The sequence below is a fragment of the Serratia sp. SA088 genome (genome assembly GCF_049065515.1).
GTDB lineage: Bacteria > Pseudomonadota > Gammaproteobacteria > Enterobacterales > Enterobacteriaceae > Serratia > Serratia nematodiphila.
Genome location: NZ_JBAKGW010000003.1, coordinates 57,672 through 113,355, shown reverse-complemented (window position 1 = coordinate 113,355; position 55,684 = coordinate 57,672). Strand labels below are relative to the sequence as shown.

General features: G+C 60.4%; 55 protein-coding genes and 3 tRNA genes (2 of these 58 only partly in view). 19 read left to right on the top strand and 39 right to left on the bottom strand.

The window, feature by feature from the left end:
• Positions 1-873, top strand: partial view of a class 1 fructose-bisphosphatase gene (fbp, locus tag ACOWVD_RS09275; protein WP_004933587.1) — the 3' portion only. It extends 132 nt beyond the left edge of the window; only the last 873 of its 1,005 coding nucleotides appear in the window; its start codon lies beyond the left edge, outside the window; its stop codon occupies positions 871-873.
• 45 nt (positions 874-918) lie between these two features.
• Here fbp and ACOWVD_RS09270 read toward each other — a convergent pair whose 3' ends face one another.
• A complete protein-coding gene (locus tag ACOWVD_RS09270; protein WP_171453218.1) occupies positions 919-2,472 on the bottom strand; it encodes a methyl-accepting chemotaxis protein in 1,554 nt (517 codons plus the stop codon).
• Positions 2,473-2,732: 260 nt separating this feature from the next.
• On the opposite strand from ACOWVD_RS09270, the gene ppa reads away from it, so the two are divergent.
• Entirely contained in the window at positions 2,733-3,263 is a 531-nt protein-coding gene (ppa, locus tag ACOWVD_RS09265) for an inorganic diphosphatase (RefSeq protein WP_004933594.1), read from the top strand.
• A 52-nt stretch (positions 3,264-3,315) separates the two neighbouring features.
• On the opposite strand, the gene ACOWVD_RS09260 is transcribed toward ppa, so the two are convergent.
• From ACOWVD_RS09260 to tamA, 3 genes are read right to left on the bottom strand one after another with little or no spacing between them, the layout of a single operon-like run.
• A complete protein-coding gene (locus ACOWVD_RS09260) occupies positions 3,316-3,663 on the bottom strand; it encodes a gamma-glutamylcyclotransferase family protein (protein WP_004933596.1) in 348 nt (115 codons plus the stop codon).
• A 2-nt stretch (positions 3,664-3,665) separates the two neighbouring features.
• Positions 3,666-7,484 (bottom strand): autotransporter assembly complex protein TamB, encoded by a 3,819-nt coding sequence (gene tamB / locus ACOWVD_RS09255; RefSeq protein ID WP_421105592.1) that lies wholly within the window; start codon positions 7,482-7,484, stop codon positions 3,666-3,668.
• On the bottom strand, positions 7,481-9,199 hold the full coding sequence (gene tamA, locus ACOWVD_RS09250) for an autotransporter assembly complex protein TamA (RefSeq protein WP_170310347.1): 1,719 nt from the start codon (positions 9,197-9,199) through the stop codon (positions 7,481-7,483). The genes tamB and tamA overlap by 4 nt, the downstream gene beginning before the upstream one ends.
• A gap of 304 nt (positions 9,200-9,503) precedes the next feature.
• Between tamA and msrA the strand changes: the two genes are divergently transcribed.
• Both msrA and ACOWVD_RS09240 read left to right on the top strand, forming a co-directional pair.
• Complete coding sequence (gene msrA / locus ACOWVD_RS09245) at positions 9,504-10,145, top strand: peptide-methionine (S)-S-oxide reductase MsrA (protein ID WP_421105591.1); 642 nt, start codon at positions 9,504-9,506, stop codon at positions 10,143-10,145.
• Between the two features lie 180 nt (positions 10,146-10,325).
• Complete coding sequence (locus ACOWVD_RS09240; protein WP_004933603.1) at positions 10,326-11,657, top strand: hemolysin family protein; 1,332 nt, start codon at positions 10,326-10,328, stop codon at positions 11,655-11,657.
• 69 nt (positions 11,658-11,726) lie between these two features.
• Here ACOWVD_RS09240 and ACOWVD_RS09235 read toward each other — a convergent pair whose 3' ends face one another.
• Entirely contained in the window at positions 11,727-11,933 is a 207-nt protein-coding gene (locus ACOWVD_RS09235) for a DUF1107 domain-containing protein (RefSeq protein WP_004933604.1), read from the bottom strand.
• Between the two features lie 330 nt (positions 11,934-12,263).
• On the opposite strand from ACOWVD_RS09235, the gene ACOWVD_RS09230 reads away from it, so the two are divergent.
• A complete protein-coding gene (locus ACOWVD_RS09230; protein WP_025159587.1) occupies positions 12,264-12,821 on the top strand; it encodes a YtfJ family protein in 558 nt (185 codons plus the stop codon).
• A gap of 1 nt (position 12,822) precedes the next feature.
• Here ACOWVD_RS09230 and cysQ read toward each other — a convergent pair whose 3' ends face one another.
• A complete protein-coding gene (gene cysQ / locus ACOWVD_RS09225) occupies positions 12,823-13,563 on the bottom strand; it encodes a 3'(2'),5'-bisphosphate nucleotidase CysQ (protein WP_031300142.1) in 741 nt (246 codons plus the stop codon).
• Positions 13,564-13,818: 255 nt separating this feature from the next.
• Between cysQ and ACOWVD_RS09220 the strand changes: the two genes are divergently transcribed.
• Positions 13,819-15,771 carry a bifunctional 2',3'-cyclic-nucleotide 2'-phosphodiesterase/3'-nucleotidase gene (locus tag ACOWVD_RS09220; protein ID WP_421105590.1) on the top strand — a complete coding sequence of 651 codons (1,953 nt, stop codon included), beginning with the start codon at positions 13,819-13,821 and terminating at the stop codon, positions 15,769-15,771.
• A gap of 98 nt (positions 15,772-15,869) precedes the next feature.
• Here ACOWVD_RS09220 and fklB read toward each other — a convergent pair whose 3' ends face one another.
• On the bottom strand, positions 15,870-16,490 hold the full coding sequence (gene fklB / locus ACOWVD_RS09215; protein ID WP_004933618.1) for an FKBP-type peptidyl-prolyl cis-trans isomerase: 621 nt from the start codon (positions 16,488-16,490) through the stop codon (positions 15,870-15,872).
• 267 nt (positions 16,491-16,757) lie between these two features.
• On the opposite strand from fklB, the gene ACOWVD_RS09210 reads away from it, so the two are divergent.
• Entirely contained in the window at positions 16,758-17,432 is a 675-nt protein-coding gene (locus tag ACOWVD_RS09210) for an OapA family protein (RefSeq protein WP_015376399.1), read from the top strand.
• A gap of 3 nt (positions 17,433-17,435) precedes the next feature.
• On the opposite strand, the gene ACOWVD_RS09205 is transcribed toward ACOWVD_RS09210, so the two are convergent.
• From ACOWVD_RS09205 to rpsF, 5 genes are all read right to left on the bottom strand, one after another.
• Positions 17,436-17,789, bottom strand: a complete 354-nt coding sequence (locus ACOWVD_RS09205; protein WP_049243011.1) for a DUF488 domain-containing protein — start codon at positions 17,787-17,789, stop codon at positions 17,436-17,438.
• Between the two features lie 110 nt (positions 17,790-17,899).
• Positions 17,900-18,352, bottom strand: a complete 453-nt coding sequence (gene rplI / locus ACOWVD_RS09200) for a 50S ribosomal protein L9 (RefSeq protein WP_004933629.1) — start codon at positions 18,350-18,352, stop codon at positions 17,900-17,902.
• A 39-nt stretch (positions 18,353-18,391) separates the two neighbouring features.
• Positions 18,392-18,619, bottom strand: a complete 228-nt coding sequence (rpsR, locus tag ACOWVD_RS09195; protein WP_000135199.1) for a 30S ribosomal protein S18 — start codon at positions 18,617-18,619, stop codon at positions 18,392-18,394.
• Between the two features lie 4 nt (positions 18,620-18,623).
• On the bottom strand, positions 18,624-18,941 hold the full coding sequence (priB, locus tag ACOWVD_RS09190; protein ID WP_004933632.1) for a primosomal replication protein N: 318 nt from the start codon (positions 18,939-18,941) through the stop codon (positions 18,624-18,626).
• 8 nt (positions 18,942-18,949) lie between these two features.
• Positions 18,950-19,348 carry a 30S ribosomal protein S6 gene (rpsF, locus tag ACOWVD_RS09185; protein WP_004933634.1) on the bottom strand — a complete coding sequence of 133 codons (399 nt, stop codon included), beginning with the start codon at positions 19,346-19,348 and terminating at the stop codon, positions 18,950-18,952.
• Between the two features lie 453 nt (positions 19,349-19,801).
• On the opposite strand from rpsF, the gene ACOWVD_RS09180 reads away from it, so the two are divergent.
• Positions 19,802-20,068 carry a DUF1471 domain-containing protein gene (locus ACOWVD_RS09180; protein WP_004933636.1) on the top strand — a complete coding sequence of 89 codons (267 nt, stop codon included), beginning with the start codon at positions 19,802-19,804 and terminating at the stop codon, positions 20,066-20,068.
• 99 nt (positions 20,069-20,167) lie between these two features.
• On the opposite strand, the gene ACOWVD_RS09175 is transcribed toward ACOWVD_RS09180, so the two are convergent.
• The gene (locus tag ACOWVD_RS09175) at positions 20,168-20,515 is read right to left on the bottom strand and encodes a hypothetical protein (RefSeq protein ID WP_015376397.1); all 348 of its coding nucleotides are present in this window, start codon (positions 20,513-20,515) and stop codon (positions 20,168-20,170) included.
• A gap of 123 nt (positions 20,516-20,638) precedes the next feature.
• Entirely contained in the window at positions 20,639-21,391 is a 753-nt protein-coding gene (gene yjfP / locus ACOWVD_RS09170) for an esterase (RefSeq protein ID WP_049243008.1), read from the bottom strand.
• A gap of 127 nt (positions 21,392-21,518) precedes the next feature.
• Here yjfP and bsmA point away from each other — a divergent pair, with 127 nt between their 5' ends.
• A complete protein-coding gene (gene bsmA, locus ACOWVD_RS09165) occupies positions 21,519-21,827 on the top strand; it encodes a biofilm peroxide resistance protein BsmA (protein WP_004933642.1) in 309 nt (102 codons plus the stop codon).
• A gap of 122 nt (positions 21,828-21,949) precedes the next feature.
• Positions 21,950-22,225, top strand: coding sequence for a DUF1471 domain-containing protein (locus ACOWVD_RS09160; protein WP_033633541.1), 276 nt, complete (start codon positions 21,950-21,952; stop codon positions 22,223-22,225).
• On the opposite strand, the gene ACOWVD_RS09155 is transcribed toward ACOWVD_RS09160, so the two are convergent.
• The 16 genes from ACOWVD_RS09155 to nnr form a co-directional block, all read right to left on the bottom strand.
• On the bottom strand, positions 22,222-22,620 hold the full coding sequence (locus ACOWVD_RS09155) for a DUF350 domain-containing protein (protein ID WP_016929354.1): 399 nt from the start codon (positions 22,618-22,620) through the stop codon (positions 22,222-22,224). The two genes, ACOWVD_RS09160 and ACOWVD_RS09155, sit on opposite strands and share 4 nt — an antisense overlap.
• 66 nt (positions 22,621-22,686) lie before the next feature.
• Positions 22,687-24,315, bottom strand: a complete 1,629-nt coding sequence (locus ACOWVD_RS09150; protein WP_049243007.1) for an isovaleryl-CoA dehydrogenase — start codon at positions 24,313-24,315, stop codon at positions 22,687-22,689.
• 116 nt (positions 24,316-24,431) lie between these two features.
• Complete coding sequence (rlmB, locus tag ACOWVD_RS09145) at positions 24,432-25,163, bottom strand: 23S rRNA (guanosine(2251)-2'-O)-methyltransferase RlmB (RefSeq protein WP_004933653.1); 732 nt, start codon at positions 25,161-25,163, stop codon at positions 24,432-24,434.
• Between the two features lie 61 nt (positions 25,164-25,224).
• The gene (gene rnr / locus ACOWVD_RS09140) at positions 25,225-27,699 is read right to left on the bottom strand and encodes a ribonuclease R (protein WP_015376392.1); all 2,475 of its coding nucleotides are present in this window, start codon (positions 27,697-27,699) and stop codon (positions 25,225-25,227) included.
• A gap of 59 nt (positions 27,700-27,758) precedes the next feature.
• Complete coding sequence (nsrR, locus tag ACOWVD_RS09135) at positions 27,759-28,184, bottom strand: nitric oxide-sensing transcriptional repressor NsrR (RefSeq protein WP_015376391.1); 426 nt, start codon at positions 28,182-28,184, stop codon at positions 27,759-27,761.
• A 233-nt stretch (positions 28,185-28,417) separates the two neighbouring features.
• Positions 28,418-29,716, bottom strand: a complete 1,299-nt coding sequence (locus tag ACOWVD_RS09130) for an adenylosuccinate synthase (RefSeq protein ID WP_004933663.1) — start codon at positions 29,714-29,716, stop codon at positions 28,418-28,420.
• Positions 29,717-29,814: 98 nt separating this feature from the next.
• On the bottom strand, positions 29,815-30,015 hold the full coding sequence (locus ACOWVD_RS09125) for a DUF2065 domain-containing protein (protein ID WP_004933666.1): 201 nt from the start codon (positions 30,013-30,015) through the stop codon (positions 29,815-29,817).
• Between the two features lie 63 nt (positions 30,016-30,078).
• Positions 30,079-31,083: a protease modulator HflC gene (gene hflC / locus ACOWVD_RS09120; protein WP_004933669.1), complete on the bottom strand. Its 1,005-nt coding sequence runs from the start codon at positions 31,081-31,083 to the stop codon at positions 30,079-30,081.
• 3 nt (positions 31,084-31,086) lie between these two features.
• Positions 31,087-32,337: an FtsH protease activity modulator HflK gene (gene hflK, locus ACOWVD_RS09115; protein WP_049243003.1), complete on the bottom strand. Its 1,251-nt coding sequence runs from the start codon at positions 32,335-32,337 to the stop codon at positions 31,087-31,089.
• A 68-nt stretch (positions 32,338-32,405) separates the two neighbouring features.
• Complete coding sequence (gene hflX, locus ACOWVD_RS09110; protein ID WP_004933675.1) at positions 32,406-33,686, bottom strand: ribosome rescue GTPase HflX; 1,281 nt, start codon at positions 33,684-33,686, stop codon at positions 32,406-32,408.
• A 98-nt stretch (positions 33,687-33,784) separates the two neighbouring features.
• Entirely contained in the window at positions 33,785-34,093 is a 309-nt protein-coding gene (gene hfq / locus ACOWVD_RS09105) for an RNA chaperone Hfq (RefSeq protein WP_004933678.1), read from the bottom strand.
• Positions 34,094-34,207: 114 nt separating this feature from the next.
• Positions 34,208-35,149 (bottom strand): tRNA (adenosine(37)-N6)-dimethylallyltransferase MiaA, encoded by a 942-nt coding sequence (gene miaA / locus ACOWVD_RS09100; RefSeq protein ID WP_049243000.1) that lies wholly within the window; start codon positions 35,147-35,149, stop codon positions 34,208-34,210.
• Positions 35,142-37,025 (bottom strand): DNA mismatch repair endonuclease MutL, encoded by a 1,884-nt coding sequence (gene mutL, locus ACOWVD_RS09095; protein WP_049242998.1) that lies wholly within the window; start codon positions 37,023-37,025, stop codon positions 35,142-35,144. Before mutL ends, miaA begins: the two co-directional genes overlap by 8 nt.
• Positions 37,026-37,047: 22 nt before the next feature.
• Positions 37,048-38,844 carry an N-acetylmuramoyl-L-alanine amidase AmiB gene (gene amiB, locus ACOWVD_RS09090; protein ID WP_004929933.1) on the bottom strand — a complete coding sequence of 599 codons (1,797 nt, stop codon included), beginning with the start codon at positions 38,842-38,844 and terminating at the stop codon, positions 37,048-37,050.
• Between the two features lie 7 nt (positions 38,845-38,851).
• Entirely contained in the window at positions 38,852-39,322 is a 471-nt protein-coding gene (gene tsaE / locus ACOWVD_RS09085; RefSeq protein ID WP_015376387.1) for a tRNA (adenosine(37)-N6)-threonylcarbamoyltransferase complex ATPase subunit type 1 TsaE, read from the bottom strand.
• Between the two features lie 10 nt (positions 39,323-39,332).
• Positions 39,333-40,847 carry a bifunctional ADP-dependent NAD(P)H-hydrate dehydratase/NAD(P)H-hydrate epimerase gene (nnr, locus tag ACOWVD_RS09080; RefSeq protein WP_049242995.1) on the bottom strand — a complete coding sequence of 505 codons (1,515 nt, stop codon included), beginning with the start codon at positions 40,845-40,847 and terminating at the stop codon, positions 39,333-39,335.
• Here nnr and queG point away from each other — a divergent pair.
• A complete protein-coding gene (gene queG, locus ACOWVD_RS09075; RefSeq protein ID WP_164095751.1) occupies positions 40,846-41,985 on the top strand; it encodes a tRNA epoxyqueuosine(34) reductase QueG in 1,140 nt (379 codons plus the stop codon). The genes nnr and queG overlap by 2 nt on opposite strands.
• A 311-nt stretch (positions 41,986-42,296) precedes the next feature.
• On the opposite strand, the gene ACOWVD_RS09070 is transcribed toward queG, so the two are convergent.
• The 4 genes from ACOWVD_RS09070 to orn form a co-directional block, all read right to left on the bottom strand.
• Positions 42,297-42,372 (bottom strand) — tRNA-Gly (locus tag ACOWVD_RS09070).
• Between the two features lie 54 nt (positions 42,373-42,426).
• Positions 42,427-42,502 (bottom strand) — tRNA-Gly (locus ACOWVD_RS09065).
• A gap of 66 nt (positions 42,503-42,568) precedes the next feature.
• Positions 42,569-42,644 (bottom strand) — tRNA-Gly (locus ACOWVD_RS09060).
• Between the two features lie 192 nt (positions 42,645-42,836).
• Positions 42,837-43,382, bottom strand: coding sequence for an oligoribonuclease (orn, locus tag ACOWVD_RS09055; RefSeq protein WP_004929689.1), 546 nt, complete (start codon positions 43,380-43,382; stop codon positions 42,837-42,839).
• 244 nt (positions 43,383-43,626) lie between these two features.
• Between orn and rsgA the strand changes: the two genes are divergently transcribed.
• The 3 genes from rsgA to mscM all read left to right on the top strand — a co-directional run bounded on the left by rsgA (position 43,627) and on the right by mscM (position 49,007).
• Positions 43,627-44,676 carry a small ribosomal subunit biogenesis GTPase RsgA gene (gene rsgA / locus ACOWVD_RS09050; RefSeq protein WP_049242696.1) on the top strand — a complete coding sequence of 350 codons (1,050 nt, stop codon included), beginning with the start codon at positions 43,627-43,629 and terminating at the stop codon, positions 44,674-44,676.
• Between the two features lie 76 nt (positions 44,677-44,752).
• On the top strand, positions 44,753-45,646 hold the full coding sequence (asd, locus tag ACOWVD_RS09045) for an archaetidylserine decarboxylase (protein ID WP_049188083.1): 894 nt from the start codon (positions 44,753-44,755) through the stop codon (positions 45,644-45,646).
• Between the two features lie 13 nt (positions 45,647-45,659).
• A complete protein-coding gene (mscM, locus tag ACOWVD_RS09040; protein ID WP_312425704.1) occupies positions 45,660-49,007 on the top strand; it encodes a miniconductance mechanosensitive channel MscM in 3,348 nt (1,115 codons plus the stop codon).
• A gap of 68 nt (positions 49,008-49,075) precedes the next feature.
• On the opposite strand, the gene epmA is transcribed toward mscM, so the two are convergent.
• Positions 49,076-50,053, bottom strand: coding sequence for an elongation factor P--(R)-beta-lysine ligase (gene epmA, locus ACOWVD_RS09035; RefSeq protein WP_004929681.1), 978 nt, complete (start codon positions 50,051-50,053; stop codon positions 49,076-49,078).
• Positions 50,054-50,438: 385 nt separating this feature from the next.
• Between epmA and frdA the strand changes: the two genes are divergently transcribed.
• From frdA to blc, 5 genes are all read left to right on the top strand, one after another.
• The gene (gene frdA, locus ACOWVD_RS09030; RefSeq protein ID WP_004929679.1) at positions 50,439-52,235 is read left to right on the top strand and encodes a fumarate reductase (quinol) flavoprotein subunit; all 1,797 of its coding nucleotides are present in this window, start codon (positions 50,439-50,441) and stop codon (positions 52,233-52,235) included.
• Positions 52,228-52,962, top strand: a complete 735-nt coding sequence (locus tag ACOWVD_RS09025; RefSeq protein WP_004929676.1) for a succinate dehydrogenase/fumarate reductase iron-sulfur subunit — start codon at positions 52,228-52,230, stop codon at positions 52,960-52,962. Before frdA ends, ACOWVD_RS09025 begins: the two co-directional genes overlap by 8 nt.
• A 15-nt stretch (positions 52,963-52,977) precedes the next feature.
• Entirely contained in the window at positions 52,978-53,370 is a 393-nt protein-coding gene (gene frdC / locus ACOWVD_RS09020) for a fumarate reductase subunit FrdC (protein WP_049242689.1), read from the top strand.
• A 12-nt stretch (positions 53,371-53,382) separates the two neighbouring features.
• The gene (frdD, locus tag ACOWVD_RS09015) at positions 53,383-53,742 is read left to right on the top strand and encodes a fumarate reductase subunit FrdD (protein WP_004929672.1); all 360 of its coding nucleotides are present in this window, start codon (positions 53,383-53,385) and stop codon (positions 53,740-53,742) included.
• Positions 53,743-53,826: 84 nt separating this feature from the next.
• Positions 53,827-54,360, top strand: a complete 534-nt coding sequence (gene blc / locus ACOWVD_RS09010) for an outer membrane lipoprotein Blc (RefSeq protein WP_118892528.1) — start codon at positions 53,827-53,829, stop codon at positions 54,358-54,360.
• On the opposite strand, the gene sugE is transcribed toward blc, so the two are convergent.
• From sugE to efp, 4 genes are all read right to left on the bottom strand, one after another.
• Positions 54,354-54,671: a quaternary ammonium compound efflux SMR transporter SugE gene (gene sugE / locus ACOWVD_RS09005; RefSeq protein ID WP_004929669.1), complete on the bottom strand. Its 318-nt coding sequence runs from the start codon at positions 54,669-54,671 to the stop codon at positions 54,354-54,356. The two genes, blc and sugE, sit on opposite strands and share 7 nt — an antisense overlap.
• Positions 54,672-54,863: 192 nt before the next feature.
• The gene (locus ACOWVD_RS09000) at positions 54,864-54,995 is read right to left on the bottom strand and encodes an entericidin A/B family lipoprotein (RefSeq protein ID WP_004929668.1); all 132 of its coding nucleotides are present in this window, start codon (positions 54,993-54,995) and stop codon (positions 54,864-54,866) included.
• A gap of 120 nt (positions 54,996-55,115) precedes the next feature.
• On the bottom strand, positions 55,116-55,247 hold the full coding sequence (locus ACOWVD_RS08995; protein WP_004929667.1) for an entericidin A/B family lipoprotein: 132 nt from the start codon (positions 55,245-55,247) through the stop codon (positions 55,116-55,118).
• Between the two features lie 70 nt (positions 55,248-55,317).
• Positions 55,318-55,684: the 3' portion of an elongation factor P gene (gene efp / locus ACOWVD_RS08990; protein ID WP_004929666.1), read on the bottom strand. It continues 200 nt past the right edge of the window; only the last 367 of its 567 coding nucleotides appear in the window; the start codon falls outside the window, past its right edge; the stop codon is at positions 55,318-55,320.

The following is a 55,684-nucleotide window of genomic DNA, read 5'->3' as shown; positions in this document are numbered from 1 at the left end:
CTGGTTGATATTCTGGGAACCAGCGGGGTGTCCAACGTACAGGGCGAAGTTCAGATGAAACTGGACCTGTACGCGAACGAAAAACTGAAAGCGGCGTTGAAAGCGCGTGGTGAAGTTGCGGGGATCGCTTCCGAAGAAGAAGATGAAATCGTGATATTCGACGGCGAGCGAGCTGAAAATGCCAAGTATGTCGTATTGATGGATCCGTTGGACGGCTCGTCCAACATCGATGTCAACGTCTCGGTCGGTACGATTTTCTCTATCTATCGTCGCATCACGCCGGTCGGCACGCCGGTGACCGAAGAAGACTTCCTGCAGCCGGGCAGCGCCCAGGTCGCAGCGGGTTACGTGGTTTACGGCTCGTCCACCATGCTGGTGTACACCACCGGTTACGGCGTCCACGCCTTCACATACGATCCGTCTCTGGGCGTGTTCTGTCTCTCTCACGAGAAAGTGCGCTTCCCGGCGAGCGGCAACATGTATTCCATCAACGAAGGCAACTACATCAAGTTCCCTCTCGGCGTGAAGAAATACATCAAGTACTGCCAGGAGCAGGACGAAGCGACGCAGCGCCCTTATACCTCGCGCTACATCGGTTCTCTGGTGGCGGATTTCCACCGCAACCTGCTGAAAGGCGGCATCTACATCTACCCAAGCACCGCCAGCCACCCGCAAGGCAAGCTGCGCCTGCTGTACGAATGCAACCCGATGGCGTTCCTGGCCGAACAGGCCGGCGGTAAGGCCAGCGACGGCAAAAATCGCATTCTGGACATCACGCCGGTGAAACTGCACCAGCGCGCGCCATTCTTCGTCGGCACCAAGTCGATGGTAGAAGACGCAGAACGCTTCATCGCCGAAAACCCGGACGAGTAACGCGTTACTGGCAAGGGTTCGGCGCCGCGCCGAACCCTTATCGCCTTACAGCTTGAACGCCGCCATGCTCTGCGCCAGCAGCTGAGCCTGATCTTCCAGCGAGCGCGTCGCCGCCGCCGACTCTTCCACCAGCGCCGCATTCTGCTGCGCCACCTGATCCATCTGCGCCACCGCCAGATTCACCTGTTCGATACCGCTGCTTTGTTCGCGCGTCGCCGCCGAGATCTCACGCATCAACGCCGTCACCCGACCCACTTCACCGGTGATACCGCTCATGGTCTGCGCCGCCGACTCCACCATCTGCTCGCCTTCCTGCACCCGGTTCTGCGACGCTTCGATCAACCCTTTGATCTCTTTCGCCGACTGGGCGCTGCGCTGCGCCAAATTGCGCACTTCGCCGGCCACCACCGCGAAGCCGCGGCCCTGTTCACCGGCGCGCGCCGCTTCCACCGCCGCGTTCAGCGCCAGGATATTGGTCTGGAAGGCGATGCCGTCCATCACGCTGATGATATCGGCGATGCGGCGCGAGCTGTCGGTGATCGCCTGCATCTTGCTCATGACCTGGCTGACCACGTCGCTGCCCTGGTTGGCGATATCGGACACGCTCAGCGCCAGCTGATTGGCTTGCTCGCAGTTCTCGGCGTTCATTTTCACCGTCGAGGTCAGCTGTTCCATGCTGGCGGCAGTCTCTTCCAGCGAAGCGGCCGATTCTTCGGTGCGCTGCGCCAGATGCAGGTTACCGGCCGCCAGTTCGCGTGAACCGGTGTCGATCTGGCTGCTGGCGTCACGCACTTTGCTGACCGAATTGGCCAGCGCCTGCTGCATGCGCTGCATCGCCCGCACCAGGCGGCCCATCTCGGTATCGCCCTCGCCGCGGATCTCATGGGTCAGATCGCCGCCGGCGATGTGTTCCAACTGCGCGATGGACTCATCCAGCGGACGCAAAATGATCACGCGCAACGCAAACCAGGCCAGCACCGCCAGCAGCACGCTGAGCAGGCCCGCCACCACGATCAGCGAGATCTTGGTGCTGGCGTTGCTTTCCGCGTCATACACCTGCTTCTCGCCGAGCTTCATGGCGAAGCTGCGGAAATCGCTGAGATCCTTTTCAAACGCGATGCTCAACGCAGAGATACGGGTCTCCTGAATATGGTAGTACTCATCGATCTTGCCGGCCTTGATGGCGGCGGCCATCGGCTTCACGCCCTGCTCCAGATAGGCGCGATAGCTGTTTTGCAGACGATTGGAGAGTTCGCGGCCGCGCTCGGTCACGGTGCCGACGCCGACAAAGCGCGCCATTTCCTTGTTCGACTGCTCGAGGTAGCCGTAGATGCGGCCGACGGTGGCGTCGGCGACATCAGTCTGGCCGATCTCCCGTTGGCGCACCGCCAGCGAGGCGGCGGTTCGGGCGCGCAGCGTCAGGTTGGAGCTGTTGGCCAACGAGCCCAGCTCTTCGCCGAGGATCTGGTTCAAGGTATGGATCGAGCGCGATCCTTCGTTAATCGCGTTGACGCCAATAACGCTGACCATGATCAGCAGCATGGTCATCAGGCTCAGCAGGGCGATCAGCCCAGCCTTCACCGTAATCTTTTTTAGCATGAGTTCTTCCCGGCTTCAGAATAGTGAGATCAGACGTAGTAGGGGTGGCAAAACGCGGAGCCAGCTTTGCTGGCTCATTATTGTTTGTTGAAGTTATCGGCAGCCGCAGGCAAAACTTCATGCCGCGGCGGGATTAATCTGGAAATTCTCCGCGCGCAGAAACACTGGGTTTTCGACGATGAAAAGGGCAGGAAATCGCAAAAGAGTCCGCTATAATAGCCGCCACTCCATTTCTGGTTTGATGATTAAAGGAAACCGACATGAGCTTGAATCTGGTCCCAGCTGGCAAAGACCTGCCGGAAGACATCTACGTAGTAATCGAAATCCCGGCCAACGCCGATCCAATCAAATACGAAATCGACAAAGAAACCGGCGCGCTGTTCGTTGACCGTTTCATGTCCACCGCGATGTTCTACCCGTGCAACTACGGCTACATCAACCACACTCTGTCTCTGGATGGTGATCCGGTTGACGTGCTGGTCCCAACCCCATATCCGCTGCAGCCGGGCTCCGTGATCCGCTGCCGTCCGGTTGGCGTGCTGAAGATGACCGACGAAGCCGGTGAAGACGCCAAGCTGGTTGCGGTACCGCACAGCAAGCTGACCAAAGAGTACGATCACGTGAAAGACGTGAACGACCTGCCGGAACTGCTGAAAGCCCAGATCGCTCACTTCTTCGAGCACTACAAAGATCTGGAAAAAGGCAAATGGGTGAAAGTGGAAGGCTGGGCAGACGCTGCCGCAGCTAAAGCGGAAATCATCGCCTCCTTCGAACGCGCCGCCAAGAAGTAATTTTCGCCGCCGTCCGATGAAAAAACACCGCTCATTGAGCGGTGTTTTTTTATTACTGATCTTCGAGGCGTTTCAGCCAGTCACCGCTGGTAATTCGCGGGTAACCGTCCACGCTGTGTTTATACAGGTAGATCCACGCACTCCCATAAGGCGTCTGAATCAGCTCGCGCTTATAGTCCTTGGTGTTGCTTTTCAGTTCGTCCAGCTCTGCCAGAATCGATGAGTTAATACGATACACTTCGCAATGTATCGTGCCCTCTCCAGGGATCGCCGCCGGGTAATGGCCCAGATTATAAATCTGATAGCCTTCGAGCTCGTGCTCGCCGAGCCATTGGGCGTTGGTCATCCAATGGCTGTTTCCCTGTTTGCGCCGTAAACTGCCGTAGACAATTATTCGCATCGCTAAAACTCAAACTGATAGAGCAAATCTAATGCCTGGTCGAGACCAGACACCGCTTCAAGATACAACTTAGGCATCAGGCGATAACGCAACGTCAGCGTGGCCAGCGAGTCGAAAATACCCACCCCATATTTTACTTGTAAGCCTGGGAGGACATAGCCGCTCACGACAACCTGGGAATTGTCGCCAACCCCTTGAGTGTCCAGAGCCAAATTACTCACGCCGAATGCCTCGCCGATTTTACCCACAAGTTGACCACTTTGTGCAACCCCCATGCCGATTAACATCGACGTCATGGCGTTGCCGTCGGCGCCGGAACTGCTTAAGCCCTGACCGCGCAGCAGATAAGACAGGGCTTCCTGTTGCGATTTGGCCGGATCGGAGAACACTTCCAGCTTCGGCGCATCCGCCAGGCCGGTCACGCGCACGCCGGCGGTCACGTCGTCCTCGGTGGATTCCGGGTTGCGGATCGCCTCGATATTGAGCAGCGGCTGATCCGGCGGGCCGGAGAACATCAGCTGCCCTTTACGCACGATCAAATCCTGACCATAAGCATGGAAGCGACCGGAAGGGATGTCAATCTGGCCATTGAGGCCCAACCCTTTCTTGTCCTGCACCACTTTCAAATCGCCCTTCAGGCGGGCTTTCAGGCCGAAGGCGTCCAGCCGCACGTCGTTGCCGACGTGGATCATCAGGTTGCTGTTGATCGGGATCGAGGCGGTCTTCGGTTGAATCGGCTTCAGCTGATCGTCCAGCATCACCTCGTCGGAAGAGACGCCCACCGCGCTTTCCGGCAGTTCCTGCACCGTGATGCGCGCCCAGGGAATGTCGACCTTGCCGTTGAGCGAGAACAGCTGCGGCGTGGCTTCGAACACCAGATCCGGCGATACGTCGATGCGGATCATCGGCGGCACCGTCACCCGCAGCTTGTCGCCCTTGGCGGCAATGCGCGCACGCCAGGCATTGATGTCACGCCAGTCGGCATCGCCCGCCAGATTCAGCTGGCCGCGCGTGGTGCTGAGCAGCCCTTCCAGCGTCGAGGTCATGCCGTTGAAATTCACCGCCAGCCGCGCGTCGGTCATATCGAACGGCATCCAGTGCCCCTGCACCTTCGCCCGATCCAACGCCAGACGCCCGAACACCAGCGGCTTCTGCGCGCTGCCGCCCAGACGCAGGTTGGCGTTCAGCATGCCCGCCGCGCTTTCGCCCTTCATCAGCGCCGGGTTAATCAGCGCCAACGAAATGTTGGTGATATTGACGTTGCCGCTGATGGTGCGCCGCACCTGCGGATCCGCCACCTGGATATTGCCGTCGAACTGGCCGTTGTTGGTCAGTTTGATCCGCCAGTCGGCCTGCGCGCGGCCGTTGTTCAGGCCGGCGTTGAGGGTCAGCGTATCGAAGGCGATCGGTAGCGCGTTGCCCTGCACCTGCTGCACCACCTTGACGCCGTTGCCGGCCAACGTGACCTTCGCCTCCGGCAGCGCGCCGCCCGGTTTCCAGCTGACGTCGGCCCGGCCGGTGAACACGCCGCTCAGGGCGGTCTCCGGGCCGAGGAACGGCTTGATCATCGCCAGATCGAAGCGGTTGAGCACCACGCTGGCCTGGCCGCTCTGGCCGGCTTCGATGGTCTTCGGCACGCACAACTCGGCGTTCGGGTTCTGCCAGCAGTGCGGCCCGACGCTGATCTTCTGCGCGGTGTTCAGGTAGTCCAGCGCGATGGCGCGCGTCAGGCGCCACTCCCCCACCGGCGTATCGAAGCGGGTATTGTTCAGATTGCCGCGCCAGCGCTGCTGCTGACGATCGAAGCTGCCCTGCAGCGCCAGCTGGCCGGAGACCGGTTTGCCGTCGATCTTCAACTGCAGCTGATGCTGCTTCTCGCTGCCTTTGGCGTCGAGGGTCAGCAGGCTGACCTCCAGCGCGTCCTGCTTCAGCTGCTCGACGCGTACCGCCAGCTGCCCTTGGATCTGATCCGTGGAGCGCACGTCGCCGTCGATCTTCACGCGGTTGATGCGCAGCGCCTGCCACTGCAAGCCGGAGGCGGTCAAATCCGCCAGCAGCTGAGGCGCCTGCAGATTGCCGCGCAGCTTCAGCAGCCCTTTGGCGGTGCCGCCGAGGCCCGGCAGCGCGCCGTCCAGACGCGGCGCGTCGATGTTGGCGTCCAGGTTCCAGTTCTTCTCGTCCAGCTGTCCTTTGACATTCAGCTGGTTGCGCCCCAGCGTCAGATCGATGCCGGGGATTTTCCACTGCCCGGCGGCGTTGCCGCTCAGCGTGCCGCGCGCCGTGACCTTGTTCTGCTTCACGTTGCCGTCCAGCTGCAGCACCGGCACCTGCAGCTGCCAGCTGCCGCCGTGCAGGCTGCCGCGCGTGGTGATCTTGCCGTCGAGTTTCGCCGGCCATTCCGGCCACTGCTTGGCGGTATTGATGCCGCTCAGCGTCAATTGCGAGTTCCAGCTGATGGCCTTGCTCCAGTCCACCAGCGCAGTGAGATCGGTATTGCCCTGCAGCGCCGCCAGGCGCAGGCGCTCCAGCTTGAACTGCTCGACGTTGCCTTTGCCGTCCAGCGTCAGCACCGCCGGCGGCAGATCCTGGCCTTTCAGATTGGCGCGCGTCGACAGCGCATAGTCGGTCGCCTTGCCGTTAAAGCGCAGGCGGAAATCGTTGACCTGATATTGCGCCTCGCCGCTCAGCGGCCATTTCAGCTGCTTGCTCTGCAGCGTCAGCGCCAGCGGCAGGCCGGCTTCGGCCAGCCGGGTTTGCACATCGAGCTGGGCGCCGACCGGGCCGGACAGGTTCAGCGCCACCTTCAGCTCATCACGCAACCCGCCGCCGATGTTCAGCTTCACCTTCTCGCCCTTCAACGGGTCGATATTCAACGCGCTGTTGGCGGTCAGCGCCACCGGCCAGTCGCCGGTCAGGGTCGCCTGCCCCTGCACCGACAGCGTGCCCTGCGGCGACTTCACGTCGAAGTTGTCCAGCTGGATATGCTGATCCTGCGTGCTGGCCTGCAGCAACAGGCTCGTGATCAGCACGTCGGTATCGCCGGTCAAGCGCAGCTGTTCGCCGCTGATCTCTTTCACGGTGATATCCAGCGGCAGACGGATGTCCGGCAGATCCGGCAACAGCGGTTTGGCGAACAGTTCCTTCAGCGTTTCGCCGAGCGGCTTCTCCTCCGGCTGCGGCGCCGGTTTCGCCGCGTCGGTAACCTGCTCACCGACCTTTTTCGCCACCTCGACCGCCGGTTGCACCGCTTCCGGCAACGGATTTTGCGGCGTTTTCGGCAAGGCGATCAGCAACGAGCCGATCTTGGTTGGCATCAGCGTCAGCGCGCGCTCTTGCCACTGCGCGCCGGTGCGGAACTCGGCCAGAGAAATGGCGGTGTCGTCGACGGTGACCTTGACGTTATTCAGCGCCAGCAGGCGCAGGGTGATCGGATAAGGGGTGCTGAGATTGGTGGTCGGTTCACTGCTCTCCTCCACCGGCGCGGAGGGCGCCATCTCTTTGGTGTTCACCGCCACGTCCACGTCCTGAGCGGTCAAGGCGTTAACGCACAGCGAGCTGCGTTTAAAGCAGGAGAGATCGAGGGAGAGATGGAACTGCCCGGCATTGACCGTCACGCCCGGCATCTGATACTTCACGCCCTTCAGCGTCAGATCGCGCCAGCCGCCGCTGACGCCGGCGATCTCCAACCCCGGCACCCAGCGCGCCGCGCCGTTGATGACCATATGCAAACCGGTGGTGGTCCCCACCAGGAAGGCCAGGCCGCCGATCAGCAACGGCAGAATGACCAGAAATCCGAGGCAAATCTTTTTAACCAAGCTCATAGTTCAGGCCCCAAACCGATGTAGAACTGCATCCCGTGGGTGTCCTTGTCCCCCACGGGCGCGGCGATATCCAGCTTCACCGGCCCCACCGGCGACTGCCAGCGCACGCCTACGCCGGCGCCGGTCTTGAAGTTGCTCTGCTTGATATCGTTCACCGCTTCACCGGAATCGACGAACATCGCCCCCCACCATTTGCCGGTCACGTTGTATTGGTACTCCAGCGAGCCGGTCAGCATCTTGGAAGCGCCGGTCAGCTTGCCGTCGTCGCCGCGCGGCGAAATGTCTTTGTACTTGTAGCCACGAATGCTGCGGTCACCGCCGGCGAAGAAGCGCAGATCCGGCGGCACCTTGTCGAAGTCGTTGGTTTCGATCCAGCCCACCTGCCCGCGCGCTACAAAGCGATGCTTGTCGGCTAAGGTGCGGATCCAGACGTTCTGCGCCTGCATCAGCGCGAAGTCCACGCCGGAGCCCCAGGAAGTGTCGGACACGTCGATGGAATAGCGTTGGCTGTCGCCCCAGGTCGGCATCAGCCCGCCGCGCGAACGGGTGCGGTTGAAGCTGACGCCGGGGTACAGCAGCATGGTGGTGTTGCTGACGTTGCCCTGGGTAAAGTTATCCCAGCGCCAGGTCAGGTTGATCGCCCGCTGCCAGCCGCTGGAGAGATCCCAGTTGCGCGAGGCCACCACTTTGGAGGTCACGGATTTGGTGTCGTTAAGATCGACATTCTTGAGCCCGCCCTGCAGCAGGTAATACTGCTCCAGCGGGTTCTTGAGCAGCGGGATCTTGTAAGTCAGATCCAGCTGCTGCTCCGGCGCCGACACGCTGGCGCTGGTTTCCAGGCTATGCCCGCGATCGTTGAGCCAGGGCTTTTTCCAGGTGCCTTTCACCCGCGGGCCGACGTCGGTGGAATAACCGATACCGGTTTCGACCGTGTTGCGCGTGCGCGGCGTCACCAGCGCGTCCAACGGCAAAATCTTGTTCTCTTTGGCATCGTTGAAATCAGGGGACACCACCACCGAGTTGAACCAGTTGGTGGCGGACAAACGGCGGTTCAGCTCGGCCAAATCCTCCGAACTGTAGTAATCCCCCTGATGAAAGGGCACCAGATTTTGCAGATAGTCTTCGCGGATTTGCGAACCGGTGAATTTCACCTTGCCGAAGCGGTAACGTTCGCCGCTGTTGAAATCGATATCCCAAAACGCCTTGTGCAGATCTTCGGCCACGCCGAGCTGGCTTTTGGTCATGTCGGCGTCGAAGTAGCCTTTGCGCAGCGCCAGGCCGGTCAGCGAGCCTTTGAAACTGTCATACTTGCCGTGGTTGAGGATCTCGCCGATGGTCGGCCGATCCTTCTTTACCAGCGCCAGGTAGTCCTCATCGGTCTTCGCGCCGCCTTCCAGCACGATGTTGGCGCCGGCGATGCGCACCGGTTCGCCCGGATTGACCTTGGCATGCAGCACCGGGCGCGACATCCCCGGCCGATCGTCCAGCGTAAACTCGATGGTCGGCTGGTAATAGCCGAGCGCGCGCAGCCCCTGGCGCACCGCCTCGTCCACCCGTGCGCGGAAGCGGCCGTCGGTGCCGACCTCTTCAGGCGTGATCGACGACAGCCGCACCCGGACGTTTTTTTCCAACTCTCCGCTTAACCCCTCCACCTGCAGCCGCACGTTCGCCGCATAGGCTGCAGGTGCCGCAAGCAACACAGATATCAAGCACATGACCGGGTACTTTGGCACGTGTTCTCCTTATTGATTTTACTGTCCTGTTATGGTGTTCGCTCCGGGGCCAGGGCAGACTCCGCGCTATCATGACGGCAGCCCTCTTCAACCTTCTTCCGGACGCCGCCCGCCGCGCTTTGCCACCGCCGCGCAACAGGCGAATTCTTCACTTTTGGCGCTCAAAATACTGCGTTAAGCTTATACAAAATCCAACTTGCCGCTTATTGTGGGCAAAGACGCGGTGAGATACAACCGAACCGCCGCCATGTAGGGTCAATTCTTACTGTGACAACAGGAGTCAACCGTGGTGCCATTTTTTGATAAATCACAAACCGTCGATAAGGCAAGCGCGCTGCCTGGCCGCACCACGCCAATGCCTGTCGCAACGCTCAACGTCGTCACCGAACACTCGATGACTCAGGTGCCGGCCGGCATGGAGGTGGCAGTTTTCGCCATGGGCTGTTTCTGGGGCGTTGAGCGCCTGTTCTGGCAACAGCCGGGCGTCTACAGCACCGCCGCCGGCTACAGCGGCGGCTATACGCCGAACCCGACCTACCGCGAAGTGTGCAGCGGCCAGACCGGCCACGCCGAAGTGGTGCGCGTGGTGTTCGATCCGCAGGTCGTCAGCTACAAACAGCTGCTGCAGCTGTTCTGGGAAAATCACGATCCGGCGCAGGGCATGCGCCAGGGCGGCGACGTCGGCACGCAGTACCGCTCGGCGATTTATACGCTGAGCCCAGAGCAGCAGGCCGAGGCGGAAAGCAGCCTGCAACGCTTCCAGCAGGCGATGGATGCGGCGGGCGATAAGCGCGCCATCACCACCGAGATCGTACCGGCTCTGCCGTTCTATTACGCGGAAGACGATCACCAACAGTACCTGTACAAGAACCCGGAAGGCTACTGCGGGCTGGGCGGCATCGGCGTTTGCCTGCCGCCGCAGGGCTGATTTGATGCCGGCCGGCGGCACTTTTTTAACCGCTGGCGGCCCCTGTGGGGCAACTGCTATACTATGCGGGCCGCTTCTGCGGCCCGATAGCTTCCCTTCTGGTTGTTATCGCTGCTTTTTTTACTATGTACTACCCTTCCTCAAGAGCGCCGGCATCCCGTCGGCACGTATGGATAGATTATGTTAAACAGTATTTTACTGATTCTTTTTCTGATCGCGGTGAGTGCGTTCTTCTCACTGTCGGAAATCTCTCTGGCCGCCTCGCGCAAGATCAAACTGAAGCTGATGGCTGACGAAGGTAACGTCAACGCCGCCAGAGTGCTCAAGCTGCAAGAAACCCCTGGCATCTTTTTCACCGTGGTGCAGATCGGCCTGAACGCCGTGGCCATCCTCGGCGGTATCGTCGGCGACGCGGCTTTCTCGCCCACTTTCAAGGTGTTGTTCGATCGTTTCCTGTCGCCCGAATTGGCGGAACAGGTCAGCTTCATCTGCTCTTTCGTGCTGGTGACCAGCCTGTTTATCCTGTTCGCCGATTTGACCCCGAAGCGCATCGGTATGATTGCACCAGAGACGGTCGCCGTCCGGATCATCAACCCGATGCGTTTCTCCATCATGATCTTCCGCCCGCTGGTGTGGTTCTTCAACGGCATGGCCAACCTGATCTTCCGTATGTTCAAGCTGCCGATGGTGCGTAAAGACGACATCACCTCCGATGACATCTACGCGGTGGTGGAAGCCGGCGCCCTGGCGGGCGTGCTGCGCAAGCAGGAGCACGAGCTGATTGAAAACGTGTTCGAACTGGAATCGCGCACCGTGCCGTCTTCGATGACCTCGCGCGAAAGCGTGGTGTACTTCGATCTGCGCGAAAGCGAAGAGAGCATCAAGGAGAAAGTCTCGACTCACCCGCACTCCAAGTTCCTGGTGTGCGACGGCCATATCGATCAGGTGGTCGGCTACGTCGATTCCAAAGACCTGCTGAACCGCGTGCTGGGCAACCAAAGCCTGGTGCTGAGCAGCGGCGTGCAGATCCGCTCGGCGCTGATCGTGCCGGACACGCTGACGCTGTCCGAAGCGCTGGAAAGCTTCAAAACCGCCGGCGAAGACTTCGCGGTGATCCTCAATGAATATGCGTTGGTGGTGGGCATCATCACCCTTAACGACGTGATGACCACGCTGATGGGCGATCTGGTCGGCCAGGGCCAGGAAGAGCAGATCGTGGCGCGCGACGAAAGTTCATGGCTGATTGAAGGCGGCACGCCGATCGATGACGTGATGCGCGTGCTGGACATCGACGAGTTCCCGCAGGCGGGCAACTACGAAACCATCGGCGGCTTTATGATGTACATGCTGCGCAAGATCCCGAAACGCACCGACTTCGTCAAATACGCCGGCTACAAGTTCGAAGTGGTGGATATCGACAGCTACAAGATAGACCAGCTGCTGGTCACCCGGCTGAGCGACAAACCGGCGGCGGTGCTGCCGAAAGCGCCGGACGACACGCCTGCGGCCTGACGACGCGAAGGACAAAAACATCAGCGGCCCCATCGGGGCCGCATTTTTTTACCGCTGTCAGCGAGGTGCTCACCCCATCTCGGTCTGCAACAGCAGCACCTGACGGTTCACTTCAGACATCACGCTGAAATGGCGCTTGTCGCGAATCTTCGGCGGCAGGATTTTCCCCTCGTCGAATTCAAATGCGCCCACGTCCTTGATATACAGCCTTCCGCGAAACAGGGTCTTAACGTACTTTGCCACTTTCAAAGGGTTATAACGCTGGAAGATTCTCATTCTTTTACGCTCCTCCCGTTGATCCATGCGCTCAGCGAGCCGCCAAAGGTGGCAGCCTCGAAATTCAGAACGCAACTTGATTGCATGTAGTAGACCCAGTAAAGACCAGAACGTTCACTTCTGCCCGGATATCTACGCTGGATTTACACTTTTTGACAGAATTGTATATGATAATTTATAACGTTTTCAGGATATCCCTTCAAAATCTGATGATTAGCGAACCAAGGGAAAATCTGCGATCCGGTTAACAGGACAGACCTCTTATCACATCCTATGCTTTAGGCTGTCGAAGTGCTGTCGCACAAATTCCCCCCATTACAAGGAGAAAGCATGAAAACAAGTCGCATGCTGATGGTATCCCTGCTGCTCGCCCCGCTTTTCGCTTCCGCGCACAACTTCCAGCTCCAGCAGCGCGTGGCGCCGGTCGGCGTCAGCGACAAAGGAGAGCTCAATTACGCTGACGGTAATTTTAGCTACCAGAACTGGAACAGCGCGCAGCTCAGTGGAAAAGTGCGAGTGATACAACATATTGCCGGCCGCAGCTCCGCCAAAGACATGAACGACCCACTGATTGAAGCGATCAAGAAGGCGAAGCTACCACACGATCGTTACCAAACGACGACAATCGTCAACACCGACGATGCCCTGATGGGCACCGCGATGTTCGTGCGCAGCAGTATTGAAGACAGCAAGAAGGAGTTCCCATGGTCGCAGTTTATCGTCGACAGCGACGGCAACGTGCGCAAAGCCTGGGATCTGCAGCCGAAAGGATCCGCCATCGTGGTGCTGGATAAGCAAGGGCGCATCCAGTTCGCCAAAGACGGCGCGCTGACGCCGGAAGAGGTGCAGCAGGTGATGTCCAAGCTGCACCAGCTGTTGGCGAACTAACTCAGAACAGCGACACCCGGAAGCCGGGGTTGAGGAAAGATTCACGCGGGGTATAGAGCAATGGCTTACCCTGCCAATCGTGAATTTGCGCCCCGGCGGCCACCGCCACCGCATGCCCTGCGGCGGTATCCCAAATGTTGGTCGGCCCGAAGCGCGGATAGAGCTGCGCCTTGCCTTCCGCCACCAGACAGAACTTCAGCGAGGAACCGACTGACACGGTCTGGTGCTCGCCCAACTGCTGCAAATAATCTTTCAGTTCGTCATCGATATGCGAGCGGCTCACCACCACCAGCGGCGGATGCGCGTTGCTGACGCCGATCGCCTGCCGCACGCCCTTCTCTTCTTTCCAGGCCTTACCGCGCTCCGCCAGATACAACACGTCGATCGCCGGGGCATACACCACCCCCATCACCGCCTGCCCATCTTCAATCAGGGCGATATTGACCGTGAACTCGCCATTGCGATGTAAAAACTCTTTGGTGCCGTCCAACGGATCGACCAGCCAGTAGCGCGTCCAGCCGCGGCGCTCTTCCCACGCCGGCGGATCCTCTTCCGACAGCAGCGGCACCTCCGGCGTCAGCGCCGCCAGGCCGCGCTTGATGATATGGTGTGCCGCCAGATCGGCCGCCGTCACCGGTGAATCATCTTTTTTCTGTGCGACATCAAGCGGTTGTTCACCATCGTACACCGCCATGATCGCCGCCCCCGCCTCGCGGGACAGTTGGCAAATTCGCTCTAACATCATGCACCTCAACTCCGCATCTCCGTGGGAAATTTCCCCCTGTCTCTGCTAGCAGACTAGTTTTTTTTACGCCGAATATCCATCTCAACCGCCTAAGCCTCGGGAATTCCTCATTTCTTGTTGGGCACAACTGTGAACTTCCCCGCGTTACCCGCCGCCATTTTCTGCCACACTTCACAGTTTACTGTGGCAAGCAATGTTAATTACATTTCCCTCTGCGATAACACTCGAATAATGGAATGGAGAGAATCCCAAATGATGAAGCATCCACTGACGCTGTCCGCGCTTGCGCTGCTGGTGTGCGCCTCCGCGCAAGCGGCCACCGTCGATCTGCGCGTGCTGGAAACCACTGATCTGCACAGCAACATGATGGACTTCGATTACTACAAGGACACGCCGACCGACAAGTTCGGCCTGGTGCGCACCGCCAGCCTGATCCAACAGGCGCGCCAGCAGGCCGCCAACGCGGTGTTGGTGGACAACGGCGACATCATTCAGGGCAGCCCGCTCGGCGACTACATGGCGGCCAAGGGGCTGAAACCGGGCGACGTGCACCCGGTCTATAAGGCGATGAACACGCTGGACTATGTGGTCGGCAACATCGGCAACCATGAGTTCAACTACGGACTGGACTACCTGAAGAACGCCATCGCCGGCGCCAAATTCCCGTACATCAACGCCAACGTCATCGACGCCAAAACGCAAAAACCGCTGTTCACGCCCTACATCATCGTCGATACCCCGGTGAAGGATCGCGACGGCAAGGCGCATACGCTGCGCATCGGCTACATCGGCTTCGTGCCGCCACAGATCCTGGTGTGGGACAAAGCCAACCTGCAGGGCAAAGTGACGGTGGACGACATCACCGCCACCGCCAAGCGCTACGTGCCGCAGATGCGTAAACAGGGCGCCGATCTGGTGGTGGCGATCCCGCATTCCGGGCTGTCCAGCGAGCCTTACAAGGCGATGGCGGAAAACTCGGTCTATTACCTCAGCCAGGTGCCGGGCATCGACGCCATCATGTTCGGCCACGCCCATGCGGTGTTCCCGAGCAAGGACTTTGCCAACATCAAAGGCGCGGATATCGACAAAGGCCTGCTGAACGGCGTGCCGGCGGTGATGCCGGGCCAATGGGGCGATCATCTCGGCATTGTCGACCTGCAGCTCAACAACGATGGCGGCAGCTGGAAAGTGACCGCCGCCAACGCGGAAGCACGGCCGATCTACGACAAAGAGAACAAGAAATCGCTGGCGGCGGAAGACGCCGCGCTGGTGAAAGTGTTGGCGGACGATCACAAGGGCACGCGCGAGTTCGTCAGCCAGCCGATCGGTAAATCCGACGGCAACATGTACAGCTACCTGGCGCTGGTGCAGGACGATCCGACGGTGCAGATCGTCAACAATGCGCAGAAAGCCTACGTCGAACATTACATCCAGGGCGATCCGGACCTGGCCGATCTGCCGGTGCTGTCGGCGGCGGCGCCGTTCAAGGTCGGCGGCCGCAAGAACGATCCCGCCAGCTTCGTCGAAGTGGAAAAAGGCCAGCTCACCTTCCGCAACGCCGCCGATCTCTATCTCTACCCCAATACGCTGGTGGTGGTGAAGGCGAGCGGCAAAGAGGTGAAAGAGTGGCTGGAGTGCTCCGCCGGCCAGTTCAACCAGATCGACGTCAACAGCGCCAAGCCGCAGGGCTTGATCAACTGGGACGGCTTCCGTACCTATAACTTCGACGTGATCGACGGCGTCAACTACCAGATCGACGTCAGTCAGCCGGCGCGCTACGACGGCGAATGCCAACTGATCAACGACAAGGCGGAGCGTATCAAGCAGTTGACCTTCAACGGCAAGCCGATCGATCCGAACGCCACCTTCCTGGTCGCCACCAACAACTACCGCGCCTACGGCGGCAAATTTGCCGGCACCGGCGACCAACATATCGCCTTCGCTTCGCCGGATGAAAACCGCTCGGTGCTGGCGGCCTACATCAGCGCCGAAACCCAGCGGCATGGCGCGGTGCGCCCGCAGGCGGACAACAACTGGCGTTTGGCGAACTTCAGCAGCCAGCAGCCGCTGGATATCCGCTTCGAGACCTCGCCTTCGGACAAAGCGACAAGGTTTATCAAAGAGCACGCCCAATATCCGATGAGCGCCGCAGGCAGCGACAGCATCGGCTTCGCGGTTTATCGCATCGATTTAAGCGGTAAGTAACACGGTTTATGGCCGGCGCGCCCGGCCATTCATCGCCCGTCTGCGCGGCGCATAAAATAAGGGCGCCACGAAGGCGCCCAGAACAATCCTCGGTGGGATTACAGGATTTCCAGCAGCTCGACGTCGAACACCAGCGCGCTGAACGGCGGGATGGACGCGCCTGCGCCACGCTCGCCGTAGGCCAGGTTGTGCGGGATATACAGCTGCCATTTGGAGCCGACCGGCATCAGGGTCAGCGCTTCGATCCAGCCTGGGATCACGCCGCTGACCGGGAATTCTGCCGGCTGGCCGCGTTCAACCGAGCTGTCGAACACGTCGCCGTTGATCAGACGGCCGGTGTAGTGCACACGCACGCGATCCTGACGGGACGGAATTGGGCCGTTGCCCTGCTCCAGTACGGAGAACTGCAGGCCAGACTCGGTCAGCGTCACGTCATCGCGCTTGGCGTTGTCGTCCAGGAATTTCTGGCCTTCAACCGCCATCGCCTGCTGGCGCTCGCGGCGCACCGCGTCCGCACGCTCGTGGATTTCACGCAGCGCACGGTGCACCACGTCTACCGGAACCGCCGGGGCATTCCCTTCCAGCGCGTCACGCAAACCCGCCAGCAAAGCTTCCGGTTGCAAACCTTCCAGCCCGGACTCTTGCAGCTGCTGGCCGACCTGTAAACCAATCCCGTAACTTGCTTGCGCTTCAACGCTGTCAAAAGAAGGGGTTGTCATGGGGTTTTCCTTAAGTCTGTAAAAAGTCGAAAGCGCAGCATAACAGCGCGTCAATGCCGGGTAAAATCTTGTGTGGAGAATGATGACTTTTGTCGTAGAAAAAGAAACAATAACCTTCTGTTAACGCCCGCAGCCGCAAACCCCGGCTCTGCCGCTCAGCCGCCTTTCACTTCAATCAGTTAGCGGACTATACTGAAAGCAGGATATCGGGCAGGCGACGCGTTTGCCGCGCCGCACTGATTATTACGCCGTCGAAGAGAGGTCACCATGGGCAGAATCGCGCCCAGGAGAAGGAAAACCACCCGCATCTACCAGCCGCTGCTGCGCACCTGGCTGAACATCAGCCAGCGCCTGAAACCAGGCGCCGCACCCACGGCTGAAGGCGCGGAACCGCCATCGGAGCCGCCGTCGGCCAACGACAAAATGCAGCGGGTCAAAGCGCTGCTGATTAAAGTCTGGCATCTGCCGGACGGTTTCCATTGGATGGAACCGCTACCCTACTTTCATCGCCGCTGGGTGCTGATCTTCGGCATCATTCTGCTGCTGGCGTTGCTGTGGCCCTACTCGCCCGAAAGACAGCCGTTCCCGGTCTCTCAGCAGGAAACCAGCGTGCCGCTGCAGGCCGAGCTGCAAAACGGTGGTAGCGCCGCCACGCCTGCCAACGAACCGACGCTGGCAGGCAACTGGCAGCGTTATCAGATCCAGCCCGGCCAGACCCTGGCCCAACTGTTTCGCGACAACAATCTGCCGGTGAATGAAGTGTTCGCCATGGCACAGGTGGAAGGCGGCGACAAGCCGCTGAGCAACATGAAAGCCGGCCAAGAAGTGCGCATCGAACGCGACGCCAACGGTGTGATTAGCGCGCTGTCGGTCACCACGGCAGACAACAGCCAGGCGCTGTTCCGCCGCCAGGCCGACGGCAGCTACCGCCGGGAACGCTAATCTCTACAGCTGCGCCAGCAGAAACTCGCGCAGCACCACGCCCTGATTGTGCTCGGTATCTTTGCTGCCATACAGCAGCGTCAGCGTTTGCCCCTGCCGTAACAGCGCCACCAGCGGCTGCCAGGCGTCGTTGGCCGCCAGCTGTTGGCGATAGCGCGTCTCAAAGGCTTCCCACTGGTCGGTATGCTGATGGAACCACTTGCGCAGCTCGTCATCCGGCGCCACCTGTTTCAACCACTGCACGCCCGTCAACCGCTCTTTGCTGATGCCGCGCGGCCATAGCCGGTCTATCAGATAACAGTGTTCCGGCGCCGGCGCGCTGAAATCGTAAATCCGCTGTAGCGTAATCGTTGCCATCGCACGCTCTCCTTTTCATCCCGTCTTCAAGCGTAGCGCGTTTTGCCGGACGCAGAAAAGCAAAACGCCAGCGCGAGGCTGGCGTTTTAACCGGTTAACAGTAGCGTAAATTACGCTTCTGCAACCACAACTACATTCAGCTGTGCGAACACGTCGCTGTGTACCTGGAAGTGCACTTCGTGCTCGCCAGTGGTACGCAGAACGCCGTTCGGCAGACGAACTTCGCTCTTGGCAACTTCAACGCCTGCCGCAGTCACTGCGTCAGCGATGTCGCGGGTGCCGATAGAGCCGAACAGTTTACCTTCGTCGCCAGATTTGGAAGCGATGGTGACTGAACCCAGTTCGTTGATCTTGGTTGCGCGAGCTTCAGCAGCAGCCAGAACGTCAGCCAGTTTGGCTTCCAGTTCAGCACGGCGTGCTTCGAAGAACTCAACGTTTTTCTTGGTAGCAGGAACAGCTTTGCCCTGTGGTACCAGGAAGTTACGAGCGTAGCCCGCTTTAACGTTAACTTGATCACCCAGGCTGCCCAGGTTTGCTACTTTATCAAGCAGAATAACTTGCATTACCTTATCCTCTCAAAGTCGTTAATGGACAGTGGCCGATTACTGATGACGATCAGTGTACGGCAACAAAGACAGGTAGCGCGCGCGCTTGATAGCACGGGCCAGCTGGCGCTGATATTTTGCACGAGTACCGGTGATACGGCTCGGTACAATTTTACCACTTTCGGTGATGTAGTTTTTCAGCGTAGCGATGTCTTTATAGTCAATCTCTTGAACGCCTTCCGCGGTGAAACGGCAGAACTTGCGACGACGGAAATAACGTGCCATTTGGCTAGTCTCCAGAATCTATCAATTCAATCTGCTCGGCATGCAGAACCAATTTGCTCAGCCCGTTGCGCCCTTGATGGCAGCTTACAAAGCCTTGCACGGTAATCTGACTGCCGACCGTTAATCTTTGAGTTAGTGCTTGTGACTGTTGTCCGCTGACAACCACGGGCATTCGGCACCATGCTTGTCTGCTGAATCCGGCTTCCGTCTGCTGCGAACGGTGCTCTAGCACAAATTGGCAGTGCGGTATCCCGGAAGGACTCACTTTTCGAACCGGCGCCTTGCACACAGTGCCCGACAAAACCAGACGATTAGCCGTCACGGCGGCAATTACTCTTCAGAATCCCCAGCATCTGCATCATCTGCGGTTTCGTTAGCGAAGTCTTCGCGGCGATCGCCACGACGTTCGTCTTTCGCTTTAACCATCGGAGATGCTTCGGTTACCGCGTGCTTAACGCGCATAACCATGCTGCGGATAACGGCGTCGTTGAAGCGGAAGTTAGTTTCCAGCTCATCGATCGCTTCCTGCGGCGCTTCAACGTTCAGCAGAACGTAGTGAGCTTTGTGCAGTTTGTTGATCGGATAAGCCAGCTGACGGCGGCCCCAGTCTTCCAGACGGTGAATCTGACCTTGCGCGTTAGTGATGGTAGCACTGTAACGCTCGATCATGCCCGGAACCTGTTCGCTTTGGTCAGGATGGACCATAAAAACGATTTCGTAATGACGCATCGAATTGCTCCTTACGGATTATTCAGCCTCCTGTCAGGGTCAACCGCGGCCCATGGAAGCAAGGAACGTGTTTAGTGTGCGGCTGAAAAATGACGCGTAATCATACTGACGCAGGGCGGGAAACTCAAGGACTGCGTGGGTTTTATTCGCGTTAATACGACGCGCTATGGGAAATAGCACGATTTGCTCGTGAGTGAACCTATGTACGCCGATCCATCAGTTTCAAAAATCTTTCAATGAAATCAGCGTTGAGTCACAAATCTATTTCACTTTTTTTGAAGGATGCCTTCAAAACACCCCGCTTTTTAATCGCCGGCAACGGACTAAAATTAACCATATCCGCCGCAGACAGCGCGACGAAAAAGATCCCAGGTTATTCAATGCAGATAAATGACTTTTTGCCGCAGCGACACTCGCTGTCAGGCCGTAACGGCAAAAAGTAAGAGAGGCACTATGAAACGCATTATTCTTGCGACGGCGCTGGCCGCCCTGTTCTCCGCCAATGTGATGGCCGCGACGGAGATCACCTCGCACCAGGCCGATCAACGCCAAAGCGTCGGCTTCGTCACCCTGAACCAGAATGTGGTTTCGCCGGACGACGCCAGCAGCCAGGTCAGTAAAATCGCCGACCAACGCGGCGCAAGCTCTTATCGCATCATCGCCCTGCACGAACCGGGCGACAACAGCACGATGCACGTCAGCGCCGAGCTGTACCGCTAAAGAGACGCGCCACGCCAGGGAAATCCCAGGGCTTCATCAGAAAGCCCGTTCAGTCCGCACCGGAGCGCCGCCCGTTGGGCGCTCCGCTTCCCCCGCCAATCAGAGCTTGAGCAACGCCGGCGCGTTGAGCGCCTTGCCCGGATTGTGCAACTGCAACGCCATCCGCAGATAGTGGGTGCGCATTTGCAGCAGATCGGCACTTTCCGCCAGGGTCGCCCGCTGTTCGAACGAGAGTGCTCCCGGCGCCGCAGTGTGAGTGGCCGCCGCTTTCGGCGCGAAAGAGAACAGTGCCGTCATGTTTTGCACCGTCTGCGCGGTAATGCGCGACAGCGGATGCACCTTGCCGTCGGCTGCCTCCAGCATCTCGCTGAAGGCCGCTGAGTTAAGCTCGGCGCGCGCTTTCATCGTTCCCATTAAGCCGGCCACACTGCCGATGCTTTTTATCATGCCCTCTGCTCCTTGCTGCCCTGAAAGAATTCACGCTGACATTCTCCCCTTCATTCGGCCAAACGATGGCCGAAACAGCAGGCACAGAGCGCTGCAATTCCATGCATCGTGCCCGGCGGCGCATCACAGCTCGCGGCGGAAAAAGTCTGCCGTGGCGGACAGCGCCAACGGCGTGATGCGGTGCTTCACCCCCGGCTCGACGAGCGACGTCAAACGGCCATCCGCGCCTTGCCGCCGCAGTTCGGCCGCCAAACGCAGGCTGTCCGCCGCAGGCACCACGTCGTCCGTCTCGCCGTGCCACAGCAACAACGGCCGCCCGGCTATCGTCTCCAAACGTCCTTCCAGCTCATATTCCGCCAGCACGGCGGTGCGCGCGGCAAACGCCGCCGGCGAGAGCGCCTCGCCCTCTTCGCCCAACGGCGGATACAGCGTTTGCGCCAGTGAACGGTAATAGCCGGAGCCCATCAGACTGGCGGCCGCCCGGATCCACGGGAAGCGCGCGAAGGCGCCAAGCGCGGTCATGCCGCCCATTGAGGCGCCGGCAACGCCGATGCGTCCGTCGGCAATCAGGCCAAGCCGCTCAAAATGTGCCTTGATCTGCGGCAGCTCGTCGATATTGCCGCGCAGGATCTCCCAGAACGCCGCCAGGCGCCGCGTCTCATCGCCGTCGAACCGCTCGCCGTGCCGATCGGCATCCGGCAGCACCGCCCGAAAACCGGCGCGCGCCAGCGCATAGGCGAAGTAGGCGTACACCTCTTTCGACGAGGTATAACCATGGCAGAAGAACACCGTCGGCAGCGGCCGATGATACTGCCCCGCCGGCACCGCATGGATCACCGCAATATCGCCCGCCCGCTCGTCATGAATTTCGATCATCCGTTCATCCTCAACTCACCTGTTGGCATTCATCATGACAAACTTGCGCCAGCCAGCGTTAGCTCAATCTGTTCCAGCTTATATTGCGTTACACTGAAGCCATCGCACCGGCTCTTTCGAGGTTCCCATGACGTTTGTCCGCACACTCATCGCCCTGACGCTGGCCGCACAGCTTTCCGCCTGCGGCATCATGACCACCACGCCGAAACCGCCGCCGCCGCCCACCACGCAGGCGCAGGAGATCGTTCGCGCGCAGACCGCCGAGCTGGTGAAAATCGGCACCGTCACCGCCGTGGTACGCGGCAGCCCGATGGACGTGGAAGCGGAGATCCAGCGCAAGGCCACCGCCGCCGGCGCCCGTTATTATGTGATCATCATGAACAGCGAAACCGTCGTGCCGGGCCAATGGTATTCCCAGGCGATCCTGTATCGCTAAGGCGGGGATTTTTTAAGCAGATTTACACTGGCTTTGCACAGGCTGAAGCAGGGTGTTGCACACTGAGGGACAGCATGCCGCATGTTGCGGGTGCGATTCAGGATCTGACGAAGGGGAACGCCATGAAACGCTCCACCGCACTCACCTCCCTCTTGCTTTCCATGGGGTTGCTCAGCACCGGCGCACAGTCCGCCGAGCTGGCGCCCGCCGATCGCGTGACGCCGCTCAGTGAAATCGCCGAGATCACCTTCAGCGATCTGCCCGGCTCGCCGCAGGAAGCGGAACTGGCCATCGCCCGCACCGCCGGTCAACACGGCGCCAGCTATTACCGCATCCTGCGGATGGAAGAACAGGCGCACCCGCTTGGCTGGCGCGCCTCGGCCATCTTATACCTTTAGTAGCTCATGCACGCCGCATTCAACACGCCGCCGCTAACGGAGACGCCCCCCAGGAAAATCCCGGCGGCCAGATGATTCGCTTCGATCTTTTCGCTGATGCGCGGCATGTAGATCTTCACGGCCGCGAACAGCAGCAGTTGCACCACCAGCGCCACCACGCCCCACAGCAGGTAATCCAGCAGGCTGATCGAGTTGATCGCCGCGCTGGCCAGCGGGATCACATACCCCAGGCAAGCGCCGATAAAGGCAAAGGCGGCGGATTGATTATCGGCCTTGATCAACGCCCATTCGTCATGCGGGGTGATGCGGGTATAGACGAACAGAAACACCAAAATCATGGCGAAACCGCTGAAGAAGTAAGAGGCGAACGCCGCCAACGCGCTGAGAATATCCATGTGCATTTTCCTGTCAGAGTGAGGCTGAATTAAAAAGGTTTTCGCCGCCGCGCGCCACCCTTTTCCCTAACCGCCGATGGCGCGGTTCAGCAGCAGTTCGCACACCTCGGCCGACAGCAGGCTCTCGCCGCGATGATCCAGCGTCAGGTGGCACCAGGCGTCGGCGATCTGCGGACTGGCATGCTGCAGCAGCTGCGCGGCGCAGCACAGGTCGAACAGCTGCTGGGTCAGCAGCCGCCCCATCTCTTCACGCGGTTGCCGGGCGCGCTGCTGCCACTGCCGCCAGGCATGATCGAACAACCGATTCTGGCCGCGCACCGGCTGCAGCTCGAACTGCAACATCTCGAGCGCGCCCGGCAGTTTATGCAGACTGCGCAACACGTCCAGACACATGATGTTGCCGGAGCCCTCCCAGATGCTGTTCACCGGCATTTCACGGTACAGGCGCGGCAGCTCGCTCTCTTCGCAGTAGCCGATGCCGCCCAGCACCTCCATCGCCTCGGCGATGAACGGCATGCCCTGGCGGCAGATGCTGTATTTGGCCGCCGGCGTCAGCAGGCGGCTGTAGATCAGCTCGCCCTCATTGCTGCGGCTTTCCCAGGCGCGGGCCAGCCGGAACAGCAACGCGGTATGCCCTTCCAGCCGCAGCGCCATGCGCGCCAGAACCTGGCGCATCAGCGGTTGTTCGATCAACAGCTTACCAAATGCCTGCCGCTGCAGCGCATGATACAGCGCCACTGACAGCCCGCGACGCATCAGGCCGTGGCTGCCCAGCGAGCAGTCGAAACGGGTCAGGCCACCCATTTTCAGGATATGCCGCACGCCGTCGCCCTCATCGCCCAGCAGCCAGGCCGCGGCGTCCTGAAACTCCACCTCGCTGCTGGCGTTGGAGCGGTTGCCCAGTTTGTCTTTCAGCCGCTCCAGGCGAATGGCGTTGCGGCTGCCGTCCGGCAAAATGCGCGGCAGGAAGAAGCAGGACAGCCCGCCTTCGGCCTGCGCCAGCACCAGGTGCGCATCGCTCTGCGGCACCGAGAAGAACCACTTGTGCCCCACCAGCCGGTAGGCTTCGCCCGGCCCACGCGCGCCGAGCGGCGTGGCGGTGGTGGTATTGCTCAAGACATCAGAGCCGCCCTGCTTCTCCGTCATGCCCATGCCGATCAGCAGACCGCGCTTTTGCCCGCCCGGCAGCAGGTGAGCGTCATAACGATCCGACAGCAACGGCGTCAGCCAGGAACGGAATTCCGCCGGTAACGCCTGCTGCAGCAGCGGCGTGGCGCCGAAGGTCATGGTCACCGGGCACAGCGTGCCGGCCTCGACCTGCGCATGCAGCATAAAGCGCGCGGCGCGCGCCACGAAGGAACCGATGCGCGCATCCTCCTGCCAGGGCAGGTTGTGCACCCGGTTGGCGATCAGCCCCTGCATCAGGATATGCCAGGCCGGGTGAAAGCGGACGTCGTCCAGTCGCTGGCCGGTGGCGTCGTAGCGCAGCAGCTCCGGCGGGTTGGCGTTGGCCAGCCGCCCCAGCTCCAGCGACTCCTGCGTGCCGAGCTGCTGGCCCAGCGAAGCCAATACCTCGGCGTCCCAACCGCCTTGCTCGCGCTGCAACGCTTCACGCAGCGGCGTATCGGAGAGAAACAGGTTGCTGTTGCCCAGCGGCTTGGGTTGGTTAAAAACGGTGTGCGTAGTCCAGACCATGAGAGTGCTCCCTGAAAAAAGCGTCAGGAGTAAGTATGGTCGGCGCAGGGATTTCTGCCGCAGGCGGGATCACAAGAGGGGGAATTAACGGGGGCACTGCGCCCCCGTCAGGAGAATCAGCCGCGCTGACGCACCGCTTCGAACAGGCAGATGCCGGTGGCGACCGACACGTTCAGCGAAGAGACGGTACCGGCCATCGGGATGCTGATCAGCTCGTCGCAGTGTTCGCGGGTCAGGCGGCGCATGCCTTCGCCTTCCGCGCCCATCACCAGCGCCATCGGGCCGGTCATTTTGCTCTGATACAGGGTATGGTCGGCTTCGCCGGCGGTGCCCACCACCCAGACATTCATTTCCTGCAACAGACGCAGCGTGCGCGCCAGGTTGGTCACGCGGATCAACGGCACGTTTTCGGCGGCGCCGCAGGCCACTTTCTTGGCGGTGGCGTTCAACTGGGCGGAACGGTCACGCGGCACGATCACCGCGTGCACGCCGGCCGCATCGGCGCTGCGCAGGCAGGCACCGAGGTTGTGCGGGTCGGTCACGCCGTCCAGCACCAGCAGGAACGGCGTCTCCACGCTCTCCAGCAGGCCCGGCAGATCGTTCTCCTGATACTGGCGCCCTTCGCGCACCCGGGCGATGATCCCCTGGTGCACCGCGCCTTCAACCTTGTCATCCAGCCATTGGCGGTTCGCCACCTGGATCACGATGCCGGTCGCTTCCAGCTCGGCGATCAGCGGTTGCAGGCGGCGATCTTCGCGGCCTTTCAGGATAAACACTTCCAGGAAGCGTTGCGGGTCGCGCTCTAACAGGGCTTTGACGGCGTGGATGCCGTAAATAATTTCGCTCATGATGCTCTTTTAAATTCGTGCGGCCGGCGATAACCGGCCGATGATAACGATGTGCGGCAGGTTAGGCCTGCTCGGCACCTTTCTTCTTGGCTGCGCGTTTGGCTTTGGTCGCCGCCGCGATTTTCCGCGTTTTGTCGGACGCTTTCTTGGCTTTCTTTTTCGCCTTCTTCACGTTGTCCGCAGGCTTGGCGTCATCCTGCTTGCGGAAGGCGCTGTCCGGCTCGAAGTTGGCCGGCGGTTTGCCGCCGCGGCGCTTGCCGCGCCCTGCGCTACCGTTGTCGCGCAGCGTACGCTGGCCGCCTTTCTTGGCGCGATCGCGCTCGGTTTTGCCTTCACCGCGCGCTTTGCGGGTGCTGGACACCAGCGCGAAGTCGATCTTGCGCTCGTCCATATGCACCGCGTCCACGCGGATCTCCACCGTATCCCCCAGGCGATAGACCGTGCCGGAAGACTCGCCGATCAGGCGCTGGCCGATATTATCGTAGCGATAGTAATCATTATCCAGCGTTGATACGTGCACCAGCCCGTCGATAAACAGATCGTTCAGGCGCACGAAGAAGCCGAAACCGGTCACGCTGGAGATGATGCCGCTGAACACTTCACCGACGTGATCCTGCATGAAGTCGCACTTCAGCCAGTCGGCGACGTTGCGCGTCGCTTCGTCCGCGCGGCGCTCGGTCATCGAACAGTGTTCGCCCAGCTGCAGCATCTCTTCGAATTCGCTGTGCCAGCCGCCGGTCGGCGTCCAGCGCTCTTTCGGCTCGCCGTGTTCCTTGGCCAGCTGATATTTGATCGCGCGGTGCAGCGCCAGATCCGGATAACGGCGGATCGGCGAGGTGAAGTGGCCGTAAGAGGCCAGCGCCAGGCCGAAGTGGCCGCGGTTTTCCGGATCGTAAATCGCCTGCTTCATCGAGCGCAGCAACATGGTTTGCAGCATTTCGTGGTCAGGGCGCTCGGACACTTCATCCATCAGCACCGCATAGTCCTTCGGCTGCGGCTTATTACCGCCGCCCAGCGTCAGCCCCAGCTCGCTCAGCACGCTGCGCAGCGCGGAGATGTGGTCGTCGCTCGGACGATCGTGCACGCGGTACAGCGCCGGCTCGTTGCGTTTCTCGACGAAGCGCGCGGCCGCCACGTTGGCCATGATCATGCACTCTTCGATCAGCTTGTGGGCGTCGTTGCGCACCGTCGGCTCTACGCGCTCGATGCGACGCTCGGCGTTGAAGATGAATTTGGCTTCTTCGGTTTCGAACGCGATGCCGCCGCGCTCGGCGCGCGCCTTATCCAGCACCTTGTACATGGCGTGCAGCTCTTCCAGGTGCTTGACCAGCGGATGGTAATGCTCGCGCAGCTCCTGATCGCCCTGCAGAATGTGCCACACCTTGTTGTAGGTCAGGCGGGCGTGAGAGCTCATTACCGCCTCGTAGAACTTGGCCGTCGACAGGCGCCCCTGGGCGGAGATGGTCATCTCGCACACCATGCACAGGCGATCGACCTGCGGGTTCAGGGAGCACAGCCCGTTGGACAACACTTCCGGCAGCATCGGGATCACCTGCGACGGGAAATAGACCGAGTTGCCGCGGCTACGCGCTTCATCGTCCAGCGCGGTGCGCGGACGCACGTAGTAGCTGACGTCGGCGATCGCCACCCACAGGCGCCAGCCGCCGCCGCGTTTTTTCTCGCAGTACACGGCGTCATCGAAGTCACGCGCATCTTCACCGTCGATGGTGACCAACGGCAGCTTGCGCAGATCGACGCGGCCCTTCTTGGCCGCTTCCGGCACCTGTTCGCTGAGATCGGCCACCTGTTTTTCCACCTGCGGCGGCCAGGTATGCGGGATCTCATGGGTGCGCAGCGCGATGTCCACCGCCATGCTGGTGCCCATCTTGTCGCCGAGGATCTCGACGATCTTGCCGACCGCTTTGGTGCGGCGGGTCGGACGCTGAGTCAGCTCCACCACCACCATAAAGCCCATGCGCGCGCCGCTGACGCTGTCCGCCGGGATCAGAATATCGAAGCTCAGACGGCTGTCGTCCGGCACCACGAAGCCGGTACCGGCGTCCATGAAGAAGCGGCCGACAATCTGGCTGGTTTTCGGCACCAGCACGCGCACGATGCGCGCTTCGCGGCGCCCTTTGCGGTCCGCGCCCAAGGCCTGCGCCAGCACCACGTCACCGTGGATCGCCATTTTCATCTGTTCGGCGGACAGGTACAGATCGTCTTTGCTGCCTTCGACGCGCAGGAAGCCGTAGCCGTCGCGGTGGCCGATCACCGTGCCGCGCAGCAGATCCAAACGTTCCGGCAGCGCGTAGCACTGGCGGCGGGTAAACACTAACTGACCATCGCGCTCCATGGCGCGCAGGCGGCGGCGCAGCGCTTCCAGCTGTTCTTCACCGCTGAGACCCAATTCGTTGCCCAGTTCTTCGCGGCTGGCCGGCGTTTCTCTTTTCGCCAAATGGGCCAGGATATATTCACGGCTGGGGATAGGGGATTCGTATTTTTCTGCTTCTCGTTCCAGGAATGGATCTTGTGACATTGCGGTTCCTCCGTTGTCATCAGCAGGATGACGTTGAGCCTTGTCTTCTCAACGTCGTTTTATTCGACAAGCAATAGCTTGTAGAGCGGCGGATTGTCTTCGACCATGTCGGCCAACGTATGCTTATCCAGCTCTTCAAGGAAATTCTGTACGCCCTGTTGGAGCACCTGCTTCAATCGGCAGGCAGGGGTGATGTGGCAAAACTCGCTGCTGCAGTTAACCAGCGCGAGCGGCTCCAGCGCCCGCACCACGTCGCCGAGGCGAATGCTCTCGGCCGGTTTGCCCAAACGGATGCCGCCATGCTTACCGCGCACCGCCGTGACAAAACCTACCCGGCTCAACTGATTGATGATCTTCACCATATGGTTGCGAGACACGCCATAAACCTCGGTCACTTCCGAGATGCTGGTCATCTTGTCCTGCGGCAACGAGGCCATGTAGATCAACGCCCGCAGGCCATAATCAGTAAAACTTGTTAACTGCACATTTTACCTCTGGGTATCACTTTACCCGTCTGATACGCCGCTTTTCGGCGCTATTCAAAAGATTACTCATTGGATAATAAACCAGCCGGAGAGTTCGTCGCTAATTATTTAGCGAATCCCGCGCCCTAAGGCGGGTTTATGAAAGGATTTTTTGACGTGAAACCGCAATCGGAGGGAGTCAGGATAAAAACAAACCGGGACGCGCCCGGTTTGTTTAATGCCGCAAAGCCTGATTATGCGTCGAACGGGTCGCGCAGGATCATGGTTTCGCTGCGATCCGGGCCGGTAGAGATGATGTCTACCGGTACGCCGGTCACTTCTTCGATGCGCTTGATGTAGTTCAGCGCAGCCTGAGGCAGCTTGCTGTGCTCTTTCACGCCAAAGGTGGTTTCGCTCCAGCCCGGCATGGTTTCGTAGATAGGCTCGATGCCTTCCCAGCCTTCAGCCGCCAGCGGAGTGGTGTCCACTTCGCGGCCGTCCGGCATGCGGTAGCCCACGCAGATCTTCACTTCTTTCAGGCCGTCCAGGACGTCCAGTTTGGTCAGGCAGAAGCCGGACAGGGAGTTGATCTGCACGGCGCGGCGCACCGCTACCGCGTCCAGCCAGCCGGTACGACGACGACGGCCGGTGGTGGCGCCGAACTCGTTACCCTGCTTGCACAGGTACTCGCCGGTTTCATCGAACAGTTCGGTTGGGAACGGACCTGCACCCACGCGAGTGGAGTAGGCTTTCACGATGCCCAGCACGTAGTCCACATAACGCGGGCCGATGCCGGAACCGGTAGCCACGCCGCCTGCGGTGGTGTTGGAAGAGGTGACGTACGGGTAAGTACCGTGGTCGATATCCAGCAGGGTGCCCTGAGCGCCTTCGAACATGATCAGGTCGCCACGCTTGCGCGCGCCGTCCAGCAGTTCGGAAACGTCAACCACCATGGCGGTCAGGATGTCGGCGATAGACAGCACGTAGTCCAGCGTCGCCTGATAATCGACGGCGTCAACTTTGTAGTAGTTGACCAGCTGGAAGTTGTGGTAATCGACGATCTCTTTCAGCTTAACGGCGAAGGTTTCTTTGTTGAACAGGTCGCCGACGCGCAGGCCGCGACGAGCCACTTTATCTTCGTAAGCCGGGCCGATGCCGCGACCGGTGGTGCCGATCGCTTTCGCGCCGCGCGCTTTCTCACGCGCGTTATCCAACGCAACGTGGTAAGGCAGGATCAACGGGCAAGCTTCAGACAGTAACAGACGTTCGCGTACCGGGATGCCACGCGCTTCGAGTTCACCCATTTCTTTCATCAACGCGTCCGGCGCCAGAACAACACCGTTGCCGATGATGCTGGTGACGTTTTCACGCAGAATACCTGAAGGAATTAAATGAAGAACGGTTTTTTCACCGTTGATTACCAGAGTGTGGCCAGCGTTATGGCCACCTTGGTAGCGCACAACATATTGAGCCCGTTCAGTCAGCAGGTCTACAACCTTGCCTTTACCTTCGTCACCCCATTGGGTGCCCAGTACGACGACGTTCTTACCCATTTTTCAAAATCACCGATTGCTTAAAAATGGATTCTACCACCGTAATTTTCGATTTTCAGCACTTTTAGCATACGATTGCATAAATTTTGGTCTAGACTTTAAAGACCCGTGCGGCCGCTCAACATGTAGTAGATCACGCAGCCCGCAACCACTATTCCACCGCCAAATCGCCGCAGCGTCGCGTCCGGCAACTGCGACATCGCCACAATCATTTTGCGCCAGGCCTGCGGAAACAGCATCGGCCCCAATCCTTCCAGCACCAGAACCAGCCCGAGCGCCAGCCAAATCGTTGAGTTCATGCATCCCCCAAAAACGAGAAAGGGCCCGCGTAAACGGGCCCTCGATCAGATTGCCTCCCACGCTTATTTGCGCAGGGTATCAGGCGACTTCATGTAGCGGAAGAAATCGCTGTCCGGGCTCAGTACCAGCACGTCCTGATTGTCCTTGAAGCTGGCTTCATAGGCACGCAGGCTGCGGATAAAGGCATAGAAGTCCGGATCCTGGCTGAACGCGTTGGCGAACAGCTTGGCTGCTTCAGCATCGCCTTCACCACGGGTGATACGCGCCTGACGCTCGGCTTCCGCCAGGGTACGAGTCACTTCGTAGTCCGCGCTGGCGCGCAGTTTCTCGGCTTCTTCCTGGCCCTGCGAGCGCAGACGACGGGCTACCGCTTCACGCTCGGCGCGCATACGCTGGTAGATGGCGTCGGACACTTCGGCCGGCAGGTTGATCTGCTTGATACGCACGTCGATCACTTCGATGCCCAGCGCCGCCATGCTGTTCGGGTTCACCTGCGGCTGTTTGCCGGTGGTTTCCCGCTCAACGCGCGCCGCCGCAGAGGCGATAGCGTCATCGGCTTCGGTGGTCGCCACTTCTTCGCCGTCGCCCACTGTGCCGGTGTTCAGCGCGTCACGCACGTCAGACATCAGCTTGCCGCGCGAGTCGGTCACGATGTCTTTCACGTCCAGGCGGCCGATTTCGGAACGCAGACGGTCGCTGAACTTGCGTTTCAGCAGCACTTCGGCCTGGGAGACGTCACCGCCGCCGGTCGCCAGATAGTAACGGCTGAAATCGCTGATACGCCACTTCAGATAGGAGTCGACGATCAGGTCTTTCTTCTCGCTGGTCACGAAGCGATCGGCCTGGTTGTCCATGGTCTGGATGCGCGCATCCAGGTTCTTCACGGTCTCAATGAATGGGATCTTGAGGTGCAGACCCGGCGCATACACCAGCGGCTTGTTTTCGCCATCGCGCAGAACCTTGCCGAAGCGCAGCACGATGCCGCGCTGGCCTTCCTGCACCACGAACAGCGAAGCGTACAGCACCACCAGCACCGCGAGGACAATAACTACAAAAGACTTACGCATTGATTACTCTCTCCCTACGCGAGTGGTGTCGTCACGCTGCGCATTCGCCCGGCGCTGATCCATAACCGATCCGCCGCTGGTGCGCGGAGTGCTGCTGTTGGCAGCCGGCGCAGGATTCGGATTGAGGCGAATCAGGCTGGTATCCTTGTTGCCGCTCTCCGTCGCCGCGCCTTGGCCGCGCAGCATCTGATCCAGCGGCAGCACCATCAGGTTGTTGCCTTTGTCGCTCACCAACACCTTACGGGTATGGCCCAGCACTTTTTCCATGGTTTCGATATACAGACGCTCGCGGGTGATCTGCGGTGCGGACTTGTATTCCGGCAACAGCTTGGCAAAGCGCGCCACCTCACCCTGAGCTTCCAGGACGGTGCGGTCCTTATAAGCCTTGGAGTCTTCCAGCAAACGCTGCGCCTGGCCGTTCGCACGCGGCTGAACTTCGTTGGCGTAAGCTTCCGCTTCACGGATGTATTGCTGCTCGTTCTCACGCGCGGCGATCGCATCGTCGAACGACGCCTTCACCTCTTCCGGCGGACGCGCCGCCTGGAAGTTGACGTCCAGCAGCGTGATGCCCATGTTGTAAGGACGAATGGTCTCTTCCAGCATGCGCTGCGTATCGTTACGCACCACGGTACGGCCTTCGGTCAGGATGCGGTCCATCGAGTATTTGCCGATCACGCCGCGCAGGGCGCTGTCGGTCGCCTGGCTCAGGCTGTCGTCGGCATTGACGACGCTGAACAGGTACGCTTCCGGGTTGGTCACGCGGTACTGCACGTTCATTTCCACGCGCACCACGTTTTCATCGGAGGTCAGCATCACGCCGGACGCCGCCAGCTCGCGCACGGACTCCACGTTCACCGGACGCACGTCGTCGATGAAGGTCGGCTTCCAGTTCAGACCCGGCTGCACCAGATGGCTGAACTTACCGAAACGCGTCACGACGCCGCGCTCGGCTTCCTTGATGGTGTAGAAGCCGCTGGCGGCCCAGATCACCACCACGGCGACCGCCGCGATACCGATAATGCGGCCGCTGAAGCCCGACCCAGAGGTGCCGGTGCCGCCGCTATTGCTGTTGGAGCCTTTGCCCCCGCCGAAACCGCTCAATTTCTTGCTCAGTTTGCGGAAGATATCGTCCAAATCAGGTGGCCCTTGATCACGACCGCCTTTGTTGTTACCGCCAGAGTTGCCGCCATTGTTATTGCTGCTCCCCCACGGGTCGCGGTCCTGTCCGTTATTACCGGGCTGATTCCACGCCATGTTTTAGCTCCATATTCTGTGATTGGGTACTTCAGGCTTTCGCGAAGCATAAATGTAACAGGATATGATCATACGATAAAGTCAATCAGGTCCTGTTCTTGCTTGCAGAGACGACGCCATTCGACGATCGGCATTCGCACCACCACGCCAATGCTGCCATCTTCTTCGTTCCACTCTTTTTCAATCGCCTGAAGCTGGTAAAAACGGCTGCGAAGACGGCCTGCCCGTGGCGGTAAGCGCAATTCGTAATGCGCGATCTCCCCCGATAAGCGCTCCGTCAACGCCTGATACAGCAACGGAATACCCTCTCCGCTGGCGGCGGACAGCCACACCCGGATCGGCAGGTTTTCGTCGTTGCGGTCGATACGCGGCACAAAATCGTCCAGCATATCTATTTTGTTCATCACTAACAGTGTAGGGATTTCATCCGAGTCTATCTCCGCCAGCACGGTGTTCACTGCTTCGATGTTCTCATCGACGCGCGGATCTGCGGCATCGATGACGTGCAGCAGCAGAGATGCCTGGCGCGTTTCCTGCAGCGTCGCCTTGAAGGCGGCCACCAGATCGTGCGGCAGGTGCCGGATAAAGCCTACGGTATCCGCCAACACGGTATCCCCCACGTCCGGCACGTCAATGCGCCGCAACGTAGGATCCAGGGTGGCAAATAGCTGGTCCGCCGCATACACCTCGGCAGACGTTATTCGGTTAAACAGGGTGGATTTGCCGGCGTTGGTGTAGCCCACCAGCGATACGGTCGGCACATCGGCGCGGGTCCGCGCGCGTCGGCCTTGTTCACGCTGCTTTTCTACCCGCTCCAGGCGGCGCAGAATCAAGCTGATGCGATCGCGCAACAGGCGACGGTCGGTCTCAAGCTGGGTTTCCCCCGGCCCGCGCAGGCCAATCCCCCCTTTTTGCCGCTCCAGGTGCGTCCAGCCGCGCACCAGACGCGTGGCGATGTGACGCAACTGCGCCAGCTCCACCTGCAGCTTACCTTCATGGGTACGGGCACGCTGGGCAAAGATGTCTAAAATCAGCCCGGTGCGATCGATCACCCGGCATTCGCACAGGCGCTCGAGGTTTCTTTCCTGCGCCGGGGAAAGGGAATGATCAAACAGGACAACAGACGCGCCGCTGGCTTTCACCGCATCTGCAATTTCTTCGGCCTTTCCTTCGCCAACAAAGTACTTCGGATGCGGGGCTTTGCGGCTACCAGTCACCACTTGCAAAGCTTCGACACCGGCTGAGGAGACCAGCGATTCGAACTCGTTGAGGTCTTCCGTATCTTTGTCTTGCGAGAAATAGATATGAACCAGTACGGCCTGCTCACCGGCTTCATAACGGTCAAACAAGCGTGCAACCTCTCAAACGGACACTCACCGTGAGTTTGGGGGACATAAACAGCCCGCGGCTGCTTATGCTCCCCGTCATGGTTGACTTGCAACGCGCTTTATTCAGCGTCATCGCTTTCCTGCTGCGGCTGTTGCTGCGCAGACGGATTGTTGCCATGGTGATAGTTGCTTGAACCGCCGCTCGGGTTGTTGCTGTGATGCGAAACCGGGCGTGACGGGACAACGGTAGAGATAGCGTGCTTGTACACCATCTGGCTAACCGTGTTCTTCAACAGGATGACAAACTGGTCAAAAGACTCAATCTGGCCTTGCAGCTTAATACCATTCACCAAATAAATAGAAACCGGAACACGTTCACGACGCAATGCGTTCAGGAACGGATCTTGCAAAGATTGCCCCTTAGCCATTCTATCTTTTCCTTATTTGCTTGTTGTTTGTAACTAAGAACCTGTCGGCTCTAAAATAAACGACGTAAAAAATTTGCGCGCTGAATACTCAGCAATTGTACACAATCACCCAACCTATGCACTAACAACCTGTGTCACTGAGTCCAAAGCCTCTCCCGGCTTTTCACTGTCCAACCAATGGACCGACTCCCAACCCCGTAACCAGGTCATTTGGCGTTTAGCCAACTGACGTGTTGCGCAAATACCACGATAAACCATCTCATCGTAACTAATTTCACCAGACAAGTATGACCACATCTGGCGGTAACCGACACAGCGAATGGAGGGCAAGTCCGTATGCAAATCACCCCGTGCGAAAAGTGCACGCGCTTCCGTCTCAAAACCCGCCGCCAACATTTGATGGTACCGCAGCTCGATGCGTTGATGGATCAACTCACGGCTGGTCGGCGCTATCGCAAATTGGTGAACTTGATACGGCAACGATTCACCCGAAATTTGAGTCAGTTCCGTTAAAGTTTTACCCGAAATAAAAAAAACTTCCAGTGCTCTGGACAGTCTCTGCGGATCATTCGGATGAATTCTCAATGCCGCGACCGGATCGATCGCCTGTAACTGACGGTGCAACGCCTCCCAGCCCTGCTCCGCCGCTTGCCGTTCGATGCGCTCGCGCACCGCGGGATCGGCGGACGGCAACGGCGACAATCCTTCCAGCAACGCCTTGAAATACAACATGGTGCCGCCCACCAACAGCGGAATGCGGCCGGCGGCGGTGATGTCGGCCATCTCTTTGAGCGCATCGGCGCGGAACTCCGCGGCCGAGTAAGCTTCGGCGGGATCGCGAATATCGATCAGCCGATGCGGCGCCTGCGCCAATTCTTCGGCGCTCGGCTTGGCGGTGCCGATATCCATGCCGCGATAAATCAGCGCGGAATCGACGCTGATCAGCTCCACCGGCAGGCGTTCACGCAGCGCGATCGCCAGCGCGGTCTTGCCCGAGGCGGTTGGCCCCATGATGAAAATAGCCGGGGGACGTGGTGTCATTTCAGTGTCAGTCATGCTTGAGGGCCGCCAGTGCGGCCTGTAAATCAACGGGTTGTAAAAGTCCGCTCGGTGGCGATTTGACCAGCTGCGGGCAAAGTCGTTCAACGTCGGTCAGCAATTGTATCGCTTGCGAGGTGTTCCACTGTTCATGTTCGCTGCCAAGGCGGCGAGCGAGCCAGGTGGCCAGCACCGCGGGCGACATCTCCTGATGTTCGGCCAGATAGCCTAACAGTTCAGGTATCAGTTTTTGTAAATTTTGTTGGCGTAATGGTAAAGGCACTGCGCGCAGCGTCACACGGCCATGATCCGCCTGCAGATCCAGCCCCATCGCCGCCAACAGCGCCTGATGCCGCGCGATGGCCGCCGCTTCGCTCTTCTCCAACGTCAGCTTGACTGGGATCAGCAGCGGCTGCGGCCGCAGCCCTTCTGCCGGCGGGTTGAGCTGCGCCTGGCGCAGCCAGCGTTCCGCCACCGTCAGATTGAGCAACGCCGGCTGCTGGCACTGTTCAATCAACGCATAACACGGCGGATGGATCATCAACACTCGGCCAAAACTGTGCTGGCTACCCGCCAACGGCGTTTCCGCTGCGGCTTTCGCCGGCGGGAACAGCGGCGGCTTGCTCGGGGTTTCCGGCGCGGCCTCGGCCGGCGGCTCGGCGGCGGGCTGCATCAGTTTACCGTACAGCTCGCCTTCGCGTTTTTGGTAACCGCCCGCCGTTTGCCAACCGGGCTGCGGCGCGCGCTCGCGGGCGACGCCGGGCGATGACGGCGTTTCACGACGCGACGCCGGCAGAGAAAAATGGTTGCCGCCGGCGGCGACGCGGTTTTCCTGCTGCCAGACCGGCGCGGGCGCTTCGTCCGGCGTTTCCGCCAGCGGCAGCGACGGCGTCTGCCCGGCCTGTTGCAGCACGGTGGTCACCGCCTGGTAGATAAAATCGTGCACCAGCCGCGCCTGATGGAAACGCACCTCGTGCTTGGCGGGATGAACGTTGACATCCACCTGGTGCGGATCGACCTCCAGATACAGCACGTAAGCGGGCTGCTGATCGTCCTTCAACTGATCCTGATAGGCCTGACGAATGGCGTGATTGATCAAACGATCGCGCATCATGCGACAGTTGACGTAACAATACTGCATTTCACCCAGTTGGCGTGCCCCGGCCGGATCCGCCACCCAACCGCGGATGCTCAGATCGCCGTGCTGCCAGTCGATGCTCAACGCATGCTGTAAAAACGCCGGGCCGCAGATGCTGCCCAAACGGCGCTCGTGCTGGCTCTCTTCCTTCGCCGCCCGGTATTGGCGGATCAGTTTGCCGTTGTGGCTGAGGTTGATCGCCACATCGAAACGCGCCAGCGCGATGCGCCGCACCACTTCATCGATATGGCCAAATTCGGTTTTCTCGGTGCGCATGAACTTGCGGCGCGCCGGCGTGTTGTAAAACAGATCCAGCACTTCCAACGTGCTGCCGACCGGGTGTGCAGCGGGTTTGACCGTCACCGCCTGCTCGCGCCCTTCGGCATAGGCTTGCCACGCCTCGCTTTGTTCGGCGGTGCGCGACGTCAGGGTCAAACGGGACACCGAACTGATACTGGCCAGCGCTTCGCCGCGAAAACCGAGGCTGACGATCGCTTCCAGGTCGTCGAGCGTGCTGATTTTACTGGTAGCGTGCCGCGCCAGCGCCAGCGCCAAATCGTCCTTGCCGATGCCGCAGCCGTTATCGCGAATGCGGATCAGCTTGGCACCGCCGCGTTCGATATCGATATCGATGCGCGTCGCACCGGCGTCCAGACTGTTTTCCACCAGCTCTTTGACCACCGACGCGGGGCGTTCAACCACCTCTCCGGCGGCGATCTGGTTGGCGAGCTGTGGCGGTAACACCTGGATAGGCATGCTGACTCCTGTAGCGGTGGCGCTAGGCCTGCGGAATGGTCAGCGTCCGATCCAGCGGCGCGACGTCCGACTTCAGATTATTGACCCGTTTCAGATCGCCGACGCTGACCCCATAACGAGAAGCGATAGAGGACAGCGTGTCCCCACGGGCCACTTTATGTTTAGACGGCTTCTTCGCCGGCGTTTTCGCCTTGGCGACGGCGGTGACGGCGGCGGTTTTCCCCGCCGGCACCTTCAGGCGTTGCCCGACCCACACGCCGTCTTTCTTCAGTTTGTTCAGATCCCGCAGGGCCGCCATGGTGGTGCCGTAGCTGTCGGCGATGCCGGACAGCGTCTCCGCCCGCTTCACCACGTGGATCTGGGTCTTGCCGCTAACGCTGCGGCTCGCGCCGGCCGGGCTGACGATAGGCTCCGGCTGGCGCACGTCTGGTGTTGAGGTGTTAACCGCCGCTGCGACGTCCAGCGGTCGGTTTTCCACCTTTGGGTCGGCTTGCAGCGGATGCGCCAGGAAGTAGCTGCGCAGGCCGTTATGAATGGCCTTGGCAATCTTCTCCTGATACGCGCTACTGCCCAGCAGCCGCTCCTCCGTGCTATTACTGATAAATCCTGTTTCCACCAGCAGCGATGGAATATCCGGCGAACGCAGCACGCCCAGGCTGGCGTGTTCCGGCCGACGTTTATGCAACGATCCGACGCTCTGCAGCTGCTGCAGCACCTTCACCGCCACATCGTACCCGACGCGCTGCGAGTGGCCGAACTGCAGATCCAGCACCGCCTGGCTCAGATAAGGGTCGGCCTGGCTGTTGGCCAGCAAATCGCCGGCGCCGCCGAGCAGCTCAGACTGCTTCTCATGCTGTTCCAGCCAGCCGGCCATTTCACTGTTGGCGCGGCGGTTGGACAGCACCCAGACGGAAGCGCCGCTGGCGCTGCGGTTTGGCGCGGCATCGGCGTGGATGGAGACCAGCACGTTGGCGCCCTGTTTGCGCGCAACGTCGGAACGCCCCATCACCGAGATAAAATAGTCGCCGTTACGCGTCAGCACCGGTTTGAACTGCGGATCGGCGTCCAGCATCGCCTGCAGGCGGCGTGCGATGGCGATGGTGACATTCTTTTCTTTCAACCCGCTCGGGCCAATGGCTCCCGGATCCTGGCCGCCGTGGCCGGCGTCGATCGCCACCACCACCCGATCGCCGGAACCGGCGGAAACGCGGCTGCTGCGCGGCGTGACCTCAGTGGCGGTGCCTGCGACCACAGTCTGTTTTTGGGTAAAGGGATTCGATCCCGTCGGCGCTTTGCGCAGCGGCGGCTCCGGCGCTTCACGCACCGCAACCGGCGCCTGACGCGGCGGTTGACTGACGGCGACCGGCGGAGGCGTTTGCACCGGCGCTTTACGCGCCACGATATTGGCGCCGCCTTCAGCCGAAATGGTGAATACCACGGTATGCACGCCGCCGTTCTGGCGAGTGGAAACGCGGGTTTTGGCGCGCTGGGTCAGATCAAACACCAGGCGCACGCTCTGAGCGTCTTTCGGCGCGCTGGAGCGAATGCTCTTTACCAGGTTTTGCCCGCTAAAGTTGAGCGGCAGGCCGCCGACTTTGCCCTTCTGGTTAACGTCCAGCACCACCCGTTCCGGGCCGTGCAGCGGGAAAAACGCATAGTCCGGCGGGCCATTGAAGCTCACCGACACCGTCGCTTCGCGTTGGGCGTTCGACACTTTGATATCGGACAGCGAGGATGCCGCCAGCGCGTTCAACGCGCCGAGCGGCCCCAGCACGGCGATCAGCATGATGACCGCAAATTTTTTCAACACCTGCGTCATTGCAGCATCATCCCTGTGATCCATGAATGCGGTCTAACAACTGGCTGCCGTATGCGGAAATCGCCTCAATCTTCGCCTCTCGCCCCTCGCCCTGATAGCCGAGGTGCAGCGCCAGGTCCGGCTCCGGCAGCACGCCGGTGCCCTGCTGCGGCCATTCGACCAGGCAGATGGCGTCTTGCGCGAAGTAATCACGAATGCCCATGAATTCAAGCTCTTCCGGATCGGCCAGGCGATACAGATCGAAGTGATACACCGCCAGCGGCTGCAAGGCATAGGGTTCCACCAGCGTGTAGGTCGGGCTTTTGACATTGCCCTGATGCCCCAACGCCTGCAGGAAACCACGGCTGAAGGTGGTTTTACCGGCGCCCAGGTCGCCGTAGAGATAGATGACGCTGGCGCGATCGCAGGCCTTGGCCAAAGTGGTGCCCAAAGCGACAGTCGCTGCCTCGTCCGGCAGAGGTAAAACGAGTTCTTTCATTCGATAAAGTCTATTTTGCCCACTCAGGATTAACGAAATGAAGGATGTCCGGCAGTAAATCGGTCGCCAACATGCCTCTTGTTCCTTGTCTTTCCGCTACGCGATCGCCGGCCGCGCCATGCACGACGCAGCCCGCACAGGCGGCATCATACAGCGGGAGCTTTTGCGCCAGCAAACCGCCGATGATGCCCGACAGCACATCACCCATGCCGCCGGAGGCCATGCCGGCGTTGCCGACGTCGGCGATCGCCATCTGCCCCTGCTCATCGGCGATCAGCGTACCGGCGCCTTTCAGCACCGCCACGCCGCCGTAGCGCGCCGTCAGCTTGCGCACGGCAAGTAAGCGATCACTCTCGATGTCGGCAGTGCTGCAGCTCAACAGCCGCGCCGCCTCTCCAGGATGCGGAGTCATCACGCGATTCTGCCGTTTCTCGGGATTTAATGCCAGCAAGTTCAGCGCATCGGCGTCCCACAAGGCTGGTTTATCGCTGGTTTGCAGCACGCTCAAGGCGTTTTTGCCCCACTCAGCCTGGCCCAGCCCCGGGCCAATCACCAGCACATCCGCCCATTGCATCGCCTGCCGCAGCGTCGCCTCGTCCAGCGCCTGCGCCATCAGCTCCGGCCTGGCCGCCAGCAGCGGCGCAACATGATCAATGTGAGTAAGCACTCGCACTAATCCAGCCCCGCTGCGCAGCGCCGCCTCCGCCGCCATGCGAATGGCGCCACCGAAACCGCTATCGCCGCCCACCAACAGCAGGCGGCCATGCTCGCCCTTATGCGCGCAGGGGCGGCGCGGATGCAGCCAGCGCGGCAACACCTCGGCGGTAAGCCGCTGAATCTGCTCCGGTTGCTTCGCCAACCAACCCGATAAGCCTAGCGCATTCTGATGAAGTTGCCCGACCCAGTCGCGCGCCTGGCCGGTCAGCAGCCCCGGTTTGAGGCCGATGAACGTGACGGTGTGCGCGGCACGCACCACCGCGCCTGGCGCCGCGCCGCTTTCCGCCAGCAGGCCGGACGGGATATCGAGCGCCACCACCGGCGCCGAATGGCGGTTGGCGGCCTCAATCAGCGCATCAAAAGGCGCACGCGGCGCGCTGCCAAGGCCAGTGCCCAGCAAGCCGTCGATAATGAGCGAAACAGACGCCGGCCAGCGGCTGTTCGCCGGCAGAATGTCGCCGCCTGCAGCTTGCCAGGCCTCGCGAGCCGCTGCGGCTTCCGGTGGCAAAGGACGTGCGCCTTCGCAGGCGATCAGCGTCACCTGCACGCCCGCCGCCTTCGCCAGGCGCGCCACCACATAGCCGTCGCCGCCGTTGTTGCCGTGGCCACACAGCACCAGCCAATGGTCGCGGGAGGGGTACGCGTTGCGCGCCAGCGCGTAGGCCGCCTGACCGGCGCGCTGCATCAAATCGTAAAGAGAAATACCGAGCGAGGCCGCCGCCGCGGGTTCCGAGCGACGGATCCAATCCGCAGGCCAGACAGAGTGTGGTAAACTATCAGCGTATGCTTTTTCACTGTGGCCCGTCATGACGCACCCCCTCGATCTTCATCAACTCGCCCAACATATCAAGCAATGGGGGCAATCGCTAGGATTCCAGCAGGTTGGCATCTGCGATACCGATCTGAGCCTTGAAGAGCCGAAGCTGCAGGCCTGGCTCGACAAGCAGTACCACGGCGAGATGGAATGGATGGCGCGCCACGGCATGTTGCGCGCACGCCCTCACGAACTGTTGCCGGGCACGCTGCGAGTGATCAGCGTGCGCATGAACTACCTGCCGGCCAAGGCGGCGTTCGCCAGCACCTTGCAGAATTCGCAACTGGGCTACGTCAGCCGCTACGCGCTGGGGCGTGACTATCACAAGCTGTTGCGCCAGCGCCTGAAAAAACTGGGCGATCAGATCCAGGAATACTGCGGCGAGTTGAATTTCCGCCCCTTTGTCGATTCTGCGCCGGTGATGGAGCGCGCGCTGGCCGCCAAGGCGGGCATCGGCTGGGTTGGTAAACACTCACTAATTCTCAACCGTGAAGCCGGGTCGTGGTTTTTCCTCGGCGAGTTGCTGATCGATTTGCCGCTGCCGGTGGATCAGCCGCAGGAAGAACAGTGCGGCCGCTGCGTCGCCTGCATCACCACTTGCCCGACCGGCGCCATCGTCGCCCCCTATACCGTCGACGCCCGGCGCTGCATCTCCTACCTCACCATCGAGCTGGAAGGCGCGATCCCGGAAGAATTCCGCCCGCTGCTCGGCAACCGCATCTACGGCTGCGACGACTGCCAGCTGATCTGCCCGTGGAATCGCTTTTCGCAGCTCACTGACGAAGACGATTTCAGCCCGCGCGCCGCACTGCATGCGCCGCAGCTGATCGATCTGTTCAACTGGACAGAAGAAAAATTCCTGCGCATCACCGAAGGCTCGGCGATACGCCGCATCGGCCACCTGCGCTGGTTGCGCAATATCGCCGTGGCGCTGGGCAATGCGCCTTATGAGGACGGCATCGTGCTCGCGCTGCGCACGCGTTTGGGCCAGGACAGCATGCTGGACGAACATATCCACTGGGCGCTGGCGCAACAGCTTGCTCGCCGTGAAGCGCAGGGCATCGAGGTGCAGACGGCACAGAAAAAACGGCTGATACGGGCTGTGGAAAAAGGTTTGCCGAGGGACGCCTGACGGCGTGCGCCGCGCGGCCGCATCACCGGCATCCTTACTCTGTGGATTTGTGCATAAAAATAAAAACACGTTGTCTTTCAACTGCAACAAAAAGAGCAAGTGATCGGCATAACGTTTTGGGATAAATAAATAAGCATATAAATCAAATAGATAAATATTTAATTTGTATGACGTTGATTTTTCAGGCAGGCGAGTTTATGTGCAGAGGCTGTGGATAACTCTGTTCACAACATTTTTACCGGGCGTGTAAAACGGGACAAAAATCCGCGCCGGATAAGGCGTTGGACTTGAGTTTGAAACGAAGAGAAAATTGGAGCGGGAAACGAGACTCGAACTCGCGACCCCGACCTTGGCAAGGTCGTGCTCTACCAACTGAGCTATTCCCGCATAGAGATGCTTTCGGCATCCGGTCACCAAACACTGGCGTGACCTTTGAATTTTTGGAGCGGGAAACGAGGCTCGAACTCGCGACCTCAACCTTGGCAAGGTTGCGCTCTACCAACTGAGCTATTCCCGCGTCGCATAGGTACTGCTTGATACTGCTTTATTTATTCATCATGCCGCATCGCGACATTGTTGAATTTGGAGCGGGAAACGAGACTCGAACTCGCGACCCCGACCTTGGCAAGGTCGTGCTCTACCAACTGAGCTATTCCCGCCCGGCGTATCGATGGTGGAACGTTACGAAATTCTTCATCGGTACGGGGTGCGCATTATACGAGAAATCCTTTTTGCCGCAAGCCCCTGAAAGCAAAAAAACGCGATTTTTGTTTGATTGCCGATTAAAGCGCCAGATTGGCGAATTAAGCGGCTAAAAACGGCGTGTTTTCCCCGCAGGGGCCGCCATCGCCTTAAAGCTGAATGAAATGTTCGCGGTAATAAGCCAGTTCGGCCACCGATTCGCGGATGTCATCCAGCGCCTGATGGGTGCCCTGCTTCTTAAAGCCGCCGAGAATTTCCGGCTTCCAACGGCGTGCCAGTTCCTTCAGCGTGCTGACGTCCAGGTAGCGGTAATGGAAATAGGCTTCCAGCTCCGGCATGTAGCGGAACAGGAAACGGCGATCCTGGCCCACGCTGTTGCCGCAGATCGGCGATTTGCCGGCCGGCACCCATTGCTGCAGGAAGGCGATGGTTTCCAGCTCGGCGGCGCGATCGTCCTGGCGGCTGGCTTTCACCCGCTCCACCAGCCCGCTGCCGGTATGGGTGCGCACGTTCCACTCGTCCATCAAGGCCAGCTGCTCGTCGGATTGGTGCACGGCGATCACCGGCCCTTCCGCCAGGATGTTCAGGTTGGCGTCGGTGACCAGCGTGGCGATCTCGATAATGCGGTCACGCTCGGGATCCAGCCCGGTCATCTCCAAATCGATCCAAATCAGGTTATTTTCGTTTCCTGTCATGATGTTTCCTGCCTAAAAGCCGAGAGAAAAACGCTGTGCGGACGAGACGACGGGCGCCGCCGGTGGCGACGCGCCGCAGCCGGGGGCTAACAACGGTTATTTAATATAAAATAGCGTGTATCATAGTCTTTTTGGTCGCCTTGGGCGACATATACCCTGACGGGTTCAAGGCTGCGCCGGGGGCAACTCCCCGCCGCGGCTGTGCATATACGTAAAGGTATAAAACCGATTCAAGTGAGGCGCAGTGAGTAAGAACAAACTGTCCAAAGGTCAGCAACGCCGCGTGCAGGCGAACCATCAGCGCCGTTTGAAGCGCGCCGATAACAAACCGGAACCGGATGATTCCCAGCTGGGCGAGCCGCAGGAAGGCGTCGTCATCAGCCGTTTCGGCATGCACGCCGACGTTGAGGCGCCGGATGGCACTCAGCACCGCTGCAACATCCGCCGCACGCTGCGTTCGCTGGTCACCGGCGATCGCGTGGTGTGGCGCCCCGGCCTGGGCACCCATGAAGGGGTGAAGGGCATCGTGGAAGCGGTGCACGAGCGCACCTCGGTGCTGACGCGCCCGGACTTCTATGACGGCGTGAAGCCGATCGCCGCCAATATCAATCAGATCGTCATCGTGTCGGCGATCCTGCCCGAGCTGTCGCTGAACATCATCGACCGCTATCTGGTGGCCTGCGAAACGCTCGAAGTCGAGCCGCTGATCGTGCTCAACAAAATTGACCTGCTGGACGCCGAAGCGCGCAAGCTGGTCGACGGCATGATGGATATCTATCGCAAGATTGGCTACCGGGTGCTGGAAGTCTCCAGCCAGACGCGGGAAGGCATGACGGAGTTCGAACAGGCGCTGGCCGGGCGCATCAGCATCTTCGCCGGCCAGTCGGGGGTCGGCAAATCCAGCCTGCTGAACGCGCTGCTGCCGCCGTCTGAAGAGCAAATTCTGGTAAATCAGGTTTCCGACGTCTCGGGCCTCGGGCAACATACCACCACCGCCGCGCGGCTGTACCACTTCCAGCACGGCGGCGACGTGATCGACTCCCCCGGAGTGCGCGAGTTTGGCCTGTGGCACCTGGAGCCGGAACAAATTACCCGCGGCTTTGTCGAATTCCGTGATTATTTAGGTGGTTGCAAATTCCGCGACTGCCGCCACGATACCGATCCCGGCTGCGCTATCCGCGCGGCGATGGAGAAAGGCGATATCGCGCAAGAGCGTTTCGACAACTACCACCGCATTCTGGAAAGCATGGCGCAGGTGAAGGTTCGCAAGAACTTCACGGACGCCGCAGACTGACACTGATGGGCGGGCATTGACGACGGCGGAGCCCTCGTTACAATGCGCGCCCTTTACCCTGATTCACGAGGTTAACGTGCTGGATAGCATCAAGATTAAACTGCAATATTGGCTGCCTAAGCTGGCGCTGACCCGCCTGGCGGGCTGGGGCGCCGACAAACGTGCCGGCTGGCTGACCCAACTGGTGGTCAAAACCTTCGCCCGCTACTACCGCGTGGACATGCAGGAAGCGCAAAACCCGGACCTGGCGTCTTACGCCACCTTCAACGACTTCTTCGTGCGCCCGCTGCGCGATGGCGCGCGCCCGATCATCACCGACGCCAACTGGCTGGCGCTGCCCGCCGATGGCGCCATCAGCCAGCTCGGCCCGATCCGCGAGGACCAAATCTTCCAGGCCAAAGGCCACCACTACAGCCTGGAAGCGCTGCTGGCCGGCAACTACCTGTTGGCCGAGCCGTTCCGCAACGGCCTGTTCGCCACCACCTACCTGGCGCCGCGCGACTATCACCGCGTGCACATGCCGTGCGCCGGCGTGCTGCGCGAAATGATCTATGTGCCGGGCGATCTGTTCTCGGTCAACCCGCTCACCGCCGCCAACGTGCCTAACCTGTTCGCACGCAACGAGCGCGTGATCTGCGTCTTCGACACCGACATCGGGCCGATGGTGCAAATCCTGGTCGGCGCCACCATCGTCGGCAGCATTGAAACCGTCTGGGCCGGCACCGTCACGCCGCCGCGCGAAGGCATTATCAAGCGCTGGACCTACCCGGCCGCTGGTGAAGAAGGCGCCATCACATTGGAAAAAGGCGCCGAGATGGGCCGTTTCAAACTCGGCTCCACGGTGATCAACCTGTTTACCGCAGGCAGCGTGCAGTTTGCGCCGCAGCTGCATAACGGCACCGTCACCCGCATGGGTGAAGCCTTCGCCGAAATCCCGGCCGCCGCTGAAACACCACAGACCCCGATCTAAAGGAATCGACGCCGTGCGCCTTTTCATCACGCTTTTGCTCGGTTGCCTGTTGTGGCAACCGGCGCTGGCCGCCCCCGTGCCGACCGAGAGCCAGCTCAAACAGGAGCTGAAGCAGGCGGAAAGCAGCAAAAACGCGCCGAATCAGGCGGAGACCACCGAGGCGCTGCAAAGCGCCCTCAACTGGCTGACGGAGCGCAAAGAGTCGCAGACTCGCTCCGAGCAGTATCAGAGGGTGATCGACGATTTCCCGAAGATGACGCAGGAACTGCGCCGTCAGCTGGTGCTGGAAAGCAACAAGATCCTGCCGAACGGCGACGATCTGCCGGCCGCCGAGCTGGAACAGCAGATCCTGCAAACCAGCAGCCTGCTGCTGGAACAGGCGCGCCTGCTGCAGCAAGAGCAGGATCGCACGCGGGAAATCAGCGATTCGCTCGGCCAGTTGCCGCAGCAGCAGACCGACGCTCGCCGTGCGCTGACGGAAGTGCAGCGCCGCCTGCAGGCGCAGCCTGCCAACCCGACCACCCCGTACGCGCAGGCCGCCCTGGCCCTGCTGCAGACCGAAGCGGCGGCGCGCAAAGCCAAAGTGGACGAGCTGGAGCTGGCGCAACTGTCGGCCAACAACCGGCAGGAGCTGGCGCGCATGCGCGCCGAGGTCTATAAAAAGCGCCACGAGAAAATAGACGTGCAGCTGCAGGCGCTGCGCAACAACCTCAATGCCCAGCGCCAACGCGAAGCGGAACTGGCGCTGGAAAGAACCGAGCAGTTGGCCGAGCAGAACGGCGACTTGCCAAGAAGCATCAGCCAACAGTTGCAGATCAACCGCGAACTGTCCGCCGCGCTGAACAGCCAGGCGCAGCGCATGGATCTGATTTCGTCGCAGCAGCGGCAGGCGGCGGCGCAGACACTGCAGGTGCGCCAGGCGCTGAGCACCATCATCGAACAGGCCCAGTGGCTCGGCTCGTCGTCGGCGCTGGGGGAAACCCTGCGCGCCCAGGTGGCGACGCTGCCGGAAATGCCCAAGCCGCAACAGCTGGACGGCGACATGGCCCAGCTGCGCGTGCAGCGCCTGCAGTTTGAGAATCAGCTGGAAAAGCTGTCGCAGCGCGAATTCAAGCGCGACGACGGCAGCGCGCTGACCAGCCAGGAGCAGCGCATCGTCGATGCCCAGCTGCGCACCCAGCGCGAGCTGCTGAACTCGCTGCTGTCCGGTTGCGACACCCAAATCCTCGAGCTGACCAAGTTGAAGGTGGCCAACACCCAACTGATCGAAGCGTTGAACGAAATTCGCGACGCCACCCACCGCTATCTGTTCTGGGTGCCGGACGTCAATCCGATCAACTTCTCTTATCCGCTCAACGTGGCGCACGATCTAACGCGCGTCCTGTCGTTGGACACGTTGTCGCAGCTCGGCGGCGCCTTCATGATGATGGTGACCAGCCGCGAAACGCTGATCCCGATCTTCGGCGCCCTGCTGCTGGTGATTTTCAGCATCAGTTCACGCAAGCACTATCACGCCTTCCTCGAGCGCGCCAGCAGCCGCGTCGGCAAGGTGACGCAGGACGAATTCTTCCTCACGGTGCGCACCGTGTTCTGGTCGATTCTGGTGGCGATGCCGCTGCCGGTGCTGTGGGCCGCGCTCGGTTACGGCCTGCAGAGCGCCTGGAACTACCCGGTGGCGGAAGCGATCGGCAAAGGGGTGACCGCCACGCTGCCGATCCTGTGGATCTGCATGATCTGCGCCGCCTTCGCCCACCCGCAGGGGCTGTTCATCGTGCACTTCCGCTGGCCGGCGAAGCAGGTTTCGCGCGCCATGCGCTACTACAAGATGTCGATCTGGCTGATCGTGCCGCTGATCATGGCGCTGATCACCTTCGATAGCCTGAAAGAACGCGAGTTCGCCAACACGCTGGGACGGCTGTGCTTTATCCTGCTGTGTCTGGCGCTGGCGCTGGTCACCCACAGCCTGAAACGCGCCGGCATTCCGCTGTATCTGGATAAAAACGGCTCCGGCGACAACATGCTCAACAGCGCCTTCTGGGGGCTGCTGCTGTCGGCGCCGCTGCTGGCGGCGCTGGCGTCGACCGTCGGTTACCTCACCACCGCGCAGGCGCTGTTGGCGCGCCTGGAGACCTCGGTGGCGATCTGGTTCCTGTTGCTGGTCATCTACCACATCATCCGCCGCTGGATGCTGATCCAACGGCGGCGCATCGCCTTCGATCGTGCCAAACAGCGCCGCGCCGACATCCTGGCCCAGCGCGCCCGCGGCGAAGACGAAACCTCGCACACCCCGAACAGCACCGAAGGCGCCATCGATCCGGACGATTCGGACTTCGATCTGGACACCATCAGCGCCCAGTCGCTGCGGCTGGTGCGGTCGATCCTGACGCTGATCGCGCTGGTGTCGGTGATCGTGCTGTGGTCCGAGATCCACTCCGCGTTCGCCTTCCTGGAAAACATCTCGCTGTGGGACGTGACTTCGACGGTCAACGGCGTAGAGACCGCCCATCCGATCACCCTCGGCGCGGTGCTGATCGCCATTCTGGTGCTGATCATCACCATGCAGCTGGTGCGCAACCTGCCGGCGCTGCTGGAGCTGGCGGTGCTGCAGCACCTGGATCTGTCGCCGGGCACCGGCTACGCCATCACCACCATCACCAAGTACTTGCTGCTGCTGTTCGGCGCGGTGCTCAGCTTCGCCTGGATCGGCATCGAATGGTCAAAACTGCAGTGGGTGGTTACCGCGCTCAGTCTGGGGTTGGGCTTCGGCATGCAGGAGATCTTCTCCAACTTCATCTCCGGCCTGATCATCCTGTTCGAGAAACCGATCCGCATCGGCGACACCGTGACGATCCGCAACCTGACCGGCACCGTCACCAAGATCAATACCCGCGCCACCACCATTTCGGACTGGGATCGCAAAGAGATCATCGTGCCGAACAAAGCGTTCATCACCGAACAGTTCGTCAACTGGTCGCTGTCGGACACCCTGACCCGTGTGGTGCTGACCGTACCGGCGCCGGGCGAAGCCAACAGCGAGGAGGTGACCAAGATCCTGATGAACGCCGCCGAGCGCTGCTCGCTGGTGCTGGATAATCCGGCGCCGGAGGTTTACCTGGTCGATCTGCAACAGGGCATCCAGATCTTCGAGATGCGTATTTACGCCGCCGAGATGGGCCACCGCATGCCGCTGCGCCACGAGATCCACCAGCTGATCCTGGCGGGCTATCGCGAGCACGGCATCACGCTGCCGTACCCGCCGTTCCAGGTGCGCACCGAGACGCTGTCGCGGTTGACCAACAACGGCCGTACGCCGCCGTCTACGCCGGCGCCGAACACCAAGCGCGACGCCGGAGGGCTGTAAGGGATTCTCGCGATAAAAAAAGGGCCGGCATTTGCCGACCCTTTTTGCTTTTCTCACCGCCTGAAACGTCAGGCGATCCCGACCGGGAAGGCCAACACGTCGCTCAGGCTCTCGGCGCCCAGCGCCAGCATCACCAGACGATCCACGCCCAGCGCTACGCCGGAACACTCCGGCATGCCGTGCTGCAACGCCGCCAACAGGTTGTAGTCGATCGGTTGCTGCGGCAGGCCGCGCTCCGCGCGTTTGCGGTTGTCCTGCTCGAAGCGCTGCTGTTGTTCACGGCCGTCGGTCAGCTCGCGGAAACCGTTCGCCAGCTCGATGCCCTTGAAGTACACCTCGAAACGCTCCGCCACGCGGTGGTCTTCGGTGCTGATCTCCGCCAACGCCGCCTGGCTGGCCGGGAAGTGGTAAACGAACGCCGGTTTTTCACGGCCGATATGCGGTTCCACGCCCACGGTGAACAGCAGCTGCAGCAGCGTATCGCGATCTTCTTCGGTATCGGCGATGTTGCTCAGATCGAGTTTGGCCGCCGCTTCACGCAGCTGCGCCTTCTCCGCCGACAGCGGATCGATGTCCAGATGGCGCAGGAACGCCTGCTGATAAGACAGGGTCTCCGCGCTCTCGCAGTCCAGCACCTGTTGCAGCAAATCGTCCACCTCATTCATCAGGCGGTACATGTCGTAGTGCGGACGGTACCACTCCAGCATGGTGAATTCGGGGTTATGGTGCCGCCCGGCCTCTTCATTGCGGAAGCTGCGCCCCATTTGGTAGATCGGGCCGCTGCCCGCCGCCAGCAGGCGCTTCATGTGATATTCCGGGCTGGTCATCATGTATAGCGTCAGGCCCTCTGCCGCCCCCGGCCCGACGAAACGCGTCTCGAACGGGAACAGGTGAACGTCGGTGACCGTCGCCTGGCTCATGGTGGGCGTCTCAACTTCCAGCACGCCACGATCGGCGAAGAAACGCCGGATCTCAGCCAGAATCGCTGCGCGTTTCAACAAATTGGCGATAGGTGCACTAGGCTGCCAGCTTGCCGTTTCGCTCATGGTAATTAACTCCGAAATCAAACAGGGGATGCAGTCTACTCGCATCCTTGCAGCCAAACAAATTCTTCACGATGCGCAACCGGCCATAACGCCAATTTCCGATAAATAGGCGGCAAAAGCGCGTTAAAAAGGGTAAAGCACGCCGAACGCGCGAAAAGGCAGGCAAGCCTGTTGGGCAAGCGTTAATCGACAAAACAATCGATCACATCAAATTTCGACTACTTAACTTTAGGTATAGTTAATTCCCCATTATTGGTGGGAGATATCTATCCTTAACCTTTAAGCAACATTAATCGGTTCAATTAGTTAGCACCCGAAGAGTTCGCTAAATTTTAAGCATAGATATTTAACTTGCCGTTCTTAACAAGAACATTGGAGGAATGCAGTGCAAACCTTTAACGCCGATCTTGCCATTATTGGGGCCGGGGGCGCTGGTTTACGTGCAGCAATAGCCGCAGCGGAAGCCAATCCCCAACTGAAAATCGCGCTGATCTCGAAGGTCTACCCGATGCGCAGCCACACGGTCGCCGCCGAGGGGGGCTCCGCCGCCGTCACTCAGGATCACGATACCTTCGACTACCACTTCCACGACACCGTCGCCGGCGGCGACTGGCTGTGCGAGCAGGACGTGGTCGATCACTTCGTGCATCAGTGCCCGCGCGAGATGACCCAGCTCGAACAATGGGGCTGCCCGTGGAGCCGCAAACCGGACGGTTCGGTCAACGTGCGGCGTTTCGGCGGCATGAAGATCGAACGCACCTGGTTCGCCGCCGACAAGACCGGCTTCCACATGCTGCACACCCTGTTCCAGACCTCGCTGAAATACCCGCAAATTCAACGCTTCGACGAGCACTTCGTACTGGATATCCTGGTGGATGACGGCCAGGCGCGCGGCCTGGTGGCGCTCAACATGATGGAAGGCACCCGCGTGCAGATCCGCGCCAACGCGGTGGTGATGGCCACCGGCGGCGCCGGGCGCGTTTACCGCTACAACACCAACGGCGGCATCGTCACCGGCGACGGCATGGGCATGGCGTTCCACCACGGCGTACCGCTGCGCGACATGGAGTTCGTGCAGTACCACCCAACCGGCCTGCCCGGTTCCGGCATCCTGATGACCGAGGGCTGCCGCGGCGAAGGCGGCATTCTGGTGAACAAAGACGGCTACCGCTACCTGCAAGACTACGGCATGGGCCCGGAAACCCCGCTGGGCGAGCCGAAGAACAAATACATGGAGCTGGGCCCACGCGACAAAGTGTCCCAGGCCTTCTGGCACGAATGGCGCGCCGGCCGCACCATCGCCACCCCACGCGGCGACGTGGTCTACCTCGATCTGCGCCACCTGGGCGAGAAAAAGCTGCTGGAACGGTTGCCGTTCATCTGCGAACTGGCCAAGGCCTATGTCGGCGTCGATCCGGTGAAAGATCCGATCCCAGTGCGCCCAACCGCGCACTACACCATGGGCGGCATTGAAACCGACCAGAACTGCGAAACCCGCATCAAGGGGCTGTTCGCGGTCGGCGAATGTTCCTCCGTCGGCCTGCACGGCGCCAACCGTCTCGGCTCCAACTCGCTGGCGGAACTGGTGGTATTCGGCCGCGTCGCTGGTGAGCACGCGGCGCGCCGCGCGCTGGAAACCGCGCCAGCCAACGGCGCCGCGCTGGATGCGCAAACCCGCGACGTCGAAACCCGCCTGAGCAACCTGATGAAGCAGGAAGGCAACGAAAACTGGGCGAAGATCCGCGACGAAATGGGGCTGTCGATGGAAGAAGGTTGCGGCATCTACCGCACGCCGGAGCTGATGCAAAAAACCATCGATAAGCTGGCCGAGCTGAAAGAGCGCTTCAAACGCGTCAAAATCACCGACAACTCCAGCGTGTTCAATACCGATCTGCTGTACACCATCGAGCTGGGCTACGGCCTGGACGTCGCCGAATGCATGGCGCACTCCGCATTTAACCGCAAAGAGTCGCGCGGCGCCCACCAGCGCCTGGACGAAGGCTGCACCGAGCGTGACGACGTCAACTTCCTCAAGCATACGCTGGCGTTCCATAACCCGCAGGGCGCGCCGCGTCTCGAATACAGCGACGTGAAAATCACCAAGCTGCCGCCGGCCAAACGCGTCTACGGCGCAGAAGCCGAAGCGCAGGAGAAAAAGAATAAGGAGCAGGCAAATGGCTGAGATGCAAACCCTGAAGATCGACGTCATGCGCTATAACCCGGAAAGTGACGCCGAGCCGCATTTCGTCACTTACGCCGTGCCTTATGATGAACAGACCTCGCTGCTTGATGCTCTGGGCTACATCAAGGATAACCTGGCGCCAGACCTCTCCTACCGCTGGTCGTGCCGCATGGCGATCTGCGGCTCCTGCGGCATGATGGTCAACCGCGTGCCGAAGCTGGCGTGCAAAACCTTCCTGCGCGACTACGTCGGCGGCATGAAGGTCGAAGCGCTGGGCAACTTCCCGATCGAGCGCGATCTGGTGGTGGACATGACCCACTTCATCGAGAGCCTGGAGGCGATCAAACCGTACATCATCGGCAACGATCGCAAACCGGAGGATGGCCCGAACGTGCAGACCCCGGCGCAGATGGCCAAATACCACCAGTTCTCCGGCTGCATCAACTGCGGCCTGTGCTACGCCGCGTGCCCGCAGTTCGGCCTCAACCCCGAGTTTATCGGCCCGGCGGCGATCACGCTGGCGCACCGCTATAACCTGGACAACCGCGACCACGGCAAGAAACAGCGCATGCCGCAGCTCAACGGCCAAAACGGCGTCTGGAGCTGCACCTTCGTCGGCTATTGCTCTGAAGTCTGTCCGAAACACGTCGATCCCGCCGCCGCCATCCAGCAGGGCAAGGTGGAGAGCGCCAAAGACTTCATGATCGCCATGCTGAAGCCGCAATAAGGGAGAAAAATTGCCATGACAACTCAACGTAAGCCCTATGTGCGCACCATGACGCCCACCTGGTGGCAAAAGCTCGGCTTCTACCGTTTCTACATGCTGCGCGAAGGTACCTCAGTGCTGGCGGTGTGGTTCAGCATCGTGCTGCTCTACGGCGTGTTCGCGCTGAAGGGCGGCGCCGAGAGCTGGGCCGGCTTCGTCGGTTTCTTGCAGAATCCGCTGGTGCTGTTGATCAACGTCGTCGCCCTGCTGGCGGCGGCGCTGCACACCAAAACCTGGTTCGATCTGGCGCCGAAGGCCGCCAATATCGTGGTCAACAGCGAGAAAATGGGGCCGGACCCCATCGTGAAAGGGCTGTGGGCCGTCACCATCGTCGTCAGCGTGGTCATCCTGGCCGTGGCCCTGATCTAATCCGGAGGAAACATGATAAATCAAGCACCTAAACGCTCCGACGAGCCGGTTTTCTGGGGATTGTTCGGCGCCGGCGGCATGTGGGGCGCGATCGTCGCGCCGGCCATCGTGCTGCTGGTCGGCATTCTGCTGCCGCTGGGGCTGTTCCCCGGTGAAGCGCTGGGTTACGAGCGCGTGCTGGCGTTCTGCCAGAGCCTGATCGGCCGCCTGTTCCTGCTGCTGATGATCATTCTGCCGCTGTGGTGCGGCCTGCACCGCATCCACCATGCGATGCACGATCTGAAGATCCACGTGCCGGCCGGCAAGTGGGTGTTCTACGGTCTGGCAGCAATCCTCAGCGTGGTCACCGTCATCGGCGTCGTCACGCTGTAAACCGCTCGGGTGGCCAACGCCCGTTGGCCGCCCTTTTCTCATCGGCTACACTGTCTACTCGCCCCCGGTAAACAGGAGTCACCGATGCGTTTATGGTCAAAGCTTAGCGTCATGCTTTCCGCCCTGATTTCCGTCGCTTGCAGCATCTCCCCGCCTAAAGACATCAAGGTCGTGACCCCTTTCGACAGCCAGCGCTATCTCGGCACCTGGTATGAGATTGCACGTCTGGATCATCGCTTCGAACGCGGTTTACAGCAGGTGACCGCCCACTACAGCCCGCGTGCCGACGGCGGACTGAAAGTCATCAATCGCGGCTTCAATCCGCAGAAACAGCAATGGCAAGAAAGCGAAGGCAAAGCCTACTTTATCGGTTCACCGCAGGTCGCGGCGCTGAAAGTGTCGTTCTTCGGCCCCTTCTATGGCGGCTACAACGTGATTGCCCTGGATCCGGCGTATCGCTACGCGCTGGTTTGCGGCCCAAACCGCGACTATCTATGGATCCTGTCGCGCACGCCGACGCTTGACGCCGCCGTGCGCGACCGTTTATTGCAGACAGCCAAAGGCTACGGCTTCGCCACCGATAAGCTGATCTGGGTGCAGCAGTCCGCCGATCAGTGACTGCTGAACTTCAGCCCGAGTATGCCGACCACGATCAGGCACAGGCTGATGATGCGCGCGATATTGGTCGATTCGCCCAACAGCACCATGCCCATGATCGCCGCGCCCACCGCGCCGATGCCGGTCCACACCGCATAAGCGGTGCCGGCGGGCAGCGTTTTCATGGCGTTGGCCAACAGCAACATGCTGACCACCATCGCGGCGATGGTGATGATGCTCGGCGTCAGCCGGGTAAAACCGTGGGTGTATTTCAGACCGATAGCCCAAACCACTTCGAGCAAACCGGCGATAAGCAGAATAATCCAGGCCATGAGACGGCCTCCCTACCACTGGGGTCGTCCCCGATAAAATGACGCGTAAACGGGTCGTCCCGTTCAGCGAGGTGATGCATGACGGGTAACCTCACCCGCACTGCGGCAGGATAGCAGCAGCGTTAACGCTCAGGCAAGGGATAGAAATGTGGCGGCTCTCCGCAGCCGGAATGCCGCCGGGTGGAATGCGGATTATTCCGCGCTGCGCTGAATAGCCTTGCCGCCGGCCTGAATGTCTTCACCCACACCGCGGGTGGTATTACAGGCGGTCAGCGAGCTCAAAATCATCAAAGAGAAGATCGCGATAATACTTTTCTTCAGCATAAGAAAGTCCTTATTGGTCGTTGATGAAAAAGTACGGCTTTCTAAGCGTAGTCAAAATTGACGGAGGGTGTGGGATCGAGACCGGCTTTGTGGCGCAAATACATCGGGTTAAAGGCGGGTTCAGCTGGCCGTGCGGGAGATGGCGCCGCCGAGATGCTGAACGTCTTCGCCGAAACCGCGAAACGTATTGCAACTGCTGAGGGAGAAAAGGAACAACAGGGAGAGCACGGCCAACAGCGTTTTCTTGAACATGCGGATTTTCTGCCAACGAACGAGGATGGGATAAAACAGAGGAACCGCGGGGGTTCCTCTGTTTTGAAACTTACTTAACGCGAGAGACGTATTCGCCAGAGCGAGTGTCAACTTTGATCACTTCGCCGATCTGGACGAACAACGGCACTTTTACCACGGCGCCGGTGCTCAGGGTCGCCGGCTTGCCGCCAGTCCCTGCGGTATCGCCTTTCAGGCCAGGATCGGTATCGGTGATTTCCGCTTCGATGAAGTTCGGCGGCTGAACGGCGATTGGGCGGCCATCCCACAGGGTGATGATGCACTCTGCGTTATCCTGCAGCCATTTGGCCGCGTCGCCGACGGTTTTGCCGTCAACCTGATGCTGTTCGAAAGACTCAGGGTGCATGAAGTGGTAGAACTCACCGTCGCTGTACAGGTAGTTCATGTTGGTGTCCATC

Bases quoted from the DNA above. Each gene is read 5' to 3' on its own strand.
- ACOWVD_RS09270 (WP_171453218.1), bottom strand. From the start codon at position 2,472: ATGCTAAAAAAGATTACGGTGAAGGCTGGGCTGATCGCCCTGCTGAGC.
- ppa (WP_004933594.1), top strand. From the start codon at position 2,733: ATGAGCTTGAATCTGGTCCCAGCTGGCAAAGACCTGCCGGAAGACATC.
- ACOWVD_RS09260 (WP_004933596.1), bottom strand. From the start codon at position 3,663: ATGCGAATAATTGTCTACGGCAGTTTACGGCGCAAACAGGGAAACAGC.
- tamB (WP_421105592.1), bottom strand. From the start codon at position 7,484: ATGAGCTTGGTTAAAAAGATTTGCCTCGGATTTCTGGTCATTCTGCCG.
- tamA (WP_170310347.1), bottom strand. From the start codon at position 9,199: ATGTGCTTGATATCTGTGTTGCTTGCGGCACCTGCAGCCTATGCGGCG.
- ACOWVD_RS09240 (WP_004933603.1), top strand. From the start codon at position 10,326: ATGTTAAACAGTATTTTACTGATTCTTTTTCTGATCGCGGTGAGTGCG.
- ACOWVD_RS09235 (WP_004933604.1), bottom strand. From the start codon at position 11,933: ATGAGAATCTTCCAGCGTTATAACCCTTTGAAAGTGGCAAAGTACGTT.
- ACOWVD_RS09230 (WP_025159587.1), top strand. From the start codon at position 12,264: ATGAAAACAAGTCGCATGCTGATGGTATCCCTGCTGCTCGCCCCGCTT.
- cysQ (WP_031300142.1), bottom strand. From the start codon at position 13,563: ATGTTAGAGCGAATTTGCCAACTGTCCCGCGAGGCGGGGGCGGCGATC.
- ACOWVD_RS09220 (WP_421105590.1), top strand. From the start codon at position 13,819: ATGATGAAGCATCCACTGACGCTGTCCGCGCTTGCGCTGCTGGTGTGC.
- fklB (WP_004933618.1), bottom strand. From the start codon at position 16,490: ATGACAACCCCTTCTTTTGACAGCGTTGAAGCGCAAGCAAGTTACGGG.
- ACOWVD_RS09210 (WP_015376399.1), top strand. From the start codon at position 16,758: ATGGGCAGAATCGCGCCCAGGAGAAGGAAAACCACCCGCATCTACCAG.
- ACOWVD_RS09205 (WP_049243011.1), bottom strand. From the start codon at position 17,789: ATGGCAACGATTACGCTACAGCGGATTTACGATTTCAGCGCGCCGGCG.
- rplI (WP_004933629.1), bottom strand. From the start codon at position 18,352: ATGCAAGTTATTCTGCTTGATAAAGTAGCAAACCTGGGCAGCCTGGGT.
- rpsR (WP_000135199.1), bottom strand. From the start codon at position 18,619: ATGGCACGTTATTTCCGTCGTCGCAAGTTCTGCCGTTTCACCGCGGAA.
- rpsF (WP_004933634.1), bottom strand. From the start codon at position 19,348: ATGCGTCATTACGAAATCGTTTTTATGGTCCATCCTGACCAAAGCGAA.
- ACOWVD_RS09180 (WP_004933636.1), top strand. From the start codon at position 19,802: ATGAAACGCATTATTCTTGCGACGGCGCTGGCCGCCCTGTTCTCCGCC.
- ACOWVD_RS09175 (WP_015376397.1), bottom strand. From the start codon at position 20,515: ATGATAAAAAGCATCGGCAGTGTGGCCGGCTTAATGGGAACGATGAAA.
- yjfP (WP_049243008.1), bottom strand. From the start codon at position 21,391: ATGATCGAAATTCATGACGAGCGGGCGGGCGATATTGCGGTGATCCAT.
- bsmA (WP_004933642.1), top strand. From the start codon at position 21,519: ATGACGTTTGTCCGCACACTCATCGCCCTGACGCTGGCCGCACAGCTT.
- ACOWVD_RS09160 (WP_033633541.1), top strand. From the start codon at position 21,950: ATGAAACGCTCCACCGCACTCACCTCCCTCTTGCTTTCCATGGGGTTG.
- ACOWVD_RS09155 (WP_016929354.1), bottom strand. From the start codon at position 22,620: ATGGATATTCTCAGCGCGTTGGCGGCGTTCGCCTCTTACTTCTTCAGC.
- ACOWVD_RS09150 (WP_049243007.1), bottom strand. From the start codon at position 24,315: ATGGTCTGGACTACGCACACCGTTTTTAACCAACCCAAGCCGCTGGGC.
- rlmB (WP_004933653.1), bottom strand. From the start codon at position 25,163: ATGAGCGAAATTATTTACGGCATCCACGCCGTCAAAGCCCTGTTAGAG.
- rnr (WP_015376392.1), bottom strand. From the start codon at position 27,699: ATGTCACAAGATCCATTCCTGGAACGAGAAGCAGAAAAATACGAATCC.
- ACOWVD_RS09130 (WP_004933663.1), bottom strand. From the start codon at position 29,716: ATGGGTAAGAACGTCGTCGTACTGGGCACCCAATGGGGTGACGAAGGT.
- ACOWVD_RS09125 (WP_004933666.1), bottom strand. From the start codon at position 30,015: ATGAACTCAACGATTTGGCTGGCGCTCGGGCTGGTTCTGGTGCTGGAA.
- hflC (WP_004933669.1), bottom strand. From the start codon at position 31,083: ATGCGTAAGTCTTTTGTAGTTATTGTCCTCGCGGTGCTGGTGGTGCTG.
- hflK (WP_049243003.1), bottom strand. From the start codon at position 32,337: ATGGCGTGGAATCAGCCCGGTAATAACGGACAGGACCGCGACCCGTGG.
- hfq (WP_004933678.1), bottom strand. From the start codon at position 34,093: ATGGCTAAGGGGCAATCTTTGCAAGATCCGTTCCTGAACGCATTGCGT.
- miaA (WP_049243000.1), bottom strand. From the start codon at position 35,149: ATGACTGACACTGAAATGACACCACGTCCCCCGGCTATTTTCATCATG.
- mutL (WP_049242998.1), bottom strand. From the start codon at position 37,025: ATGCCTATCCAGGTGTTACCGCCACAGCTCGCCAACCAGATCGCCGCC.
- amiB (WP_004929933.1), bottom strand. From the start codon at position 38,844: ATGACGCAGGTGTTGAAAAAATTTGCGGTCATCATGCTGATCGCCGTG.
- tsaE (WP_015376387.1), bottom strand. From the start codon at position 39,322: ATGAAAGAACTCGTTTTACCTCTGCCGGACGAGGCAGCGACTGTCGCT.
- queG (WP_164095751.1), top strand. From the start codon at position 40,846: ATGACGCACCCCCTCGATCTTCATCAACTCGCCCAACATATCAAGCAA.
- nnr (WP_049242995.1), bottom strand. From the start codon at position 40,847: ATGACGGGCCACAGTGAAAAAGCATACGCTGATAGTTTACCACACTCT.
- orn (WP_004929689.1), bottom strand. From the start codon at position 43,382: ATGACAGGAAACGAAAATAACCTGATTTGGATCGATTTGGAGATGACC.
- epmA (WP_004929681.1), bottom strand. From the start codon at position 50,053: ATGAGCGAAACGGCAAGCTGGCAGCCTAGTGCACCTATCGCCAATTTG.
- ACOWVD_RS09025 (WP_004929676.1), top strand. From the start codon at position 52,228: ATGGCTGAGATGCAAACCCTGAAGATCGACGTCATGCGCTATAACCCG.
- frdC (WP_049242689.1), top strand. From the start codon at position 52,978: ATGACAACTCAACGTAAGCCCTATGTGCGCACCATGACGCCCACCTGG.
- frdD (WP_004929672.1), top strand. From the start codon at position 53,383: ATGATAAATCAAGCACCTAAACGCTCCGACGAGCCGGTTTTCTGGGGA.
- blc (WP_118892528.1), top strand. From the start codon at position 53,827: ATGCGTTTATGGTCAAAGCTTAGCGTCATGCTTTCCGCCCTGATTTCC.
- sugE (WP_004929669.1), bottom strand. From the start codon at position 54,671: ATGGCCTGGATTATTCTGCTTATCGCCGGTTTGCTCGAAGTGGTTTGG.
- ACOWVD_RS09000 (WP_004929668.1), bottom strand. From the start codon at position 54,995: ATGCTGAAGAAAAGTATTATCGCGATCTTCTCTTTGATGATTTTGAGC.
- ACOWVD_RS08995 (WP_004929667.1), bottom strand. From the start codon at position 55,247: ATGTTCAAGAAAACGCTGTTGGCCGTGCTCTCCCTGTTGTTCCTTTTC.